This is a genomic window from Stutzerimonas stutzeri, from assembly GCF_024448985.1.
Taxonomy (GTDB): Bacteria; Pseudomonadota; Gammaproteobacteria; order Pseudomonadales; family Pseudomonadaceae; genus Stutzerimonas; species Stutzerimonas stutzeri_AP.
Genome location: NZ_JAMOII010000022.1, coordinates 1 through 57671, shown reverse-complemented (window position 1 = coordinate 57671; position 57671 = coordinate 1). Strand labels below are relative to the sequence as shown.

The following is a 57671-nucleotide window of genomic DNA, read 5'->3' as shown; positions in this document are numbered from 1 at the left end:
ACCTGATGGGCGAGACCATGATCAGTGTGGGCCTGTTTGCGAATGTGAGGCCGGCGCCAGCACATTGGACGAGTCCAATTCAGCATTCCTCCTGTAAGTAACCGCGCCAATTGCGCAGAGTACTGCCAGTACCGTCAGGCAAAGACCGACCCAAGGCGTCCAGCCCACGCCCGCAAGCGCTACGACCAGCCCGCCTACTGCTGCACCCAGGCCTACACCCAGATGCATCGCCGAGGTGTTCACAGCGACCCCGGCGCTGCCGCTGGCTGGGTCGCTGTGGAGCAGGAAGCTCTGCACGGCCGGAGAAATCATCCAGCTGATGGTGCTCCAGAGCATTACGCTCGGGATGAAGAGGGCGCTATTCAAACTCAGCGGAATGGCCGCCAGCGCCAGGCAGAAGGCTGCGGGAATAAGCACGAGGGTCAGGCGCGGGCCTACGCGATCGGCCAGCCAGCCGCCCAGATAGCCGCCACCCAGCGCTGCCAGGCCGATCAGCAACAGCAGCCCGCTTACCGCCGCGGCGTCGGTCATCCCAAGCATCGCTGCCAGGTACGGCGTGAAATAGGTGAATAAGGTGAAGTGTCCGCCGAGCAGGAGAATCGAGACGGCCTGCGCCAGCCAGAGCGGCCGGTGGCTCAGCTGTCTCAAGTAGCCGGCGCGACCTGGCAGGGTGCTGGAGCGGCTGTCGGGCAAGTATCGCCACAGGAGCAGGCTCAGAGGCAACGAGTAGATTGCAATGGCGAAGAAGACCCAGCGCCAGCCGAACCAGCTCGTAACCTGTACGCCTAACGGCACGCCGAATACCAGCGAGGCGCTGATGCCCATGAAGATGATGCCGATGGCCCGCCCCTGTTGCCCCGGTGGCGCCAGTTCCGATGCCAGCAGCGTCGACATCACGATCAGCAGCCCGCAACAGGCGGCCATGCCGATGCGTGCCAGGAGCAAGCTGGAGTAGTTCGGACTGATTGCGGCGAAAGCGTTGAATAGTGCGAAGATCAGCAGTGCCGCTACCAGCAGGCGGCGACGTTCCCAGCGTCTGGTCAGCCAGGTGACCAGCGGGACGGCTATGGCAAAGGCGATGGAGAAGAGGGTCGTCAGCTGACCGGCCAGGCTGACCGATACCCGGAGGTCGCTGGCCAATGGCGGCAGAATACCTATAAGAACGCTCTCCGCCACGCCAGCGGCGAAGGTGGTGAGCGATAGCAGAAACAAGCGAAGATCCATGACGGCTCCGATTCCCGGTGAGGGGTTTCGGGCGCTGTGTGCCTTCGGTTATCCCAAATTGAGTGGTGAGTGGGTCATTGACGTTGCGCGGCGACGCGAGGCATCAACCCATACCAGCCGGGTAACGATAGTGACGGGCAACCGGCCCGTCAACACAGCAACCGGCCATCAGCGGCGGCGCCCTCGCGGTCGGTTGACCGATGTGTTTGCCGGATAACGCCAGCCCTTTTAAATCTTCGGAGCAACATCAACGCGGTTGCGTTACTCCTGCAACAGTCCCTCGATGTGCAGCGCCGACCAGGCCAACGTCGTGCGATCCGCTGGGTTTGAGGGCTTCCGCCTTACTGACGAATCCAGGTCTGGGTGCGGCCCAGCGCTTCGATGCCAATGTAGCCGCGCATTTCCAGCTTTTCGCCGCCTTCGAGCACGGTGACCTTGGCACGGTAGGTCTTGCCCTTGGCGGGATCGAGGATGTTGCCGTCGCTCCAGACGCGTTCGCCGTCGGGCTTAAGTCCCCAGAGAATGGTCATGCCGGTGATCGGCTGGTCTTTGCGCTCGCCCTCGCAGGCGCTGCACAGCGGGTTGGGGCCTTGGTCCGATTGCAGAATCTCCGCCACCTTGCCGCTCAACGTGCCGTCGGCGGCTTCCTGGATCTCGACGATGGACCTGGGCTTGCCGGTTTCGTCATCTATGGTTTGCCAGCGTCCGGCTGGCGATTCGGCGGCGAAGGACATTGATGTGGCGGTTAGCGGCAATGCCAGCAATAGTGCGGTGAACAGCGAGCGCATGGGTTCTCCTGCGGCGTGATCGAAGGCGGCGACTCTACCATGGCCCCTTAATCGCGGCGCTTTTCGAACTTGCCTCGCTTGGTTCTGTTCGAACTGTCCAGACCGTCGGTTCCTGAAATTAGCCAGCGCTAGATGAGCACAAGGGGGCCATGACCGACTGCGTTAATGGCCCGACGAGCGTTGCGCCGCCGTCCGTCGGCGGAATGCGCCAAATGTAGGCGGGCGTTCAAGTCTGTTCTCACGACGCCGAAAAAAGGAGAGCTTGAATGCTTTATGAATAATGCCAATATGATGGCTACTTTGCGTGATAGATGCCTGACGGCCCTCGTCCCGGAGGTCACTCGATGAGTGGACCATCGTTTCGCCATCTGAGTATTGCCTTGTCGTTGCTCGCATTGCTGCTCGGCAGCCAGCCAGCTTCCGCTGGCGCCGACATTATTGTCGTCACCGAAGAGCTACCGCCCTACAACATGACCGTCGACGGCAAATTGACCGGCATGGCTACCGAAGTCGTGCAGGCTGTGCTGGACGAGGTCGGAGAACAAGCACACATTCAGTCGATGCCATGGGCGCGCGCGTACGACATCGCGCTCAACTCGGAAAACGTGCTGATCTATTCGATCGCCCGGACTCCGCAACGTGAAGCGCTGTTCAAGTGGGTCGGTGTGATTGCGCCGACACGCTGGCACCTGTTTTCGCTTCCGGGCAAACAGTTCCACTTAAAAAATCTCGACGACGCGCGTCGATATCAGATCGCAACGGTGAAGCAGGACGTTGGCGAGGAGTATCTGCTCGATAGAGGCTTCGTCATCGGCCAGAATCTGCAGTCGAGCAACAAATACGAACACAACTACAAAAAGCTCAAGGCCGGGCGAGTGGATCTTTGGATATCCAACGATCTCAATGCGCATTATCTGGTGCGCCAGGCCAGCGGCAATCCCGACGAGACGGCTGTGGCTCAGTTGGAACTGGACGATCTGGGCGGGGCCGATGGCCTGTGCATGGCCTTCAGCCAAAGCACGTCGGACGAGGTAGTCGAGCGCTTCCGCGAAGCCTTGGCCAAGGTGCGCGCCGATGGGCGTTATGACGCGATTGCAAAAAAATGGCTCTGACGTGAGCGCTACGCCAACAAGCCCGGCCAATTCCGCTCCTCCTCCGGCCGCCGTGGGCTCGCTCGGCCGCCGGCTGGTGCTGGCAACGCTAGGGTTTTGCCTGCTGTTTACCTTTGCCACCGTCGGTGTGCGCACTTGGTCTGCTTGGCAAACCAGCCTGGCCGCGATGAACGCCGAGCTAATCCTCATCGACCAAGTCTTCCAAAGCAATCTGGCCAAGGCGATCTGGGAGATGGACAGTGACGCGCTCGAAACCCAGCTCGACAGCGTAGCCAAAGTCGCTCTAGTCGGACGAGTCGAATTGCAGATCATCCGCGCCGGCCGCGCGCCTGAGATCATGCGGCGCGAGAGGGTGGACGGCCCCGCCTCGCCCCGCATTCCCAAACTGCAGCGTAGCCTGACCTACGAACCCTACGCCGGTGCTAGCGAAACGGTGGGCGAATTGACGCTCGAAGGTAACGAGCGGGTGCTCTGGAAGCGCCTGCTGGATGAGGTCATCAGCATCGTCGTCACCCAGGTCATTCAGTCCTTGTTGTTGGCCGGGCTGATCATGTGGATGTTCAACAGAACAGTCACGCTGCACGTGCGCAGGATTGCCCGCCACCTGACCAGGTTGACGCCCGCGAATCTGGAACAGACGTTGCGGCTCGATCGCTCAGCCAAGCGTCGGGACGAACTGAGCCTGCTCGAAGCTGGCGTCAATGGCTTGCAGGCGAAACTCTCCGCTTACCTCGAACGCCAGCATCAGGATGAGCTGGCCCTGGCTGCGCATCGCGACCGTCTGGCCGAACTGGTCGAGGAACGGACCGTCGAGTTGCGTGCCGCCAACGTGTTGCTGGAAGAGCTGTCGCGGAGTGATCCGCTCACCGGCCTGGCTAATCGCCGTCATTTCGATGAAATCAAGGACGTTGAGTTTCGCCGTGCCCTGCGCCTCGGCCAGCCGTTGACCGTAATGATGTGCGATGTAGATTTTTTCAAGCGCTACAACGACCACTATGGCCATGCGCAGGGTGACCATTGCCTGCGAGCTGTCGCCGATACCCTCAAATCCGTGTTCGCTCGCGCCGGTGAAGTGGTGGCGCGGTTTGGCGGCGAGGAATTCGTCGTGCTTTTGCCGGGCGTCGATGCCGATGCAGCCTGCCGTGCCGCTCAGCGTCTGCAGCAGCGATTGGCCGAGCGCAATCTGTTGCATGAAGCCTCGCCCGTGTCGCCGTACGTGACCATGAGCATTGGACTGGCCAGCTTCGATGCCGACGCCATGGACCACTTCGATCAATTGCTGCGCCGTGCGGATGAGGCCCTCTATCGGGCCAAGACGCTGGGGCGCGACCGGATATCCGACTAAGCCCCGACGAGGACGAAACACGATGCGCACGACAGCCTGGATTGCCCTTTCGCTGGGACTGCTCGGCCCGGTGGTGGATGCCGATACCCTTCGTGTGGTGACCGAGGACACCGCTTACACCTATCTACAGGATGGCAAGGTAGCCGGCCCCGCGTCCGAAGTGGTCGAGGCGACGCTACAGCGCGCGGGATTGCATGACTATCAGATCGGCCTGTATCCATGGGCGCGCGCCTATGACATGGCGCTGCAGGAGCCGGGCGTGCTGATTTATCTCATTGCACGGACATCGGAGCGTGAGGCGCTGTTTCGCTGGGTCGGCGAGATCATGCGCATCGAATATCACTTCTACAAAATGAGGGCGAGGGACGATATTCAGGTACCCGATCTGGAAGTGGCGAAAGCGTATCGGATCGGCGTGCTGCGCGAGGATGTACGCCACCATTACCTGCAGGCCAACGGCTTTACCAAGATCGTGGTGTCAGCCCACAACAGCGATAACTTCAAGCGATTGCTCAACGGCCAGGTCGACCTGGTGCCCATGCCGGAGCAGGACATAATCGCCCTATGTAACGAGGCCGGCGTAGATCCAGGAATGGTCGAAAAGGTCTTTACTCCCAACGCGTCAACGCGACTCTATATGGCCTACAGCCGGCGTACAGATGATGAAACTGTGTTGCGCACCCACGCGGCCTTCGAGCACCTACGGGCAGAAGGGGCGGTCGCGCGCATCATGGCGGGCCCGCACTGAGCCGATGCCAACCCGGGTTGCACGTAGGCTCTCTCAGCTCTGCAAATCGGCCAGCATCGCCGTCGCCACCGCTTCGGCAACCTTGATGCCATCGACGCCAGCGGAAAGGATGCCGCCGGCGTAGCCGGCGCCTTCACCGGCCGGGTACAGGCCGCGGGTGTTGATGCTTTGCAGGGATTCGTTGTCGCGTTTGATCCGCACGGGCGATGAGGTGCGGGTTTCGATGCCGGTGAGGATGGCATCGGCGCGGTCGAAGCCGCGGATCTGCTTGCCGAAAGCGGGCAGGGCTTCGCGAATGGCTTCGATCACATAATCAGGCAGCGACGGTGCCAAGTCGCCCAGGCGCACGCCGGGCTTGTAGGACGGCTCGACCTCGCCGAACGCGCTCGAAGCCTTGCCGCGGATGAAGTCGCCTACCAGTTGCCCCGGTGCGCAGTAGTCATTGCCGCCCATCTCGAAGGCGCGGGATTCCAATTGCTCCTGCAACTCGACGCCAGCCAGCGGGCCGCCGGGAAAATCCTCGTCCGGATTGATGCCGACGACGATACCGGCGTTGGCGTTGCGCTCGTTGCGCGAATATTGGCTCATGCCATTGGTGACCACGCGGTTGGGCTCGGAGGTGGCCGCCACCACGGTGCCGCCCGGGCACATGCAGAAGCTGTAGACCGCCCGGCCATTCTTGGCGTGGTAGACCAGCTTGTAGTCGGCGGCGCCCAATTCCGGATGCCCGGCGTACTTGCCCAGGCGCGCATTATCGATCAGCGATTGTGGGTGCTCGATACGAAAGCCCACGGCGAAGGGCTTGGCCTCCAGGTACACGCCGCGCTCGTGAAGCACACGAAAGGTGTCGCGCGAGCTATGCCCCAGGGCGAGCACGACGTAGCGGCTGCGCAGCTCTTCGCCGCCAGCCATGCGCACGCCCTGGATGCGTCCGTCCTCGATGATGAAGTCGACCACACGGCTGTCGAAACGCACCTCACCGCCCAACGTCTTGATTTCCTCACGCATGGTTGAAACCACGCCGGTCAGGCGGAAGGTGCCGATGTGCGGCTTGCTGACGAACATGATTTCTTCCGGCGCGCCGGCGCGGACGAACTCGTGCATGACCTTGCGGCCGTAGAATTTCGGATCCTTGATCTGGCTGTAGAGCTTGCCATCGGAGAACAGGCCCGCACCGCCCTCGCCGAATTGCACGTTGGATTCCGGGCTCAGGACCTTTTTGCGCCACAGCGCCCAGGTGTCCTTGGTGCGGCTGCGCACGTCGCGCCCGCGCTCCAGTACGACCGGTTTGAAGCCCATTTGCGCCAGCGTCAGCGCGGCGAACAGGCCGCACGGGCCGAAGCCGATCACCAGCGGCCGCTCGTTCAGCCCCTCGGGTGCCTGGCCGACCGGGTAATAGCCAGTATCCGGCGAGACTCGGATATTGCGGTCGTCAGCCAGGCGGCCGAGCACCTTGTCTTCGTCCGCGACGCTGGCATCGATGATGTAGACGAAGGTGATTTCGCTGTTCTTCTTGCGCGCGTCGTAGCTGCGTTTGAACACGGCGAAGTCGAGCAGATCGGTATCGCTGATCTTCAGTCGCGCCACGATGGCGTGGCGCAGGGCGTCGGCGGGGTGATCGAGCGGCAGTTGCAGTTCGTTGATGCGAATCATGGTGAGTCCTGGCCGGTGGCCCCGGCAGAGGTGGCGACGGCAGATCGATTCCCTGGCTATACAAGGCAGGCGAATCGGCGTGGTCGAGGGAAGGCGCGCAGTTTAGCCGCGCCGGTTGTGCCTGTCATTCATGCGCAACCGAACGCCGTACCAATGCCGCAGCGCGCCCGCCGTTCCCGACCTGCTTGACGTTGCGGGGGGTTATTGCAGCACGACCCGGGAATTGAGTCGTTGCAGCGGGCGGTTATTAGCGTGGCCTACCGCGTTTTTCAGCGCTTCGATCTGCTGTTTGGATGCGACGACAGGTTGTTTCAATACCAGCCAACGCACGCCCTCGGTGCAAGGTGGCGTGGTGAGCGAGCCGCTGAATCTGTAGTAATCCAGGTCGGTCGGTAGCAGCTCGGTGACGTTCATCATTGCGGCGATCGGCTGGGTCTCGCCCGCTTTAGGCGGTGTATCCCACAGACGAGCCAGCGCGGCGTTCTGCTCACCTTCCTTGAACATCAAGGCGATCACAGCGAGATTGCCTTCGTCGTCGGTGTGCACCAGATGGCCCTCGAGTGGATAGGACTGACCCTTGATATGGTTCTCGCTGGGCATGTGGAAGTGGAACTGCAGCAGTTCGTATTCGTTGCCGTCGAGTGTCAGCTGGCTTCCGGGCGCGTAGACCACCTGCACGGTATGCCCAGTATTGACCACCTCGCTCGTGCCGGCCTTGTAGTTCAGCCGCAGCGGTGCGAGGTCCGCCTCGACGAGGCCGTCGATATCGACCGGTGCCTGGTTCTTGCCCGAACAGGCGCCGAATTCCGGAGTCAGCGTGGCCCAGTTCTCCGGCCCCGCCTCACCGGAATAATCCCAATGAGTACCCGGCGTAACGGCGCCTGCGTGGGCGCACGCAAGCAGTACGCCAAGGCTCAATGCAGCTCTTTTCATGACAGGTCTCCAATTTATCTATGGGCATGCGAGCCCCGAACGGTCGTGGGCGCGCTCGGTCTCTGACAAGGCCAAACCAAGGTTGCTCGGCTGGCATGCGAAGTTGAGTTACCGATCTGACGGCGTCGCACTGGAAACGGACGAGCGCTGCAGCCGTCAGCTTGCCGCCTTACCGAGTGCCGTTCGAGCGGCGCTTTCCTGAACATTTGCGCTATCCCCTATACTCCGCGCCCATCCGAGCCGCCACTGTCATTGCCTGGATCACAGGATTCAGCGCAATCACGCATCGCCGCGCTCGCTCATACAAACGAAGTAAGGATCGTCCATGGTCAATAACGATGTGTTGCGCAGCCTGCGCTACATCCTCAACGTCGATGACGCGAAGATCGCCGAGATCACCCGTCTCACGGGCTGCGAGCTTCCCGATGCCGAGGCGGTGGCTTATCTGAAGAAGGAAGACGAGGCAGGCTACAAGCCCTGCGGCGATCGGATCATGGCGTATTTTCTCGACGGCCTGGTGATCCACAAGCGCGGCAGGGACGAGAGCCGTCCAACCCCGCCGATCGAGTTGCCAGTGACCAACAACATGGTGCTGAAGAAGCTGCGTGTGGCCTTCGAGTTGAAGGAGGACGACATACACGCGATCCTCAAGGCGGCCGATTTTCCCGTCTCCAAACCGGAACTCAGCGCGCTGTTCCGTAAGGCCGGGCACAGCAACTACCGGGTCTGCGGCGACCAGTTGCTGCGTAACTTCCTCAAGGGCCTGGCGTTGCGCGGTAAGTGATAGAACGAGCAAAGCCGTAACGGCTCGGCCCACCCTAACTCACTGGCAATAGCTTTGTAGGGTGGGCTTTAGCCCACCAATCTGCTTAACGGTGGGCTGAAGCTCACCCTGCGTCACTGCGCAACTTCTTCAAGGGCTTGGCGCTGTGCGGGAAGTGACCGAACGGCTTGCACGCCACGACTTTTGCGGGGCCGAAAAAAAAGCCCCGCCGTAGTAGGCGGGGCCCGTTGACTCTATGAGCCCTTAGTTCTGCACCATCGCAATGACACGATCACGCAACTGCGGGTCGCTCTGCACGGCCTGGTTGATGGCGTTGTATTCCTCGATGCTGAGGTTGTTATCCTCGACGCTGCTCATCATCTTCTCGTTGGCCTCTTGCTGTAGCTGCTGGGCCTCGGCTGGGTCACCGGTCTTCTCGAGCTTGGCGGTGAAGTCCTCGCGAATCTCCATGATTTCAGCCAGCGAATCGGCGAACTTCTCCAGCTTCTGGTCGCTGATGTCCGACGCCTGTATGGCCGGGGCGGGCTGTGTGGCCTGGGTGGCCTGTTGCGCCGACACCTGGGAAGCACCGGCGACCATGAACAGGGCGGCGAGGCTGGCGGAAACAAGGCGGGTTTTCAGCTTGGTCATGTTCGATATTCCTGGCTTCTGAAAGACGCAAGGAAAGGTGCATCACCCGTGCCAGCTTTAGCGCAATTGTTAACTAGTTGATTTATAAGCTTTTTGGCCGGCCGTCTTGTTCGCATCGACGCATCGGAGACGGCTCTGTATCGTGCCGAAATGGCACATGTAGCAGTTTGGCAAAGAACATCGACCCTACGCGGCGCGCTGCTGTTGAAGGTCGTGATCCCGCTGGTGGCGATCATGCTCGGCTTCAGTTATCTGCTGCTGTGGACGGTCGAGCGCAACAGCGAGCGGCGTTTGCAGGAGGAGGTCGAGCTGGTGGCGCGGGCGGTTCGGCTGCCGCTCAGCGACAGTCTGGAAAAGCAGCATGACCGCACTTCGCAACAGGTGCTGGAGTCGGTACTCGGCGTCGGCCGTGTATACGGCGCATATCTCTATGATCATCAGGGCGAGTTGGTGGCCTTTGCCGGAGCCATCGAGCCGGATCAGGATCAAACTTCGATCCAGGAACTGACCGCCGATGGAAAACGTCGTGGCGGCTATCAGCGCATCCGCGGGCGCGAGGTGTATTCCTATTTCGTGCCGCTCGAACAGAGCGGCGGGCGCATCAACGGCCTGCTGCAGGTCACTCGCCGCGGGACGGATTTCGAGCGTGACACACGCCGGCTTCGCGTGATCGCCGGCATTTCCGCTGCGGTCCTGGCGTTGGCAGCAGTCTGCATCGTCCTGCTCGGTCACTGGTCGGCGATCGGCAGGCATTTGCAACACCTCACGCAGAGCATGGCTCGGGTCGCTGCTGGTGACCGTCACCACCGTGCGCCGCGCAGTGGCCCGCAAGAGATCGCGGTGCTGGGTCGCGCATTGAATCAGATGCTCGACAGCATTGCCGATGCCGAACAGCGCATGGCCGAGCAAAAGGCGCGCGAGGCGGAGCTCGAAACCCGATTGCGGCGCACCCAGCAACTGGCCGCGGTGGGGCGCCTGGCAGCGGGTGTCGCTCATGAACTGGGCAGCCCGCTCAGCGTCATCGATGGCAAGGCGCAGCGCGTTTTGCGCAGCGACAGCCTGGAGGATACGCAACGTAAGGGCCTGCTGCAGATCCGCAGCCAGGTGCAGCGGCTGAGCCAAATCGTCCGGCAATTGCTGGACTTTGGCCGCGCCGCTGGCCTCCCGGCACGACGAATGCCCGCCGATGTACTGGCGCATTCGGCAGCCGCCGCGGTAACCGACGAGCTGGACGCGCAGAAGGTCGCACTTACGCTTGAGGCGCCGGCCACGGCACTGCATTGCGAGGTCGATCCGCCGCGCTTCGAACAGGCCCTGACCAATCTACTGCGCAACGCCGCCCAGGCCAGTCCGGGCGGCCGCGTGCTGCTGCGTTGGTGGCAGGAGGACGACTGTCTGCTGTTCCAGGTCGAGGACGATGGCCCCGGTGTGGCCGAGCAGCACCGCGCGGCGCTGTTCGAGCCGTTCTTCACCACCAAACCGGTGGGCAAGGGCAGTGGGCTCGGGCTCGCCGTGGCCCATGGCGTGGTGGCCGAATGTGGCGGCCGGATCGAATTGGTCGAAAGCTCGCTGGGTGGCGCGGCGTTTCGTATTTCCCTGGCGCTGGCTGATGAGGAGGATAAGGATGCAGCAGGATGACAGCGCGCCGCAGCGGGTGCTGGTAGTGGAAGACGACGACAGCCTGCGCCAGTTATTGGTCGAGGAGCTGGAAGACCGCGCGCTAATTGTGCAAGCCGTGGCCAGCGCCGAAGATGCCGTGCCGCTGCTGGAGAGCTGGGAGCCGGATCTGGTAATCAGCGACCTGCGCCTGCCGGGCGCCGATGGCATGGCGCTGCTGCGGCGGGTCAAGGCGATGCAGGCGGCGCCGGCGTTTCTGGTCATCACCGCGTTCGGCAGCATTCAGCAGGCGGTGGCGGCCTTGAAGGAAGGCGCCGATGAGTTTCTGACCAAGCCGCTGGATCTGGATCATCTTGGTCTCGCCGTTTCACGTGCGTTGGAGACCCGTCGGTTGCGCGGCGAGGTGCGGCGCTTTCAGCAGCTGCTCAGCGACGACCGCTTCCACGGCATGCTCGGTCGCAGTCGAGCGATGCGCGAGTTGTTCGACCAGATCCGCCAGCTGGCCCGCGCGGCAGGTCCCGTGCTGGTGATCGGCGAAAGCGGCACCGGCAAGGAGCTGGTTGCTCGCGCCGTGCATGCAGAAAGTGAGCGGGCGCAGCGGCCATTCCTGGCGATCAACTGTGCGGGCCTGCCGGCCGAACTGCTGGAAAGCGAATTCTTCGGCCACGCCGCCGGCGCTTTCACCGGGGCCAGTCGCACGCACAAGGGGCTGTTCCAGCAGGCCGACGGCGGCACGCTGTTTCTCGATGAAATCGGCGAGATGCCGTTGCCGCTGCAGGCCAAACTGCTGCGCGTGCTGCAGGAGGGCACCATTCGCCCGGTAGGTGGCGAACGCGAACTGAGCGTGGACGTGCGCATCATCGCCGCCAGCAACCGTCCGCTGGAGACGGCCGCCGGCCGCGAGTCGTTTCGCGAAGATCTGTTCTTCCGTCTGGAGACCTTCATCCTGCAGGTGCCTCCGCTGCGTGACCGCGAGGAAGATCGCGAGCTGCTTGCCGCTGGCTTCGTCGCGCACTTTGCCGCACGCGACGGGCGACCCGTGCGTGGCCTGTCGCGCACGGCGCTGGAGCAGCTCAGGCGCTATCCCTTTCCGGGCAACGTGCGCGAACTGCAGAACGCCATGGAGCGCGCGGTAACCTTCTGCCATGGGCGTGACATCGAGTTGGAGCATTTGCCGATGCGCATTGCCAGCTATCAGGAAAGCACGCCCGCAACCCGCGCCGACGAACTGCTCGGGCTGATGATCGACGGCCCGCTGCTGCCGACTCTGGACGAGCTGGAGATGCGTTACATCCGCCACGTGCTGGAGCGGGTCGAGGGCAACAAGCGTCGCGCTGCCGCCTTGCTCGGGATCGGTCGTCGCACCCTGTATCGGCGCCTGGGTGAGAAAGATCAGGACCCGGAGGAAGGCTGAGCCGTCAGCGACGCACACGCTGGAACGCACGCCGGGCAACTGAGTCGAAATCTCCGGTCTCGATGTGCTGGCCGCCTTCGGCGCTTTCACCTGCGACCCTTACATCGTTACGTGTGAAACCGATGGCCTGCTAGACTCCAAACTTCTCGCCAAATGCTCACGAGGTGCGGCGAGGCAATCCAACAACCAATAAGGAGTGAATCCATGAAAGGCAAATCCTTGGCATGGATATTTTCCGCCGCATTGGCGGGGACCGGTCTGAGCGGTGTGGCTCAGGCGCAAGAGCAATTCGTCACCATCGGCACCGGTGGCCAGACGGGCGTTTACTACGTTGCAGGCCAGTCGATCTGCCGTTTCGTGAACCGCAACGCTGAGGATCTCAAGTGCAACGCTCCAGCCAGCGGCGGCGGCGTGGCAAACGTCAACGGTCTGCGCAGCGGTGAGTTCAACTTTGGAATCATGCAATCCGACCATCAATACAAAGCGATGGAAGGCGTGGAGCCGTTCAAGAGCGAAGGCAAGATGGACGACATCCGTGCCGTCTTCTCGCTGCAAAGTGAAGTGTTCACCGTGCTGGCGCGCCGCGACGCCAACATCAAGAGCCTGGATGATCTGAAAGGCAAGCGCGTCAACATCGGCAACCCAGGTTCCGGTCAGCGTGACACCCTTGAAGAAATCATGAAGGAAAAAGGCTGGGACAAGTCGGCCTTCGCCCTTGCCGCCGAGCTCAAGCCGGCCGAGCAGGCCAGCGCACTGGGTGACAACAACATCGATGCCATGACCTACTTCGTCGGTCACCCCAATGGCGCGATCCAGGAAGCCACCACGACCGTCGACGCGGTTCTGGTACCGATCACCGGACCGGAAATCGACAAGCTGCTGGCGGACAAGACGTATTACACCAAGGCAGAAATCCCAGGCGGCATGTACAAGGGCAACGACAGTGCCACACAGTCCATCGGCGGCAAGGCGGTGCTCTCCACCACCTCCAAGGTCGATGACGAAGTGGTCTACAAGCTGGTCAAGTCGGTGTTCGAGAACATCGAGCGTTTCCAGCGTCTGCACCCAGCTTTCAAGGATCTGAAGCCGGAAGACATGATCAAGGTTGGTCTGTCTGCGCCCTTGCATGATGGCGCTGCGCGCTACTACAAGGAACGAGGCTGGATGTAACGGCTTTCGGGCTTGCTGCATCGCCGTGGACGGCCACCCGTCTGCGGCTTTCGCCTGAAAACCCGTGTGCTTAATGCCACGGGTTTTCGCAGTTTCCGTTCCCTGAAAAAACAGGCCTCATTTCATGCAAGACAACCATCTTTCCACTGAAGAGCTGGTCGCCAAGGACGTCGGGGCGCGCCTGCCGGCCGGCGCGATGGCGAAGCTGATAGCGGGCCTGGCCCTGCTCTGGTCGCTGTTTCAGCTGTGGATCGCTTCGCCCTTGCCCTTCATGCTGCGCATCGGCGTGTTCAATAACACCGAGGCACGCTCGATTCACCTTGCGTTTGCCTTGCTCCTCGCGTTTCTCGCTTACCCGGCATTCAAACGATCGCCGCGTGATCGGGTTCCGCTGATCGATATCGCGTTAGGGTTGATTGCGGCCGCTAGCGCTGGATATCTATTCATCGCCTATGAGCAGCTTGCCCAACGCCCCGGCAACCTGACCACCATGGATCTGGTTACGGCATGCATCGGCATTCCATTGTTGCTGGAAGCCACTCGTCGCGCGCTTGGCCCAGCCCTCGCCGTGATTGCCCTGATATTTCTTGCCTACAGCCTCGCTGGTCCTTACATGCCGGGTCTGTTGGCGCATCGAGGCGTGAGTTTCACTGCGCTGGCCAACCATCAGTGGATCACTACTGAGGGCGTGTTCGGTATCGCCTTGGGGGTCTCCACCAGTTTCGTGTTCCTGTTCGTCTTGTTCGGTGCGCTGCTCGAGCGCGCCGGCGCCGGCCACTATTTCATCCAGTTGGCCTTCAGCATGCTCGGCCATTTCCGTGGTGGTCCGGCCAAGGCTGCGGTGGTGGCGTCAGGCATGACCGGTCTGATCTCAGGCTCGTCCATCGCCAACGTCGTGACCACCGGCACCTTTACCATTCCGATGATGAAACGCACCGGGTTCTCTGCTGAGAAAGCCGGTGCGGTGGAAGTCGCCTCGTCGGTGAACGGCCAGATCATGCCGCCGGTCATGGGAGCTGCGGCCTTCCTCATGGTCGAGTACGTCGGCATCCCCTACGTCGAGGTGATCAAGCACGCGTTTCTGCCTGCGCTGATTTCCTATATCGCATTGGTTTACATCGTCCATCTGGAGTCGCTCAAGCTAGGCCTCACGGCGTTGCCGCGGGCGAGCGTTGCCAAGCCATGGATGCAGCGTCTGATCGGCTTCGCCTTTGGGGCTGCGCTGATATCCGGCTTGTCGCTCGCGGTCTACTACGGGTTGGGCTGGCTCAAGCCTGCACTGGGCGATGCCGCGATCTGGGTGATCGGCGCATTGCTGGCAGTGGTCTATGTGGCATTGCTGAAGGTTGCCGCAAGCAACCCACCGCTGCCCGCCGAAGATCCAAACGCCCCGCTGGAGAAACTTCCTCAAACCCGTCCGGTGCTGCTCTCGGGCCTGCACTTTTTGCTGCCGGTGGTTGTGCTGGTCTGGTGTTTGATGGTCGAGCGGCTGTCGCCCGGGCTGTCTGCATTCTGGGGCTCGGTGATGCTGGTGATCATTCTGCTGACTCAGCGCCCGCTGTTGTCGATGCTGCGCAAGGATGGCAGTCACCAGCACGGTACCTTCATGGACGGCGTGGTCGACCTGCGCGAAGGCTTGATAGCCGGTGCTCGCAACATGATCGGTATCGGCATTGCCACAGCGGCGGCCGGTATCATCGTGGGCGCGGTGTCGCAGACCGGTGTCGGGCTGGTGCTCGCCGATCTGGTCGAGCTGCTGTCCATGGGCAACCTGATGCTGATGCTGCTGCTGACGGCGTTCCTCAGCCTGATCCTGGGTATGGGGCTGCCTACCACCGCCAACTACATCGTTGTATCCAGCCTGCTGGCGCCTGTGGTTGTGGCACTTGGGCAGCAGAGCGGCCTGATCGTACCGCTGATCGCCGTGCATCTGTTCGTCTTCTACTTCGGCATCATGGCTGACGTCACGCCGCCAGTGGGGCTAGCCTCGTTCGCGGCTGCAGCCGTGTCCAAGGGCGATCCCATCAAGACGGGCGTTGTGGCGTTTTACTACAGCTTGCGCACCGCGGCGCTGCCGTTCCTGTTCATCTTCAATACCGATCTGCTGCTGATCGATGTGGATTTCTGGCATGGGGTCGTGATCTTCATCATCGCAACTTTGGCGATGCTGATCTTCGCGGCGGGCACTCAAGGCTATTTCCTGGTTCGCAGCCGCTGGTATGAAAATATCCTGTTGCTGCTGACCGCCTTCACCTTGTTCCGTCCAGGCTTCTGGATGGACATCGTGCATGATCCGTACCGCGATATTCCGCCGACCGAGCTGGTGCAGGCGCTGGAAATGGTTGAAGAAGACAGCCAGCTGCGCCTGCGGATTAGGGGTGAAGATGCTGTAGGCGACGTGCGTGAGTTCAGCTTGCTAGTTGCGATTCCGGACGGTGAAACCGGCGAGGAAAAGCTGGAGAAGCTGGGCCTGATGACCTACGAGGAGGACGGCAAGGTATTGGTCGATAGTGTGACCTTCGGCAGCCCGGCCGCCGAATTAGGTCTGCAATTCGATCAGGAAATTCTTGCTGTACGCGCACCTACCGATCGCTGGGCCAAGGAGTGGATGTGGCTGCCCGCTCTACTGCTGTTTGGCCTGGTGGTGTGGATGCAACGGCGACGCAAGCGGGACTAACCGTTCCGCGCTACTGACCAACCCCGGCCATGCCACGCATCGCCGGGGTTTTTTACGGGTGCCGGTTGTCGAGGTCCGTGGCAAGCGGGCGCTCAGGGTGTCGGCGCCGTCAGGCTGGTTTCCCGGGCAGCTGATGCTTGGAGACCGCTGTTTTACGTGTGGCCAGCGCTTCGCCTGTGGGACGGGGCTTACCGCTGCCGGGTCCTTCGAGCGCCGCGTAAGCCGCGCTGCAGAACAGTGAGTTCAGACGCTTCATGTCCGCAATCAGCTCCAGGTGTGCTGCGCTTGTCTCGATGCTTTCCACCACTTGCTGATGCAAGCGGTGCACGTGGGCATGGGCCAGTTCGCGCTCGCGCTTGCGAAACTGGCGCTTCTGCTGCAGCAATTGGCGTGCACTGTGAGCGTCACCGGACAGGAATACCGATAACCCCAGGCTGAGGTTGGCGCTGAGTAAGGCATGCAGCTGACTGAGCTCCTCCAATCCGCTGTCAGAGAACGAGCGCCGCTTGGACGTCTTGATATTTTGCACCTTGCCCAGCATGTGTTCGATGATGTCGCCGGCCTGCTCCAGGTTGATCGCCAGTTCGATGATTTCCGCCCAGCGCCGGCTTTCCTGCTCGGCCAGGTCTTCGCGGGGCATTCGCGCCAGATAGAGTTTCACCCCGCTGTAAAGCGCATCGACGTCGTCGTCCAGCCGGCGAATTTCTTCGCCCGGTTCCGGCCGGTCCTCCCGCAACACTTCCAGCAGGCGCGCCAACATGGTTTCAACCAGATCGCCGATGCGTAGGGTTTCGCGCGTGGCATAGGCCAGGGCCAGCGTCGGGGTATCCAGTGCAGTGGGATCGAGATGGCGCGGCTGAGCGATGCCGCCATCCAGCACACGTTCCGGCAGCAGGCGCTCGCATAGCCTGGCCATCAGGCCCACCGTGGGCAGCAACAGCACGCAGCGCGCCGTGTTGTAGGCCAGGTGAAAGGCGATGACTTGAGTTTGCGCGCTGTAGCCGAGGGTCGCCATCCACTCGACCAGCATTGGCAGGAAGGGCAATACCACCAGCCCGGCGAGCTTGTACAGCAGATTGCCCAGCGCCACGCGGCGAGCGGATGCCGGTTGCACGGTGGCGTTGAACCAGGCCAGCACGCCACTGCCGACGTTGGCGCCGATCACCACGCCGAGCGCCACCGGCAGGCTGATCAAGCCGGCGCTGGCGAGGGTCGCGGTGAGCAGCACGGCGGCGAGGCTGGAATAAGAGAGCACCGCGAATAGAGCACCCACGACAACCGCCAATAGAGTGTCGCCGGCCAGCGATGAGAACAGTACGCGCATGCCGCGCGCTTCGGTGATCGGCGCGGCGGCCTGGACGATCAACTGCAGCGCCAGGATGATCAGGCCCAGACCGATCAGTACACGCCCGAGCTGGCCGGCGCGGGTCTGCTTGCGCGACAGGAATAGGCAGACCCCTACGAGGGTGAACAACGGCGACAGCCAGGACAGGTCGAGCGTCAGCACCCGCGCCATCAGCGCCGTGCCGACATCAGCGCCAAGCATGATCGCGAGGGCTGTGGGTAGAGCCATCAGCCCCTGCGCAACGAATGAGATCGCCAGCAATGCCGTCGCGTTGCTGCTCTGTACCAGTGCGGTGACGCCGATGCCGGCGGTGAAGGCCATCGGCGCGTTGGCCATGCTGTGGCCGAGCATGCGCCGCAGATGCGAGCCATAGACCCGCATGATCCCGGTCCGCACGATATGCGTGCCCCAGACCAGCAAGGCGATGGAGGAAAGCAGGTGCAGCAACGTCAGCATGTCGGACCGTTCTCCAGCAACCCGGCGAGCGGCAACGACGAAGGCTGCGCCGAACCGGCACAGGAAAGCTCGCGGGATATCCGGTTGACCCTCGCGCGGTAACGCCGTTCAAGTAATTGTCATAGTGAGAGGCGCGACGCAGGTTGTCGCGAGGCCGGCACACGATGACGCGGTCACTCGCTAGCCGGGCGGGTGGTCTGTAACCTACCCACTTCGCTTTTCAATGGTCTGCCCATGCTCAGTCTCTACCACGCTCCCGACCTGGAAACCCTCGGCGAACTGGCGACCACCTTGCTCGCCCAACCGCTGAGCGATCCGTTCGCCCCGGCACTGGTAGTGGTGCCGAGCCAGGGCATGGGCCGCTGGCTCACTCTGGAGCTGGCGCGCAAGCAGGGCATCGCCATGCAGCTGGAAATACAGCTGCCGGCGAAGTTCGTCTGGGACCTGAGCCGCACGGTGCTGGGCAGCCTGCCGGAGCAATCGGCATTTTCCCCTTCGACGCTGACCTGGCGCCTGTACGGCTGGCTGTGCGAGCCGGCCAATCTCGAACTCGCGCCGCGCCTGGCACAGTATCTCGACGGGGGCGACGAACGACGGCGGCTGTCGCTGGCGGCAAAGATCGCCGACGTCTTCGACCAGTATCTGCTCTACCGCGACGACTGGCTGGCCGCCTGGGAACGTGGCGAAACGCAGGACCTCGGCCCCGACGAAGCCTGGCAGGCACTGCTCTGGTGTGAGCTGACCAAGGACGGCCACCCGCATCGCGCACGGCTGCTCGGCGACTTGCTGCAACGCCTCTACAGCGACGAGCCCTTGCCCGGCCTGCCCGAGCGCCTTCTGGTATTTGGCATCAGCAGCCTGCCGCCGCATCACCTGCGTGTGCTGGACGGTCTGGCCCGGCATATCGACGTGGTGGTCTGTGCGCTCAACCCGAGCCGAGAGTCCTGGGGCGAGATTCGTGATATCCGGGAACTGGCGCGCCAGCCCGAGAGCGGCGCCGATGACTGGTATCTGGACGTGGGGCATCCATTACTGGCGAGTCTGGGTAAACAGGGTCGTGACTTTTTCGATTCGCTGTTTAGCCTGGCGGCCAGCGAGGGCAGCCAGGAGATCGGCCTGTACTCCGAAGACGAAGACTTGCATGACGACAGCCTGCTGCATGCCTTGCAGAACGACATCCTGCGCCTGCGCACCCGGTTGCCCGAGGAGCGCCTGAAGCTCGCCGAGGACGACCGCTCGCTGGAGGTGCACATCGCTCATTCGCCGCTGCGCGAGGTGGAAATTCTCCACGACCAGCTGCTGGCGCGCTTTGCCGCCGACCCGGCGCTGACGCCGGATCAGGTTGTGGTGCTGACTCCGGATATCGAGCGCTACGCGCCCTTTATCGAGGCGGTGTTCGCCCCGCGCGAGGGCAGCCCGCGGATTCCCTACAGCCTCGCCGACCGTAGCCTGCGTGCCGAAGTGCCGCTGATCGAGGCCTTCCTTGAACTCCTGTTGCTGGCGCAGAGCCGTTTCGCGGCCGAGGAAATCCTCGCCTGGCTGGAACAGCCGGCCATCGCCCGCCGCGCCGGCATCGAAAGCGAGGACCTGCCGCTGGTGCGTGACTGGCTGCGCGAAGCCGGGGTGCGCTGGGGCCGCGACGGCAGCCAGCGCGCACGTCTGGGCCTGCCGGATGAGTCCGCCTTCACCTGGCGCCAGGGGCTGGACCGGCTGCTGCTGGGATTCGCCGCGCCGCCTCAGCTGGCCGGCGACAGCGCACCGCTGCTCGGTGAGCATTGGCCGCTGGACGCCCTCGAAGGCGCGCGCGGGCAGTTGCTCGGAAGGCTGGTGGAGTTCGTCGAGCGGCTTGGTGCTCTGGCCGACCAGCTGGCTCGACCGCGTCCGCTGGCAGAGTGGGCGGATGACCTGCAAGCGTTGATCGATACGCTGTTCGACGAGCGCGAGGCCGGTGAGACCCTGTTGCTGCTGTCCCAGGCCTGTGCCGCCTTGCGTGAGCAAGCCTTGGCCGCCGACCTGGCGCGGCCCATCGAGCTGGAACTGGTGCACCAGCAGCTCAGCGCTGCCTTGCAGCAGGGCGGCGGCGCCTCGGGCTTTCTCACCGGTGCGGTGACCTTCTGCACCATGGTGCCGATGCGCAGCCTGCCGTTCCGGCTGGTCTGCCTGCTCGGGCTGGACGATGGCGCCTTCCCACGACGCACGCCGCCGTCGGGCTTCGACCTGATCGGTCGGCACCCGCGCCGTGGCGACCGGGCTCGACGTTTGGACGATCGCTACCTGCTGCTCGAAACCCTGCTTTCGGCGCGTGAGTCGCTGTACCTGTCCTATGTCGGCCGCGACCCACGCGACAACGCCGTGTTGCCGCCCTCGGTGCTACTCAGCGAAGTGCTCGAAGCGGTGGACATGACCGCGGTGTTGGCCGACGGGTCGCGGCCGGCCAGCGAGAAGATTCTCGTCGCCCACCCGTTGCAGCCGTTCTCACCGCGCAATTTCGATCACGCAGCCTGCGCCGGTTATTCGCTGCCTTGGTTCCGTGCCGCCCAGCGTCTGGCAGAACCCCCGCAGTCACAGGCACAGCCGTTCGCCAGCCTTCTGGCCGAGCCGGACGAAGCCTGGCTGACCATCGAGCCGTCGCAGCTGCTGCAATGCTTTCGCCATCCGGCGCGCTTTCTGCTCGAGCAGCGCCTCGGTTTGCGTCTGGCCGATGACCAGGAGGCCCTTGCCAGCGACGAGCCCTTCGATCTGGAAATGCCCGCCTGGAACGGCCTGCGTCGACTCTCGCTGCAAGCGATGGAACATGGCTGGAGTGATGAGGAGGAGCGGCGCATGGCCTGCGCCGCCGGCTGGCTGCCTACCGGCGAACTGGGCCAGGCGCTGTGGGGCAAGCTGCGCGGCCCGGTGCGTGCCTTCGCGCCGCGCCTGTTCGAGCTGCGGCCGGATGCGGTGCCCGAGCCGCTGCCGGTGGACATCACCCTGGCCGGCGTGCGCGTGCACGGCTGGCTCGACGGCGTGACCCCGGCTGGACTGTTCGGCTGGAAGCTCGGCCGGCTTGGCGAGTGGGATCTTCCGCCGTTCTGGCTGCGTCACCTCTTGCTCAACCTGTCCGCGACACCCGGCATCGAACGCCACAGCCTGATGCTCTCACCGGCCAGCGACTGGCAACTGGGCCCGCTGGCCAATGCTGCCGAGCTGCTCGAGCCTTGGCTGGCGGCTTATCGCTGCGCCATCCGCGAACCGCTGCCGCTGCTGCCGCGCAGCAGCCATGCCTTCGCCAAGGGCTACCGCAAGCCGGCCCGTGGGAGTGAGCCGCTCGACTGTGCACGCAAACGTGCCCGCGAAGCCTGGCTCGGTGCCGAATTCAGTCCCATCGCTGCCGAGTCGGAAGACCCCTGGAACGCACTGGCCTTTCGCGACCGCGATCCACTGGATGCGCGTTTCGAAGCCCTGGCCGAACAGCTCATTGGCCCGGCGCTGGATGCCCTGGCCGACGAGGAGGAAGACCAATGAAGCTCGACCTGCTTGATTCGCCCTTCGATGGCCGCTCGCTGATCGAGGCCAGTGCCGGCACTGGTAAGACCTGGACGCTCACCGCGCTCTACGCCCGCTTATTGTTGGAGCGGCAATTGTCGGTCGGCCAGATCCTTGTCGTGACCTACACCACCGCGGCGACCGCCGAGCTGCGCGAGCGCATCCGCGCGCGTCTGGCCGACCTGCTGGCCGTATATGACGGCACGCCGAGCGACGACGACTTTCTCAATCGCCTGCATGCACGTTACCCGGACGAAGCCTCGCGTCGCCGCCTGCTGCTGGCCGTGCACGGCTTCGACGAAGCAGCGATCTTCACCATCCACGGCTTCTGCCAGCGCGCCCTGCAGGACGCTGCCTTCGAGGCCGGCGGTGACTTCGACAGCGAGCTGACCGCCGATGACCGCGAGATCATCGACGCGCTGCTCGCTGACGCCTGGCGCAGCGAACTGGCCGATGCCGATCCAGCCTGGGCGCGCTTCCTCGCCAAGAGCCGGATCACGCCGGTCTGGTTAAGACAGCGGTTACGCAGCCATCTGGGCAAGCCTTATCTGCGGGTTGAGCCACAAGATATGCCGGTTGCAGCCGACCTGCGGCCGGTCGAAGCGGCCTGGCAGCGGGCCGCAGCGCTGTGGCACGAGGCGGGCACCGCCTGGGTCGCCGAGCTCCAGGCGCATGGCGGGCTCAGCCAAAGCACTCACAAAAGCATCAAGTTCACACCGTGGCAGACTGAACTGGACGCCTATTTCGCAGACCCGGCGGTTATGTTCGATCTGCCCGACGGTGCCGCGAAGTTCGGTGTGCGCGCTTTGAGCAAGGCCTGCAAGAAGGGCTTCGACGCGCCGGTGTGCGAGCTGGCCCATGCGCTGGACGAGCTGGCCGATCAGGTCGCTGAAGCGCTGCCGGCGGGCAAGCAACGGCTGATCGCCCTGCAGGTCGCTCTGTTGGCGCGACTGAACCGCGAGCTGCCGGAACGCAAGGCGGCACAGCGGTTGCTGGCCTTCGATGACCTGCTTAATCGTCTGGATCTGGCACTGCAAGGGCCGGTCGGGGATGACCTGGCCGCCTCGCTGCGGACCACCTATCCGTTGGCGCTGATCGACGAGTTTCAGGACACCGACCCGATCCAATACGCCATCTTCAACCGCATCTATGCCAAAGGCAGCGCTGCATCATTGTGCTTCGTCGGCGATCCCAAACAGGCGATCTACGCCTTTCGCGGCGCGGACCTGGCGACTTACATCACGGCACGCAATCAGGCCGACCGCCCCTACAACCTGCCAACCAACTACCGCTCGACCCCGGAGCTGATCGCCGCTCTGAACCAGCTGTTCAACCATCCGCAGCCGTTCGCCCAAGACGATCTGCAGTACCCATCGGTGGGCGCGGCACAGAAACCGCGCGCCAGCCTGCGCCTGGTGGAAGAGGGCGAAGCCGCGCCGTTGTCGCTGGTTTGGCTGGGCGATGATCCGCTGGGCAAAGGCGAGGCCTCGCAGTTGGCCGCGAGCGACACTGCCCGACGTATCGCCCTGCAATTGGCGGCCGCAGCAGAAGGCCGCGCCGGTTTTGACAAGGATGGCGCGTTCACCCCACTCAAGGGTGGCGACATTGCCGTGCTGGTGGCCAATCACCGTCAGGCAGGGTTGATTGCTGACGAACTGTCCGCGCGTGGCGTGCCCAGTGTGCGCCGGGGGCGCGACAGCGTCTGGCGCAGCGAAGAGGCCGCTGAACTCGCCGCGGTCTTGGCCGCATACGCCGAACCTGGCCGCGAGGGCGTGCTGCGCTATGCGCTGGCCACGCGTCTACTGGGCCGCAGCGCTGCCGATCTTGCACGCTGCCAAGATGATCAGCAGCAGTGGGACGCCGAGCGAGAAGCCGCCGAGCGCTACCACCAGCTTTGGCAGCAGCAAGGCTTCATGCGCGTCTTTCGCGCGTGGCTCGATGAGCAGGCAGTGGCTGAACGGCTGCTGGCGCGCGTCGATGGCGAGCGCCGGCTGACCAATCTCTTGCACCTGGGCGAATTGCTGCAAGCCGAAAGCCTGCTGCGGCCGGGACTCGAACCGCTGCTCGCCTGGTTCAATGCCCAGCGCAGCAGCGAAGGGGCCGTCGAGGAAGCCCTGTTGCGCCTTGAAAGCGATGCCGAGCGGGTGCAGATCGTCACTATCCACACCAGCAAGGGCCTGGAATACCTGTTGGTGTTCTGCCCGTTCCTCTGGGACGGCAAGCTACTTGGCAAGAACCGCGACAGCGCCCGTTGCCACGATGCTGACGGTCAGCCGTTGCTGGACCTGGGTAGCGATGCGCTGGACGACCATCTCGAACGCGCTCGCGAGGAAGTGTTCGCCGAACAGCTGCGCCTGACCTACGTCGCGCTGACCCGGGCCCGCGACCGGCTCTGGTTGCATTGGGGGCCGGTGTGCCTGTGCAAGCCGAAGAAGGATGGCAGCCTGGCCGAAGAGGGTCTGCACAGCAGCGCCCTGGCCTGGCTGCTGCACGGGCGCGAGCTTCAGGGTGCCGAGCCGCTGACCGAGCTGGGCAACCATCTGGCCGACTTCAACGGTGGCAGCCTGCGCCTGGCCATCGAACGCCTGGTCGGGCAAAGCGATGGCCGCATGGCCTGCCTGCCATTCGAGCAGCGCGAAGCCAGTGCACAAGGGCCGGGGCGCGCCGCACCGCCCGCGCACTTGTCGCACCTCAACCGCAGCCTGCACAGTGCCTGGCGTATCGGCAGCTTCACCGGTTTGGCGTCGGGCATGCACATGGAGGCGCCCGATCGTGACGCACTGGCGATCCCCAGCGCTGGCGAACCGGGCAGTGGCTTCTACGCCTTTCCGCGCGGCGCGCGGGCCGGTACCTGCCTGCACGCCATTCTCGAAGATTGGGCACGCGGCAAAGGTGAACTGCCCGAGCTGGTCGAGCCGGCGTTGCAAGCCTATGGGTTGCCGCTGGAATGGAAAGACATCGCCACCGCGCATCTCCAGCAAGTACTGGAGACCGACTTGGACGGCGAAGGTCTTACGCTTGCCACGTTGCAGTCGGCCAGGCGTCTGCCTGAATTGGGCTTTACCTTTCCGGTACGGGATCTGGACGTGGCGCGCCTGCGCACGCTGCTCACCGACCCGGCCAACGGCCTGGCTGCGCCCCTGCGCGAAGCGGCGGCGCGATTGGAATTCGACAACCTCAAGGGCTTTCTCAAGGGATTCATCGACCTCACCTTCGAGCACGAGGGGCGGTGGTACATCGCCGACTACAAGTCCAATTGGCTGGGGCCGGATGCAACCTATTACGGTGGCGAGCGGCTGCTACAGGCGCTGGCTGGCGAGCATTACTACCTGCAATACCTGATCTATCTGGTGGCGCTGCGTCGCTTCCTGCGCCAGCGCCTGGCCGAATTCCGCGACGAGCAGCTGGGTGGTGCGTTCTATCTGTTCCTGCGCGGCATGCCCGAGGCAGGCGTGTATTTCGCCCGCCCGGACGATGCGCTACTCGATGCGCTGGACCGGTTGTTCGAGGAGGGTAGATGATGCGAGAAGCATGTTCTGTGAAGCGAGGCGAGAGGTCTGCTTCAGCGCAACGCCTATGTGGGGCTGCACGTTTTGGTGGGCTAAAGCCCACCCTACGGGTGGCAAATATGGGGCCGGGGCGCTCCACTATTTCTGTAGGGTGGGCTTCAGCCCACCGCTTGAACGGCGCGACGCCTACCCCGTGGAGGGACGCGCAATGACGCTTTGCTCGGACCTGCCACTCGGCCCGTTGGGGCGTGCCTTCATAGACAGTTTGCGGCGCCTCGATCCAATGGCTGCAGAGCCGGTGCTGCTCGCCGCCGCGCTCTGCTGTGAAGCGTTGGCTGAAGGCGACGTCTGCCTGCCGCTGCAGCGCATTGCCGGCAAGCGTCCCTGGCCCGAAGTCGATTTCAGTTTGCCGCCACTCGCAGCCTGGCGCGCGCAACTAGCGGCATCGCCTTTGATCGGCTCGCCCGGCGATTACGCGCCGCTAATCCTTGCTGATAATCGGCTTTACCTGGCCCGTTACCAGGCATATGAACAGCAACTGGCGGAACAGCTGCTAGCCCGTGCGGCGGATACAGCGGAAGTGGACGAAAGACAGCTCAGCGACAGCCTGGCGCGGCTGTTTGCCTTCAATCAGCAAAGCCCCGACTGGCAGCGCCTCGCTGCAGCTCAGGCGGTACGCCGGCGACTGGCCGTGATCTCCGGTGGCCCCGGCACCGGCAAGACCACCACCGTGGTGCGGTTACTGGCGGCGCTGCTGGAGCAGCCCGGCGGCGAGCGATTGGCAATTGGCCTCGCGGCACCGACTGGCAAGGCGGCGGCGCGTATGGCCGAAGCGATCCGCAACGCCAAGGCGGATTTGCCCGTAAGCGATGCCGTCAAAGATGCCCTGCCGGACGAGGCGCGTACCCTGCACCGCCTGCTCGGCAGTCGAGGCGATAGCCCGAAGGTGCGCCACGATGCTTCGAATCCGCTGGCATTGGACGTGCTGGTCGTGGACGAAGCGTCCATGGTCGATCTGGCGCTGATGGCGAAGTTGGTCGTCGCGCTGCCACCCAAAGCACGCTTGATCCTGCTGGGCGACAAAGACCAATTGGCCGCGGTGGAAGCCGGTGCGGTGTTCGCCGAGCTCTGTGAAGGCCGCGGCTTCGATGCTCAGGCAGCAGCCGATCTGGAGCGCATCACCGGCCAGCCCGTGCCTGCCGAAACGCCGAGCTCGCGGCTGGGGGATGCAGTGGTGTTACTGACCCATAGCCATCGTTTCGCGGGTGACAGCGGCATCGGTGAACTGGCGCGGCGAATCAACGGCGGCGATGCCAAAGGCACCGTTGCGTTGCTGCAGGAAGGCCGCCTGGATCTGGCCTGGAACGCCGCACCCAGCCCCGGCACGCTGATCGAGCGCCTCGAACAGGGCTACGCGCCTTACGTCCAGGCTGCACGACAAGCCGATCCGGCTGCAGCATTCGAGGCCTTCAATGGGTTCCGCGCACTGACCGCCCAGCGCGAAGGTACTTTTGGTGTCACGGGCATCAACGAGGCGCTGGAGATGCGCTTCAAGCGGCGACTCGGCGTGCCGGCTCGTGAGCGCTGGTATCCCGGTCGAGCAGTAATGGTTCGGCAGAACGACTACGCGCTGGGCCTGTTCAATGGAGATATCGGGTTGTGCCTGAAAACCGAGCATGGCTTGCGGGTGTTCTTCGAGGGTGACGAGGGCTATCGCGGCTTCGCCCCGGCGCGATTGCCTAGCCATGACAGCGCCTTCGCCATGACCGTACACAAGAGTCAGGGCTCGGAATTCGCCGAGGTGCTGCTGGCGCTGCCCGAACAACCCAGCCCGCTGCTGACGCGCTCGCTTTTCTACACTGGCATCACGCGCGCCAAGCGCAAGGTGGAGATATGGGCGCCGCCGGCGCGCGTCGCCGAGGCAGTTGGCACTCGCGCAGAGCGGGCGGCGGGACTGGCGGATTGTCTCGCTCTCGACGGAGCGCAGCAGCCCGCTGTTGAGCTGGTGATCGCACAATACTCCAGCGAGCCACCACACGACCAACTGAGTCTGTTCTGAACATGGGGGCGATAGTGATCAAGGTTGGCAACCGCCGCACCCGTTTCGTTAAGCGGCTGTGCGTAAGCGCTGTTGAACTTTGTTCCGGTAGGCCCTTGCGAAACTCGACAATCGTAACTGCCATTGAGCAAGCCACAAGGATCGTTGCTACAAGCATCCCTGTGGCGATTTTGGCTGATAACGACAGCGAGCAACGAGATTAGCTCGCTGCTCTCGCGTCCGCGTATCGTTAGTGAAGCTCAACATTCAGGCTCGGTGATCCAAACGCGGCGAGTTCGGCATTCGAGCCTTGGAAGTAGCCTCGCCAGAATTGCTCCAGCAGTTCCATAGTCTTGCCCGAGCGGTAAGCCTGCTTGACGTCGTGAGTGACCAGGCCGGCACCTGCAACATACACCCGCGCACCCTGCAGGTCGGCAAATAGCTGCTTTTCGCTCACTCGCTTGAGCTCGGCTGAAGGTTGCAGATCGCGAATGCGGTTGTTGGCATAGAAGCTTCCGAATTCGCTGTTTTCCAGCATGTCGGAAATCAACAGGACCACTCGATCATCCGCGGGCTGTTGCGCCAGATCGCTGCCGATCTCGCGTAGCGAGTGAAAAATCTCGCTGCGCGGGATGTCTTCAGAGGCTTCGCGCAGCACGGTGACGAATTCACGACCGAATTTCTTGCGAAAGAATGCCTGCTGTTCACTCAGGCACTTGTCAAACGAGCGCAGCGATTGCATTCCGATTGAGTCCCGACTCTTGCCGGGTACCGGCTGATTCAGCTCGCCGGCAAAGCGCAATTGCATGAACTGATCAGGCAGGAACGCTGAAAAGCTGTAGAGCTGAACCCGGTCACCAGCGTTGACGAAGCGGGTGATCTGGCCCCAAGCGGCTTTCTGAATGCTCTCTGGCATCGGTACTGTCTGGTCGACGATCACGGTCAGCTCACGGCCAGAACCGGGCTGGCGGTACTGGTTAATCTTGGCGTAGTCGTAGCAGTCCGGAATGTCGTTGCGTTGCGCCGCTTGTGCCAATACAGGCAGGCAAAGCAGCGCGGCACATAGCATTTTTAGTTTCATTCAGATGCCTTCGAAATCTTTCAGCAATTGCTGATCGGCACGCAGCGCCAGCACGGCTTCAAACGGGTAACCCTTTGCCCGGCAGATGGTCGCCAGTTGCTCATCGCTATAGCCCGTCAGATCCTTGCTGCGCAGCGCGCTCAGGTCGACGGCAGGGGCGGTGTCCACTGAATGGCCGCTGACGATACTGACCACGGCGCTTTCGGCAATCTGCCCCGGCGGGTTGGCGACCACAATGGGTTCGGTGATCGGTGCGGGGACAACGACCGCAGTCGGCTCAGCCGCTGCCAGTCGCGGTGCGGCGGGACGAGAAGCGGTGGCCTGAGACACCGGTTGCGGCTGCGTGCGGTGAGTGCCGGCTTCTTCCTGCTTGCGCAGGACGAAAGCGTTAAAGTCGCGCCCTTGTGCGCCATGCAGGGCCGCCTGCACATTGCTGTCAGTGGTGACGCGCTTGGCCAGCTTCATCTGCAGCATGCGCAGTTTGTGGTCGGCATGGGCGGCTATTTTTATGCGCTGGGTTTCCATCCAGCGCTCCAGTTCGATTGCGCTGTTGAACCGGTGCGTGTATTCCCAGGCCTTTTTCGACTCGATGCCGGCGAAGCCGAAAATCGAGGCAAGCCAGACGCTTACGGCCTGAATCGCAACGTAGATCACCGACAGCACGACGAAGGTGATCAGCGAAGCGCTGCGGATCGCGTCCATCTTGTCGGTAAGCATGCTGTCGGTCGCTGCGTCATTGATGGCAGCCGATTCGTCAGGCAGCTCGAATGGACTGGCGCCGCTTTCGTAGCTCTGTTCGGCAAATGCGCTGGGATTGCCGACCATATCGGTTTCCATGCTCTTGAGCTGATAAGCGCGTATGCCAAAGGCGGCGCAGGCCATGATGATGACTACCAGAGCGCAGCCGATGATCCAACTATGGCGCGGCGTGACGCTCTGATTGGTCACCAGACGGGCGAGGATGCGGTTGTAGTCCTTGCCGCCTTCGTCCTTCTCTGTCTCCTTGATGCGAACGCCCGGCTGGATTTGCTTGAGCGGGGTGACCTTGTTCGGGTCACGATCGCCTTCCCACCAATGGCGGGCCTTGTTGACCAGCGAATTGTGGTGGATGGCCCGGCCAGCGGCCTCGGCGAAACCGGCGGAAATGATCGAGAGCAGGAAAGCCGCCATCCAGCCGAGATAGGTCTGGTCATTGGATGACAGGTTCTGGTTGATGAAGGGAACCAGCACGTAGGCGAAACCAACGGCCTCGAACAGAATCAGCAGGAATATCAGGGTCATCACCCAGACCGGCCGCTCACGGCGACCCGCTTCGCCGATGGTATCCAGATAGGATTCGCACTTGTTGTAGTAGTCCGCGCTCTTCTCGCCAACGTCCTGGTAGTAGTCGTAGTAGTTGTTACACAGTGAGGTCTCGCTGAGCAGCCACTGCTTGTGATCGGTGCTGGTGCTTTCCCGGGCCAGGCGCGCGACTGTGCCGACCAAGGGTACGCCATGCCACGTCCGCATCAGGAAGTAGCCGACCTTGTCCCAATAAAACTTGATCAGAACGGCTGCCAATAGCGTCGATATCACCGCACCGGTGATCAGCTTGTTTGCCCAGGCCAGGGCCATGAGCGCATTGAAACTGAAGTCTTCCATCATGAATTCCCTTTATGTACGGATCGGCACGAACCGGGCGGTATAGCTTTCGCCATTGCTAACAGGATAAAAAAGCGCGCCCTCGGTAGCTTTGGCGCTGCCCTTGCTGAACACCACGTCCATGCATGACAGCGGCGCCTCGGGATTCTTCAGGAAGACGCGATACAGCACGCGGTCTTCACCTTCGTACGTGTTGGCTACCGCATTGGCCTTTTGCAGCGGTTGACGGTTGCCCTTGTCGTAGTTCGGTACGATTTGCACGAACGGCTGTCGATCAACACTGGCACCGTCGCGAAGGATCGACACGGGCGAAAGGGTCACCAGATGGCCGTTTACCCGTTGCGCCCAGACACGGTTGTTGTAGCCAGGCAGATAATCGGTGGTGTCACGCGTTTCGAGAGCCTTGCCGCTAGCCAGGTTGAGCACTTCTCCGGATTCCCGCGGACGGTCGCTTTCGCAGCTGCGCATAGGGATTTCCGAGGCATAGGCGCTGGAGATGATCGCCAGGCCACTTGCCTTCTTCGGCGTGATGGCTTGGCCCAGTGTCCAGCTGCTGTTGGCGACTGGCTGACCACCGAAGTCGAGCACCTCACCGGTGTGGCGGCGAGCAGGCTTGGCGCTGGTCGACGCCGTGCTGGCAGCGGCGCCGGTGCTGTTGCTGCGAGCCTTTTCGGTCTTCGCCTTTGGCTCGGCGCTGACGGTGCGTGGCGGCGCCTGGATCGCGGTGCCATGGGCAAGGTATTTGGGATTGTTGCGCTCGGCGTTGATGCGCTGGACCAGCACGTTGCGGTCGGACACTTCGACGATCTCTACTCGCCGGTTTTTGCCGCGTTGCGAGGCATCGGCATTATCAGCGATCGGGCGGGACGCACCTGCGCCCTGGAAATACATGCGGTCCCGCGCGATGCCCTGCTCTGCGAGGATATTAGCCACCGCGCGGGCACGCTGTTGAGACAGGCGCTGATTGAGCGACGCACTACCCGTTGCGTCGGTATGACCGACGACGAGGATAGCGGTTTCGGTTTTCTCGTCCTTGCTGGGTGCAAAGGCGGCGGCGAGCTTGCGTACTTGGCGTTCACCTTCGACGCTGAGTCTGGCGCTTCCGACCGGGAACATTCCCTCATCCTGCACGTGAGCGACGATACCGGCTTGTTCCGGCGCGGGATGAGCGGTTGCCACGTCCTGCGTCTGCAGCGTTTCCAGCTGAATCTTGAGGTTTTCTTCCTTGGCTAGCTGTTCCAGCCGCTGCAAGCGGCTCTGCCACTTATGTCCGGCAGTACAGCCGATGGCGGCACCGGCACCGCCGCCAATCAGGGCTTTCTCGGCATCGCCGGTCAACGCGTACGCCAGCCCGGCTCCCAGTACCGCGCCACCCACGCAGCCGATGGCTGTTCCGTAATTCTTGCCTGCATTGTCGAGTGAGGCGCAACCGCTAAGGGCGATGGTGCCAATGATGAGACCGAGTGTTTTAGGAGGGGATAGGTTCACCGAAGCTCCTGCTGGTGGTGGCGTTTTCCGGCTCGACAAGCAGGGCGTATAGCGCATGAGCGTCGTCCCGGATACTCACATACTAAAAAAGGGCGTGAATTGGATCACACCAGGTAGGTTGTATCAATATCGAAAAACGCTGCGCTAATCTTGTCAGTTGTTCAGCAAGATATCGCTTCTGAAAGCTTCTCTTTCCATCGAGGCTGGCCATGTACAAGGGAGCCGGAGTGCGGAGAGGGCAATTGCTAAGTGGTGTGTGCGCTTAACGGTTCTTACCATATTGCCGCGGTAGTTCAGCCGCTCAACAACGTCAGCACCAGCGGCAAGCTGGCCGCAGCGAGCAGCGTCTGCAGAGTGATGATGCCGGCCATCAGGTGACTGTCGCCGCCGAGTTGGCGTGTCAGGACGTAAGCGGTGGGTGCAGTGGGGAGGGCGAAGAACAGCACCAGAATAGTCGTCTCCATGTCCGGTAATCCGAGCACCAACGCCACGCCATAAGCCAGCAGCGGGACGGCCAGCAGGCGTGTCGCGCTGTTCCAGCCCAGCGCCGGGATCTCCCCGCTCAGCTCCTGCGGCTTGAGTGCCGCGCCGACGCAGAGTAGCCCTAGCGGTAAGCTGGCAGCGGCCAGCAGGCTCAATAGTCGATCGGTCCCGCCGGGCAAGCCCAGCCCTGCGAGGTTCACCAGCGCACCGGCCAGACAGGCGAGAATCAGCGGGTTCTTGATGATCGGCAGCAACAGCGAGCGCACATTGACGCCACGCTCGGCGGTCAGCGCCCAGACCGACATGACGTTCACCGTCGGCACCATCAGCGCCAGCATCAGCGCCGCCAGCGCCAGGCCTTCCTTGCCGAACAGGCTGCCCACCGCCGCCAGACCCAGATAGGTATTGAAGCGTAGTGCGCCCTGGGCAACCGCGCCGAAGCGAGCGGCCGGCCAGCCGCGCGTCCGCTTGACCAGCAACAGTCCGACCCATATCAGCCCCAGTCCGAGCATGACCGCGCCGGCCAGGCGCGGCAGTGCAGGATTGTTCAGCGGCGCAGTGGCCAGGCTGCTGAACAGCAGCGCCGGGAACAGGACGAAATAGTTGATTCGTTCGGCGCCAGGCCAAAAGGCCTCGTTGGGGAACTCTTTCAGCCGTAGAAAATAGCCGGCAACGATCAACGCAAATAAAGGCCAGAGGGCAAGCAGAAGGGCTGTCACGCGATACATCCAGTGGTGCATGTAGAAAAGCGATAGTGGGGCGTCGCGCTTGCATCCGCAAGCCAGACGTATGGCGATGCGCCTAGGATGGCGCTCATCGGAAAAACGAGCACAATGATGCCTAATTGATATCATGTATGCGCGCCTAAGCACGAGCTTCACCAATGCCAACCATAGATAACAAATCCGCCGAGGATTATCGGGACACGCCTTACGGGCGGCAGATGCTCGATGGTTTTCGACGCCTGCTGTTCGTGCCGGAACTGGAGCGCGAATTTCGCCGTTATCTTGGCCGCCAAGCACGGTTGGCGCAGCAGCTCGGCGCCTGTCTGCTGATCCTGGTGGTAAGCGGTTACCTCTATTTCGAGCACCGGTTGTTCGGTCATCACGATCCCGACTGGTTGCGCGAGTTGACCGTGCTGCGCCTGCTGCAGATCGTCCCCGGGCTGGCGATCCTAGTGCTGACGCTGTTCCTACGACGGGCGCGAATCATCGCGAACCGCATGTTTCCGATGTTCCTCGTGCTAATCGGCGTGATCGCGGCGCGGATCGACATGCAATACGAGATCACCCAGCCGGACCTCGCCCTTCGCTATGGTGCGGGTCTGCTGATCGTCTGCTCGTTCTTTTTTCTCGGCGTAACCTTCTGGCGTGCCCTGGCCAGTGCGATGGCGATCATCCTGTTCGATGTATTGATCGCTGTGGTGGTGCTTTCACCCAGCGAGTTGCTGGTGCACTGGATTTCGGTCAGCTATTACCTGCTGTTGTTGGTACTCGGGGCGATCAGCCGCTACGTGCATGAATACTCGCAGCGCGAACAGTTCCTGACGCGCAAGTTGCTCGGCTGGGTTGTCCAGCACGATGCGATGACAGGGCTGGCCAACCGCCGCAGTTTCGACACCGCCTTGCCGCAGACACTGTTGCAGGCACGGCGCGAACGCAAGCCGTTGGCCTTGCTGCTGCTTGATCTGGACAACTTCAAGAACTACAACGACAGCCTCGGTCATCCGGCAGGTGACGCCTTGATTCGGGAATTTGGCGCGCTGCTCGCGGGTTTTTCGCGGCGGCCCCTGGATCTGGCGGCGCGGGTAGGTGGCGAGGAGTTCGCGCTGCTACTGCTTGATTGTGATGCGCAATCGGCACAGGCGATTGCCGGGCAGATTCTGCAGAAGTTGAAGGAGCGTGCGTTGCCGCATCCGGCCTCGGTGCATGGTGCTCACGTCACGTCGAGCATCGGGGTGGCGGTGCTGCAGCCGGAGCAGACCCCCGAACAGCTGTATCACGCCGCCGACAAGGCCTTGTACGAAGCCAAGCTGGCTGGCAAGAACCGCTACGCAATGAGCGCCGGTCAATCAACCGAGGCCCGAAGCTGCTCAGCGGCGTGGTGATACCGGGCGAGTGCGGCCGCTGCCGTCGATGGCCACGAAGACGAACACCGCGTCGGTGACCTTGCGCCACTCGCTGGAGACAGGGTCGTCACTCCAGACTTCCACGAGCATGCGAATCGAGCTGCGCCCCACATCCAGCGTCTGGGTATAAAAGGACAGCTGTGCGCCCACCGCCACCGGCACCATGAAAGCCATGCGATCGATGGACACCGTGGCGACGCGGCCGGCTGCCACGCGGCTGGCCATGGCGGTCCCGGCCAGATCCATCTGCGATACCAGCCAGCCACCATAGATATCGCCGAACCCGTTGGTCTCGCGTGGCAGCGCAGTGAGTTGCAGGGCCAGATCGCCCTGTGGAATCGGATCTTCCTGTTCGTATTCTTTCATCGGTCGACTCGCGGCGCGGTTGTTGTTCTGGCGCGAAGAACCCGCGGTAGTGCGGGCGGGGCGAGTATAGCGGCTGAATGTTTCAGCAGCGACCGTACAGTCGCCCCTCCATTACCGTAACCAGATTGTCACATTCCGTTCATAGAGTGTTCACGCGGCCTGCAGACAATGGCCCCCGTTCCAACACACTCGAGCACACCCCTGCTAGGAGCAAGGTATGAAACTGAATCGTTTGATGGCGGCCCTGACTTTCGTAGCCGCTGGCGTAGGCGCTGCCAACGCAGTTGCAGCCGTTGACCCGGCGCTGCCGACCTATGAGAAAACCTCCGGCGTTTCCGGCAACCTGTCCAGCGTCGGCTCCGACTCGCTGGCCAACTTGATGACCCTGTGGGCCGAAGACTTCAAGCGCAGCTACCCGAACGTCAACATCCAGATTCAGGCTGCCGGTTCCTCCACCGCGCCGCCGGCGCTGACCGAAGGCACCGCCAACATGGGCCCGATGAGCCGCCCGATGAAGGACAACGAAATCCAGGCCTTCGAAGAGAAGTACGGCTACAAGCCGACCGAAGTGCCGGTCGCCATCGACGCCCTGGCTGTGTTCGTACACAAGGACAACCCGATCGAGAGCCTGGACATCGAGCAAGTCGATGCCATTTTCTCCAGCACCCGTCTGTGCGGTGGCGAGCAGGACATCAAGACCTGGGGCGAGCTGGGTCTGACCGGCGAATGGGCAAGCAAGCCGATCCAGCTGTTCGGTCGCAACTCGGTATCCGGCACCTACGGTTACTTTAAGGAAGAAGCCCTGTGCAAAGGCGACTTCAAGTCCAACGTCAATGAGCAGCCGGGTTCCGCTTCGGTGGTGCAGTCGATCTCCAGCACCCTGAATGCCATCGGTTACTCGGGCATCGGCTACAAGACATCCAGCGTCCGCGCCGTGCCCCTGTCCAAGGGTGGCGAAGCCTTTGAGGCCAGTGAAGAGAACGCCCTGGCTGGCAAGTTCCCGCTGGCACGCTTCTTCTACGTCTACGTAAACAAGGCACCGAACAAGCCGCTGAGCCCGATCGATGCCGAGTTCCTCAAGCTGGTACTGTCGAAGCAGGGTCAGGAAGTCGTGGTCAAGGACGGCTACATCCCGCTGCCGAAGACAGTCGTCGAAAAGACCCTGAAGGACCTGGGTCTGTAAGACGCACGCCAGACTCGCGGCAACTGCTGCGGGACTGAATACGACGCCCGCCACGCATGTTTGCGCTGGCGGGCGTCGTTGCGTCACCTCGCTGTAATCTTTCTGTCACACAGCTTGATTAGATTTAGGCGCCCAGCGGCCCTCGGTATCCAGTGGAAACGACGTGTGCCGGATGGCGCAGCAGTTTTGACGGCCTGAGCGGCCAGGACCTTCGCATGAACGATATAGAGACCATGAGCGCGAATTCCGATGTGCAACGGCTGGACTTCAATACACCAGCTCTGCAACGCAAGCGCCGCATCCGCGCGCTAAACGACAACCTGGCGCGTTGGTACGTCTCCATTGGTGGCCTCGCCGTGCTTGGCGCCATCTGCTTGATTTTCTTCTACCTCGCACAGGTCGTCCTGCCGATGTTTCAGGGCGCCGAGCTGGAGGCGCGCGATGCGCAACAGCCGACTTGGCTGGCAGACGCTGGCGAGCCGCTGTTGCTGGCCATGGAAGAGCAGAATCAGGTCGCCATGCGCCTCGGCAACGATGGCCTGGTTCGCTTCTTCAGCCTGCGGACCGGCGAATCCTTGCGCACCATCGACCTGCCGCTACCGGCTGGCAGCCGCATCGTCTCGGTTGGCCAGGACACGCCCGGCAATCGACGTATCGTGCTGGGCCTGGAGAATGGCCAGGTGCTCGTCGTCGAACACAACTACAAGGTCACCTACCCGAACGGCAACAAGACCATCACTCCACAGCTGGATTACCCGTTCGGCCAGGAACCGCTGCAGCTCGACCCAGAAGGCCGGCCCATCGCCCACGCCGCGGTCAGCGTAAACGGCAAGACCTTGATGGTAGCCGGCGCCGCCAATGGCGCGCTCCAGGCACTGCGGATTGCCACCACCGAGAATCTGCTGACAGGGGAAACCACCCAGGAACAGGAGCGCCTGGATCTTCCGCAACTCTCCGAGCCGATCAAGGCGCTGCGCATCGATCCGCGCCATATGTGGCTGTTCGCGGTGAGTGGTCGGGCCAGCGTCGATGTCTTCGATCTGCGTCGCAAGCAACTCAACGGGCGCTACAAGTTGCTCGGGGGCAAAGGTGAGATCACCAGCGTCGCCGCGCTGCTTGGTGGCATCTCGCTGATGGTTGGCGATTCGGCAGGCGGGATCGGCCAATGGTTCATGGTGCGCGGCAACGATGGCCAGGCCGAGCTTCAGAACGTGCGTAACTTCCAGCTGGCTGATCAGCCGATCACTCAGATCCTTCCCGAAGAGCGCCGCAAGGGCTTCCTCGCCCTCGACAGCGCCGGCACCCTGGGGATTTTCCACAGCACCGCGCATCGCACGCTGCTGACCGAACCGGTCGCCGAGGGTGCGGCTGTCGCCGCCCTGTCGCCCCGGGCCACCCGCCTGCTGGTGGAATCGGGCGACCAGCTGCAGCGCTTCGTGATCGATAACCCGCACCCGGAAATTTCCTGGAGCGCGCTGTGGGGCAAGGTCTGGTACGAAAGCTATCCGGAGCCGGATTACGTCTGGCAGTCCACCTCCGCGACCGGTGACTTTGAGCCCAAGCTGAGCCTTTCGCCGCTGGCCTTCGGTACCCTCAAAGCGGCGTTCTACGCCATGTTGCTGGCGGCACCGCTGGCGATCTGCGCGGCCTTCTACACCGCTTACTTCATGGCCCCGGCCCTACGCCGCAAGGTCAAGCCGGTGATCGAGCTGATGGAAGCGTTGCCAACGGTCATTCTTGGCTTTTTTGCCGGCCTGTTCCTCGCGCCCTATCTGGAAAACCACCTGCCGGGGATATTCAGCCTGCTATTGCTGATGCCGGTGGGCATTCTGCTGGCCGCCTGGCTCTGGAGCCGGCTGCCGGAAAACGTACGCCTGAACGTGCCGGAGGGCTGGGAAGCGGTGCTGCTGATCCCGGTGATCCTGGCGGTGGGCTGGGGCTCGCTGGCCGTCAGCGGCTATCTGGAGAACTGGTTCTTCGGTGGCGACATGCGCCTGTGGCTGACCAACGAAATGGACATTCCCTTCGATCAGCGCAACGCGTTGGTGATCGGCCTGGCGATGGGTTTCGCGGTGATCCCGACGATCTACTCGATCGCCGAAGACGCCGTGTTCAGCGTGCCGAAGAGTCTCACCCTGGGCTCGCTGGCGCTCGGTGCGACACCCTGGCAGACGCTGACCCGCGTGGTGTTGCTGACCGCCAGCCCGGGCATTTTCTCGGCGCTGATGATCGGCATGGGTCGCGCCGTGGGCGAAACCATGATCGTGCTGATGGCCACCGGCAATACGCCGATCATGGAGGCCAACATCTTCGAAGGCATGCGCACCCTGGCGGCCAACGTCGCGGTGGAAATGCCTGAATCGGAAGTGGGCAGCACCCATTACCGCGTGCTGTTCCTCGCGGCGATGGTGCTGCTGATGTTCACCTTCGTGATGAACACCTTGGCCGAGCTGATTCGCCAGCGCCTGCGTCGCAAGTACGCCAGCCTGTAATGAGAGCCGCGCCTGCGGGCGCAACATGCAGCCAATTGCGGCTGCGTCGGGATTAAGACAAAGGTAACGATCCGTGAAAAAGGATTCGCTGAAAACCTGGATCAAGAGCGGCACCCCCTGGGTCTGGATGAACGCCGGTGCGGTGTCCATCGCCGTGATCATGACCCTCGGCCTGCTGGCAGTAATCGCCGTGCGCGGGCTGGAACACTTCTGGCCGGCCGACGTCATGGTCGCCGATTACCAGGTGCCCGGTGCCGAGCCACGCGTGCTGGCCGGCGAGCGGGTACAGGCCGAAGAGGTACCACGTGCCCGTCTGGCCGCCAGTGGTTTGCCGGTGGACGTCGAGGGCGGCGAGTTCATGACTCGTGAGCTGCTCAAGGTCGGCAATCGTGAGGTCTATGGCGCGGACTTCTCCTGGGTCATCGGCGAATGGTTGAGCAACCCGCGCAAACCTGCGAATTTGATCGTCTTGGAGCGGCGTGAGTGGGGCAACTTCTATGGCGAGCTGCTGAGCGTTAAGGAGAGCGGTGAGTTGGTCGCCGAAGGCGATGCGGCCTGGGCTGAGTTGCAGCAACGAATCGAGCGCATCGACGAGCTTCACGCCAAGATTGCCCGTCTGGAACAGGTCGATATCGGCCGGATCAACCATGGCCTTGAGCGCCTGCGCCTCAAGACCCGCAAGTTGGAGCTTAATGACCAACTCGACGCCGCGGCTCAGGCTGAACTGGACGCCGAGCGCGCGCAGTGGGATGGCGAATACAGGGCGCTCGAAGGCGAGCTGACCGCCCTGTATCAAGGCTTCAACCGCGACAGCATCACCATGCGCACCATGGACGGCCGCGAGCAGGCGATCAGCCTCGGCAAGATCGTACGTGCTTACCGCCCCAATGCGATGTCGACTTTCGAGAAGCTGGGCTTCTACTTTGCGAAGGTATGGGAGTTCGTCAGCGACGAGCCGCGCGAGGCGAACACCGAGGGCGGCATCTTCCCGGCTATCTTTGGCACCGTGCTGATGACCATCATCATGGCGGCGATCGTCACCCCGTTCGGCGTGATCGCCGCGGTGTATCTACGTGAGTATGCGAAGCAGGGCGTGCTGACTCGCATCATCCGCATCGCGGTGAATAACCTCGCTGGTGTGCCGTCCATCGTCTACGGCGTGTTCGGCCTGGGCTTCTTCGTATACGTACTGGGTGGCTCGCTCGATCGCATCTTCTATCCTGAAGCGGCTCCGGCCCCGGTATTTGGCACGCCGGGTCTGATGTGGGCGTCGTTGACCCTGGCGATCCTGACCTTGCCGGTGGTGATCGTCGCCACCGAAGAAGGCCTGGCGCGTATTCCGCGGATGATACGCGAAGGCTCCCTGGCCCTCGGTGCGACCAAGTCGGAGACGCTTTGGAAGGTCGTATTGCCTATGGCCAGCCCGGCAATGATGACCGGCCTGATCCTCGCCGTGGCTCGCGCTGCCGGTGAAGTGGCGCCGCTGATGCTGGTGGGTGTGGTCAAGCTGGCGCCTTCGCTGCCGCTCAACGGCAACTATCCTTACCTGCACCTGGACCAGAAAATCATGCACCTGGGCTTCCACATCTTCGACGTCGGCTTCCAGAGCCCCAATGTCGAAGCGGCGCGGCCGCTGGTCTACGCGACGGCGTTGCTGCTGGTGCTAGTGATCGCAACGCTCAACCTCAGTGCGGTCGTCATCCGCAACCACCTGCGCGAGAAATACAAGGCGCTGGATCATTAATCGTTTAGCTGGAAGCTAGAAGCCTGAAGCTGGAAGCAAGAGCGCTTTCAACTCCAGCTTCAGGCTTTCAGCTTCCAGCTCTTCACGGAGTGAGCACATGCAATCGAATACCCATTCCATCGACATTTCAGCCCTTGGCCGCGACAAGCGCAGCCTCAGCCTGGCCGACGAGCCGGTGGCCATCGAGGTGCCGGACCTGAGCCTGTACTACGGTCAGAAGCAGGCGCTGTTCAACGTCAGCATGAATATCCCGCGCCAGCGCGTGACGGCCTTTATCGGCCCGTCCGGCTGCGGCAAGTCCACGCTGCTGCGCTGCTTCAATCGGATGAACGATCTGGTCGACGGTTGCCGCATCGAAGGCGCCATCAACCTTGATGGAACCAACATCTACCGCAAGGGTGAAGATGTTGCCGATCTGCGTCGCCGTGTCGGCATGGTGTTCCAGAAGCCCAACCCCTTCCCCAAGAGCATCTACGAGAACGTGGTCTATGGGCTGCGTATTCAGGGCATCAAGCAGAAGCGCGTACTCGACGAGACCGTCGAGTGGGCGCTCAAGGGCGCGGCACTGTGGGAGGAAGTCAAGGATCGCTTGCACGAATCGGCGCTGGGCCTCTCCGGCGGCCAACAGCAGCGCCTGGTGATCGCGAGAACCATCGCCGTCCAGCCGGAAGTCCTGTTGCTCGACGAACCCAGCTCCGCCCTCGATCCGATCTCCTCGCTGAAGGTCGAAGAGCTGATCTACGAACTGAAATCCAAATACACCATCGTCATCGTTACCCACAACATGCAGCAGGCTGCGCGCGTCTCCGATTACACCGCCTTCATGTACATGGGCAAACTGATCGAATACGGCGATACGGACACGCTCTTTACCAACCCGGCTAAGAAGCAGACCGAGGATTACATCACGGGGCGTTATGGCTAAGCGCGCGTTAGCTTGAAGCTGAAAGCCTGAAGCTGGAAGAAAGCAGCAACGGCTTCGGCTTCTGACGTTTGGCTTCCAGCTTCCTGCTTTCAACTCCCAGCTTTCGCGGAGCGAACAAATGAAAGACATCCATACCCAACACATCTCCCAGCAATTCAACGCTGAGCTGGAAGAGGTGCGCAGTCATCTTCTGGCCATGGGCGGGCTGGTAGAGAAGCAGGTCAACGACGCAGTCACCGCGCTGATCGAGGCCGATTCCGGGCTGGCACAGCAGGTCCGCGACGTCGATGACCAGATCAACCAGATGGAGCGCAACATCGACGAGGAATGCGTGCGCATCCTCGCCCGTCGCCAGCCAGCGGCGTCCGATCTGCGGCTGATCATCAGCGTCTCGAAGTCGGTGATCGATCTCGAGCGCATCGGCGACGAAGCCACCAAAATTGCCCGTCGCGCCATCCAGCTATGCGAAGAAGGCGAGTCGCCGCGCGGCTATGTCGAGGTGCGTCATATCGGCGACCAAGTGCGCAAGATGGTGCGCGAGGCGTTGGACGCTTTCGCCCGCTTTGACGCCGACCTTGCGTTGTCGGTGGCACAGTACGACAAGACCGTAGACCGCGAATACAAGACTGCCCTGCGCGAGCTGGTCACCTTCATGATGGAAGACCCGCGCTCGATCTCCCGCGTGCTCAGCGTAATCTGGGCGCTGCGCTCGCTGGAACGCATCGGCGACCACGCCCGCAACATCGCCGAACTGGTGATCTACCTGGTACGCGGCACCGACGTCCGCCATCTGGGCCTCACGCGCATGGCAGAAGAGGTCGCCAGCAAGCGCGACTGAAGATCGGCGGGGCCTATTGGTGGGCTGAAGCGGAACGCCGCCCGGCCCACCCTACATGACAGTGTTGTGCTCGATGGTTAGCCTCGTAGGATGGGCCTTCAGCTTGGTAGGGTGGGCTTCAGCCCACCAGACGCCACTCGGAATGCGTCGGCCGGCCAACCGGCGCTCGGTGGGCTAAAGCCCACCTTACGGATTTCTGCAGCCGCCGTACCAATCCCGCCGCAGGCGGCTAGCTGCGCTGCAAGCTGACGATTAGCTCCGCCAGTTGCTGTTGCCGCTCGACCTGCTCCAGCCGTGCGCCAGGGTTCAGCGATGACCATTGCGGATGCGCACGGCAGCGATGCAGTGCCTCGGGTAGCTTGCCCTCGCGCCACGCTTTGTCGTCCGGCGCATCGAGACGGATCGCCTCTATAGCGGCATGTCCGCGGGCGGCAAGAGTGGCCAACAATTGGCGTTGGCGCAGGGCGAGCAGGCGCAGCACGGCGTCATCGACGGTCAATTCGCGTTTGCCTTTGAGCTTGCCAAGCAGGCGGTTGCCGTAATGCCTGGCGGTTTGCGCGCCACCGCCAGCGATTGCGCCGAGCAACGCGGCGGCGCCAAGGGTAATGCCGCCGACCATCAGGTCGACACCGGCCCCGGCTGCCGCGCCTGCGGCCATGCCGCCACCGATCTTCACGCCCAGCTGCTTGAGCGTTTCGGGATTGAACAAGTCATCGCCCCAGCGGCCGTCGAGCAACGGCAGTTCGGCGGCTGCGGCGTCCTGTGGACGGAAGCCGTAAAGACGCAACAAGGCGTCGACACAACGTTGCTCGCGTGCGCGCACGGCATCGTGCAGCTCCCTGATGGCGCCGCGCTCCAGTTCCGGCTGGGCGGCGACGCTGCGACGACAGGCGGCGACATCCACCAGCAAGTCGGCGATCAATCGGTTGCCCTCGCTCAGTCGTGCGGCGGCCTGGGCTTCATGGTCGTCGATCAGGCGCTGCAACTTCGGGCGCGACTGCTCCAGCAGCAGCGCCAGGCTTTCGTACAAGCGACGCTCGCCGTCGATCGGCGGCGCCACGCTGTCGAAGCGCACCAATGCATGCAGGCCCAGCCGTGCCAGGGCTTCGCGCCACTGCTCTTCACGGTGACCGGGCTGGGCGACGAAGTTGAGTACCGGCAGCAGCGGTTTGCCACAGCCGGCCAGCACCGCCAGCTCGTCCTTGTACTTGGCCAATACCGGCTCGCGGGCATCGATGACGTAGAGGCCGGCATCGCTGGTCAATAGCTGGCGTAGCACCTTGGCTTCCTGTTCGAAACGCTGGCGCGCCTCGCTGCCGTCGAGAAAACGGGCCGTGCGCGCCGGACCATCGAGGCGCTCGCCGGGTCGTTCGATACGTTCGAGATGGTCGAGCAGGGCGATGGCGTCCTCGAGGCCCGGCGTGTCGTAGAGCTCCAGCAGCGGTTCGCCGTCCACCGAGAGCCGCGCGCCTTCGACATGACGGGTGGTGCTGGGCCGATGCGAGACCTCGCCGAAGCCAACATCACGTGTGAGGGTGCGCAGCAGCGAAGTCTTGCCGACATTGGTGTGGCCGACCAGCGCGAGCTTCAGGGGCGCGCTCATGACTGAAATTCCGTCTTGGTGTTTACGAAGCTATGGACGCACTGGCTGGCGTCCGCCGGAATCGAGCCGAGCTCATCAATCATGGCCAGTCTCCAACCAGGTCATGGGGACGCTGCCCGAATGAGGCAACCCAAGGCCCTCCAGCGCCTGGTGCCAATCCTGCAGCCGATAACTGTCCAGCGCTTCGCCAGCGGGCGCCTGCAACAGCCAGATGCGACTTTCTGCGGCACAACGGCTCAGCTCGCCGATCAGTGCCAGGGTGCCGCGATCGGGCGAGCGGCGCGGATCGCAGGCGATGGCCAGACGTTGTGGTGGGAAGCGGGTCAACTGTTCCAGCAGACGACGGCGCTGCTCGCGGTCGTCCAGCACGCCGGCGTTGGCCACCGACCTTGGCAGCTTCGGTGGCCAGGGGTGGCTCGGCTCCAGCTCGATGGCTACCAGCACGGCACCTTCGCTACCATCCAGGTGCTCGCCGGCATGTGGCGTATGCAGCTGGGCCGGAGCGGCATCGTTGACACCGAGGCGTTCGCTGGGTGGCTGCAGACGTTCGCGTAACAAGCGGTAGGCTGGCAGCTGCAGGTCCAGGCCCAGCTGTGCATGACCCCGCCGCCAGCACCACAGACAAAGCAGCGCCAGCAGCAGACGCGGCAGCAGGCCGTAGACCAACACCACGCCGACCAGCCAGCCGGCCCAGCTTTGCCGGGCGGTTTCGGCGCTGCCGGCCAAGGCACCGCTGGCTCGGATCTGCTCGATATCCGGCACACTGAAGCCCAGCAGCGCGGGCAGCGCGCCGAGCGCCTGGGTCAGGCTGATGAAGGTGCTTTCGCCGAGAATGGTGGTTTCCCAGGCGAAGCCATAACGTCGCGTCGCCAGCAGCGCCAATAGAGTCAGCAGCGCGCTGGACATCGCCAGCAGCCACATACCGTGTACACCAAGCCCCAGCAGCCAACGGCCGAGGCGGTGTTGTTCCAGCACTGACAGCAGGGCCGGCGCCAGCTGAACCGCTCGGGCGTCACGGGCGAGCTTTTCACTGAGCCAGAGCCACAGGCGGCCCAGCGCACCGCCGGCATCGCCGGCGAAGAAGAATCCCAGCAACCAACCCAGCAGCGTCAGCAGATTCAGCCCGAGCAGACTGCCCAACGCCCAGAACACATTGACCGGCCGCACGCCGTCGCCCAGCGCCGCCAGGGCGAGCCCCGCTCCGGTGAACAGCGCCAGCAGAACGAGCGCGATGCCGCCCAGCTTCGCCCCTTGCCGCCAATGCCGCAGCGCCTCGATCAGGCCGTCACGGCGCGCCAGCCACAGCGCGCGGAGTTGGATCAACTCCGGCAACGCGCCGCCCTGCGCGCGGGCCAGGCGATTGGCCTCGGAATCATCGAGCGGCCCGGCGCGCTCTTCGCGCAGGCGGATGGCTTCGGTCAGCCAGAGGCGGTCGAGTGGGGGGGGCGATTCAGCAGCGGGTGATGAGGGAGCGGGCACGCGGCTTCTCGTAAAGGGTTTGGTTCTGAGAATAACGTTGCTCGCCGGAAGAGTGAACTCAGTCAAGTCGTCAGGCCGGAGCGTGCTGTACGATCCGCCGCCGATCAATGATCGCTTCGCGGCTTGCCGCATCACCTGCCACGGATAGGCCGGTTCGCCACGCTTTGCTGGCCCGCCTTCCGCTCTAAAAAGGACTTTGCCATGAAAGATATTTTCTTCTTCGACGCCATGTTGACGCCCAAGATCATCACCCTGGTGTACTGGGCGGGGCTTCTGGCCGTCATTATCTGCGGTGTTGCCGCCATGTTCGGCGTATTCGGCGGAGGCCTCTGGTCCGGCCTGGCGATCCTGGTTGGCGGACTGGTCGGCACGCGACTCTGGTGTGAGCTGCTGATCGTGATGTTTAAGATCAACGACAACCTGAAGAAAATTGCCATTCGTCAGTGATTGGCCGAGGCGGCTTCCCTGCCGCCTTTTCTACCTTTTCTCTCCTACCGTCATTCGACCTGAGCGCGAACCTTCACCCCGATGTCCGGCTGGTCGATGAACAGGCCGTCGATGCCGGCGTCGAGGTAGGCCCGGATGTCAGCTTCAATGTCGCCGCGTTCGGACGGTTCGTCACCGGCGCGCAGATTGGTCGGCAGGAACGCGTTCTCGGCGCGGAAGGTATACGGATGCACCTTGAGTCCCGCAGCGTGGGCGTTCGGGACGAACTCCGTGGCTTGGCCCAGATTGCCGTTGGCGTCGCGCGGGATGATGTAGCTCTTCTCGGGGCCGACGCCCGCCGCGTAACGTGAAATCGCCTTGAGCCCTTCGGCCGTCGCCATCTGTGCATAGGTCAGCTCGCTGCCGCGCACCTGCTGGTCGTACGGCTGGCCGCCGCTGAACAGTTGAACCAGCCGCAGCTGCGTCAGGCGGCTCAGGGTCTTCAGGTTTTCCACTTCGAACGACTGGATGTACACCGGTGCATTGCGTCCGGCGTAGCCGTTGCGGTGAAGGATGCGCACCAGCGGCTGCTCCATGGCCAGGCCCAGCTGCTGGAAATGCGTCGGGTGCTTGGTCTCGGGGTATAGGCCGATACGGCGGCGCTCGCTCAGCTGCAGGGTTTTCACCAGGTCGATGATTTCTTGCAGCGTGGGGATTTCCAGGCCGCCGTCGAGGCGGGCGTTGCCGGGACGGATCTCCGGAATGCGCTCGATGGCGCGCAGCGTTTTCAGCTCGGCCAGGGTGAAATCTTCGCTGAACCAACCGGTCAGGCTGACGCCGTCGACCATCTGCGTGCGTTTGCGATCGGCGAATTCAGGGTGCTGGGACACATCGGTGGTCAGCCCGAGTTCGTTGTCGTGACGGGCAACCAGTTCCCCGTCGCGGGTCATCACCAGATCCGGCTCGATGTAGTCGGCGCCCTGCAGAACGGCCAGGGCGTACGAAGCGAGCGTGTGCTCGGGAACGTAGCCGCTGGCGCCGCGGTGGGCGATCACCAGCGGGTTGGGCTCGTTGTGATGCCCTTGCAGTTTCGCGACACTGGCCGAATCGGGAGTGGCGGCGAATGTGGCGATCGGCAGCAACAAGCCGCAGGCGGTGAACCAGTGACGTAGCGTACGGGTAGGGGCCATGTGGGCGTCTCCGTGGGAGGGGAGCGATCAGCCTGAAGCGTATCAGTGACGCCCGCTTGACGCTTCGGTGGTACGAACATGACAGTTCGATGTTATTGACGTTAACCCGGCGCCGCTGACTGCCCGTGGGCCCTCTGCTATCCTCGCCGCCATGAATCAGACCAACCTTCCCCTTGCCATGATCGCCGCGCTCGCGGAAAACCGGGTCATCGGCCTCGAGAACCGCATGCCCTGGCATCTGCCGGCCGATCTCAAGCACTTCAAAGCGAAGACCCTTGGAAAGCCGATCATCATGGGACGCAAGACCTGGGACTCACTCGGGCGCCCGCTGCCGGGGCGGCTTAACCTGGTGGTCAGTCGTCAGCCGGATCTACAACTCGAAGGCGCCGAAACCTTCACCAGTCTGGACGCTGCGCTGGTTCGCGCCGAGCAATGGGCGCGCGAGCAGGGCGTCGATGAGCTGATGCTGATCGGCGGTGCGCAGCTCTATGCCCAGGCCTTAGGCCAGGCACAGCGCCTGTATCTGACCCGCATCGAAGCCAACCCCGACGGCGACGCGTTCTTCCCGCCGTTTGACGAAGCCGAATGGCAGCGCAGCGACTGTCAGGCGCATCCGGCCGAGGGTGAGGCGCCGGGCTATCGCTTCGAGACCTGGCAGCGGGGCTGAATCGCCCAGCTTTCCTTGATCGACACCAAGTCCTCGCTTGGCGTCAGGTTCTATGCTTTCCGCTCGTTTGCCACGAGACTTTTCTATGCAGAACAACAGACCGGACGCCGGAGAGACGATCGCGGCGATATTCGTACGTCATCCGCTCTGGGAGGATGCGCTGGCCTTGCTGCTGGGCACCGCGATGGTGGCGCTGGGCATCGCCTTTTATAGCCATGCGGGTCTGCTGACCGGCGGCACGGTGGGCCTGGCCTTCCTCCTCAAGTATTTCGCCGGTTGGCCCTTCGGGCTGGTGTTCTTCACGCTCAACCTCCCTTTCTACCTCTTGGCGATCTGGCGCATGGGCTGGGGTTTTACCCTGCGCACCGTCGTTGCCGTGGGGCTGGTCTCGCTGCTGGCCGAGTTGACGCCACACTGGATCCGCTTCGCCGAATTGAATATTTACTACGCGACGCTGTTCGGCGGCTTCGCCATGGGCGTCGGGCTGCTGATGTTGTTCCGCCACCGCGCCAGCCTCGGCGGGGTGAACATCTTGGCGTTGTATCTGCAGGATCGCATCGGCCTGCGCGCGGGCACCTTCCAGATGTGCATCGATGCGTTGATCGTGCTAGCAGCGGTGTTCGTCGTGCCGCCGGAAAAGGTCGTGCTATCCGTGCTCGGTGCGGTGGCGCTGAACCTGGTGCTGGCGATTAACCATCGTGCCGACCGGTATATGGGAGTCAGCTAGCCCAGCGTAACCAGCTGCGGGCGGGGCTGGCCGTCTTCGATGTCCAGCAACGCCAGGCTGATCGGCAGCGTGAAGCGGCGCCGCCCGGCACTGCCCGGATTGATGTAGAGCACATTGTCGATCTGCTCGATCTTCGGCTGATGGGAATGCCCGGCGATCACCACGGCGATACCGGCGTCGGCAGGGTTCAGCGCCAGTTCCTTGAGATCGTGCAGCACGTGAATGCGCAGCCCGCCAAGCTGCAGATCCAGCCGCTCGGGGATTTCGGCGGCCCATTCACCGCTGTCGACATTGCCGCGAATCGCGTCCAGCGGCGCCAGCTCTCGCAGCGCGTCAAAAACTTCCGCCTTGCCGATGTCGCCTGCATGGATGATGCGGTCGCAACCTTTCAATGCGGCCACCGCTTCGGGCCGAAGCAGGCCGTGGGTGTCGGAAATGATGCCGATGCGCATGCGGACTCCAGTCGTTCGAGTGTGCTCCAGGTTAAGGCAACCGAGACTTGGCTGCGGTTCGATGTTGCGGCAGTCTGATGTTCGAACGAACAGGGCGAGTCAATGGAACGGGTCGATTGCATCGTCATCGGGGCGGGAGTCGTGGGGCTTGCTGTGGCACGGGTACTGGCGCGAACCGGGCGCGAGGTGCTGATTGTGGAAGCCGAGGCGGCCATCGGCACGGGCACCAGTTCGCGCAACAGCGAAGTCATTCATGCCGGCATTTATTATCCGCAAGGCTCGCTGAAGGCGCGGCTATGCGTGGCCGGGCGGGATGCGCTCTATGCCTTCTGCGACAGCCACGGCGTCCCTTATCGGCGCTGCGGCAAGCTGATCGTTGCGACCGACGCGTCGCAACTGGCCGGGCTTCAAGCGCTACAGGCGCACGGCACCGCCAACGGCGTCGATGATCTGCAGCGGCTCGATGGCGACGAGGTGAAAGCGCTAGAGCCGCAGCTGAGCGCCGTCGCGGGACTCCTGTCACCGAGCACCGGCATCGTCGACAGCCACGCGCTGATGCTGGCGCTGCAGGGCGACGCCGAGCGCGCGGGTGCGTTGCTGGCGCTGCGTGCGCCAGTGCAGGCAATGGAGGTTACGGATGCCGGGTTGCGTGTCGATATCGGTGGCGATGAGCCGATGACGCTGATCGCGTCGGCCGTGATCAACTGCGCCGGGCATGCGGCGCCGGTGATCGCCGCCCGGACCCGAGGCCTGCCTGCCGATGCGGTGCCAATGCGCTATTTCGCCAAGGGCAGTTATTTCAGCCTGGCGACGGCGACGCCTTTCCGGCATCTGGTTTATCCGCTACCCGAGCCAGGCGGGCTGGGTGTGCACCTGACGTTGGATCTGGGTGGTCAGGCCCGCTTCGGCCCGGACGTGCAGTGGGTCGAGTCGCTCGATTACGATCTGGATACTCGTCGTGCCGATGGGTTTTACGCCGCCATCCGCCGTTATTGGCCCGGGCTACCGGATGGCGTGCTGCAACCGGCTTACACCGGCATCCGACCGAAAATCAGCGGCCCGGGCGAGCCAGCGGCGGATTTTCGGATCGACGGCCCGGCGCAGCATGGCATCGCCGGGTTGGTGAATCTGTTCGGTATTGAGTCGCCAGGGCTGACCGCAGCCTTGGCGATTGCCGACGAGGTGTGCCAGCACCTCAGTTGATCAGGCCTGCTCGCGCGTCGTCTCTGGCGACTCGGGCAGAAACCAATTCATCAGCAGTGCGCAGATGCCGCCGGTGGCGACGCCCGACTCCAGTACGTTGCGCAGCGCCGTCGGCAGGTTCGCCAGAAATTCCGGCACCTGGGAAAACCCCAGGCCGAGCGCCAGCGACACCGAGATAATCAGCAGCGCGCGACGATCCAGCTGAATACCGGCAAGGATGTTGATGCCCGCCGCCGCCACCGCACCGAACATCACCAGTGCGGCCCCGCCCAGCACGGGCTCAGGCACCGCTTGCAGCACGCCGGCTACGGCCGGGAACAGGCCGAGCACCACCAGCATCACGGCGATCCACATGCCGATGTAGCGGCTGGCAATGCCGGTCAGCTGGATGATGCCGTTGTTCTGCGCGAACACAGAGCTGGGGAAGGTGTTGAAAATGCCCGCCAGCAGCGAGTTGGCGCCATTGACCAGCACGCCGCCCTTGATGCGCTGCATCCACAACGGGCCTTCGACCGGCTGGCGCGAAAGCTTGCTGGTAGCCGTGATGTCGCCGATGGCTTCCAGCGAGGTGACCAGATAGATCACCACCATGGGGATGAACAAGCTCCAGGAGAAGCCCAGGCCGAAATGCAACGGCATCGGGACTTCGAACAGCTCCGCTTCGCGCATGCCGGTGAAGTCCAGGCGACCGAGGTAAGCGGCCAGTGCATAGCCAATGGCCAGCGCAATAATGATCGCGCAGCTGCGCAGCCACACCACTGGTAACCGGTTGAGCACGACGATGGCCGCCAGCACCACACCGGACAGCAGCAAGTTCTCGCGGCTGGCGAAGGTGCCGTCGCCCATGGCCGCGTAACCGCCGCCCATGCTGATCAGACCGACCTTGATCAGCGTCAGGCCGATCATCAGCACCACGATGCCAGTCACCAATGGTGTGATCAGGCGTTTGATAAAGGGCAGGACGCGCGACACGCCCATCTCGATGAAGGAGCCGGCGATGACCACGCCGAAGATTGCCGCCATCACGCCTTCCACCGGCGTACCTTGCCCCACCATCAGCACGCCGCCAGCGATCAGCGGTCCGACGAAATTGAAGCTGGTGCCCTGCACGATCAGCAGCCCGGCACCCAGCGGTCCGAAGCGCTTGCATTGCACGAAGGTGGCGATGCCGGAGATCACCAGCGACATGGAGACGATGATGTTGGTATCGCGCGGCGATACGCCGATGGCCTGGCAGATCAGCAGGCCGGGAGTGACGATGGGCACGATGATCGCCAGCAGATGCTGCAGTGCGGCGAGAAAAGCGATCCAGGGACGCGGACGGTCATCGAGCCCATAGACCAGCTCGTCTGGCGTTTCGGGGGCGGTTTTATTGTCGGGAGCGCTCATGGCCGTCCTTCCAGGCGAAAAGAGCGCGATTCTACTGACCGGAATGCCGTACGGACAGTGCGGCGTTCGGGGGGCCTTGAAGGCCAGTTGTAGTTATTTCCCGCAACCAGTTGCACTGATACGACTCCTGCAATCACCGAATCTCAATCGAGGAGTGCTCCGAATGAAAATCGCCGTCGCAATGACACTGCTGTCGCTCATGACCGGGTTGGCCCACGCTCAGGAAAGCTGTGCCAGCAAGGAAGCGGGCATTCTCCGCCAGCTGGAGCATGCCCGCGAGCAGGGCAACGCCGGGCGTATTGGCGGCCTGGAAACCGCGCTGAGCAAGGTCCGGGCGCACTGCACCGACGCGGAGCTGCAGGCTGAACGGCAGGAAGATATCGACGAGGCGCGGGAGGAGATCAGCGAGCGTGAAGCCGATCTGCAAGAAGCGTTACGTGGTGGCGATCCGGAGAAGATCGAAACACGCGAGCGCAAGCTGGCCGAAGCCAGGAACGAGTTGCGCGAAATACTAGAAGAATAGGGTTTGGCTAACAAAACAATGCCCGCCTGGATGAGGCGGGCATTGTCTTCAATCGGACTTTCGTGCGGCGCCCTTAACTGCTGGTCGGAACCGCGTCCGTCATCTTGGCTTGCGGTGGCTGCTGCGTGGGTGCGCCGTGGTCTTCGGCGTCGATTACCGGAACCTCGTTGCCGTCCACGTCATACAGCTTGCCATCGCGGAAGTGGTCGCCGTCATGCAGCGCGGCGACATCCTGGTAGCGCAGGGTGCGCTCGCTGGCTGCGGCGAATACCGACTGCTGGTCCGAGTTGCCGGCGGTCAGGTGGTTGAACAGCAGGTTCAGCAGGATCGCCATGATCGCCGCCGAGCTGATGCCCGAGTGGAAGATGGTTTCGAACCAGGCCGGGAAGTGGTGGTAGAAGCTCGGCGCGGCGATCGGGATCATGCCGAAGCCGATCGAGGTGGCGACGATGATCAGGTTCATGTTGTTGCGGTACTCGACCTGCGCCAGGGTGCGGATACCGGCAGCGGCCACGGTGCCGAACAGCACGATGCCGGCGCCGCCGAGCACTGCGGTGGGTACTGCCGCAACCAGACGACCCATCACCGGCAGCAGGCCGAGCGTCACCAGAATCAGGCCGGCAAAGGCCACCACGTAACGGCTCTTGATGCCGGTGACGGCTACCAATCCCACGTTTTGGGCGAAGGCACTCTGGGTGAAGGAGCCGAAGATCGGCGCCAGGCTGCTGGAAATCATGTCTGCCCGCAGACCATCGCCCAGACGTTTGGAGTCGACCTTGGTGTCGATGATTTCGCCGACCGCAAGGATATCGGCGGAGGTTTCCACCAGCGTGACGATGACCACGATCAGCATCGACAGGATCGCCGCGAACTGGAATACCGGCGCGCCGAAATGCAGCGGCGAGGGCATGGCGACCACAGGGCCGTCCAGTACGCCGGAGAAGTCGGCCATGCCGAAGAACACCGCGGCCACGGTACCGACCACCATCGCCAGGAGGATGGACAGACGGGAAATGGTCGCGCTGCCGAGCTTGCTCAGCAACAGCACGCACGCCAGGGTGAAGCCTGCCAGGCCAATATTGGCCATGCTGCCGAAATCCGGTGCCTGGCTGTTGCCACCCATGGCCCAGCGTGCCGCGACGGGCATTAGAGTCAGGCCGATGGTGGTGATGACGATGCCGGTGACCAGAGGTGGGAAGAACTTGGTGATACGAGAGAACACCGGTGTGATCAGCAAGCCGATCAACGAGGCGGCAATCACCGCGCCGAACACCACTGGCAGACCGCCAGCGCCGTCGTTGCCGATGATGGCGATCATAGTCGCCACGCCGGCGAAGGATACGCCCTGTACCAGCGGCAGCTGGCAGCCGAAGAACGGCAGGCCAAGCGTTTGCAACAAGGTGGCCGCACCACCGGCGAACAGCGAGGCGGCGATGAGCAGACCGATTTCGGCCGGCGACAAACCGGCCGCCTGACCGACGATTAGCGGCACCGCAACGATGCCTCCGTACATGGTCAGTACATGTTGCAGGCCATAGGCCAGGTTGGCACCGACGCCGAGGTTCTCGTCCTCTGGACGCTTCTCGGCAGATGTTCTTGCGGATGAGGCTGTCATGATGCTCCTTTCTCGCTGTTTGTTCTTGTGCCCCTAATGTAGACAATTCATTGTCGGAATTACTAGGTTTTTGTATACATTTGTTCTTGACCGAAATGTCAAGTAATGGCAGCGATCTGATGCCAAAAAGCCATATTCAGGTCATTTCCGTCACCTATGCAAGGCGTAACGGCCGGTTAGTCGAAAAAAAAGCAAACGGCCATGCATTGTTTGACGGACGGGCGGCAACGAATGGCCAAAATACGCGTGGGCGTTTACAGCCGGTGCCGGGCTGAAAAGTACCGTAGCGGTACACCGCGCCAGAACGACGAGCCCGGCGCTAGGCCGGGCTCGATGACGATGACGGCGTACCGGTTAGTCTTCCAGCATCGCCTTGTTGCGCACCGCGCCCTTGTCGGCGCTGGTGGCGAGCAGGGCGTAGGCCTTGAGCGCTGTGGTCACCTTGCGCGCGCGTGGCTGAGCCGGCTTCCAACCCTTCTTGTCCTGCTCGATGCGGCGATGGGACAGCTCTTCATCGCTGACCTGCAGCTGGATGCTGCGGTTGGGGATGTCTATCAGGACCTTATCGCCGTCCTGCACCAGACCAATGGCACCGCCCGCAGCCGCTTCTGGCGAGGCGTGACCGATGGACAGGCCTGAAGTGCCGCCGGAGAAGCGACCGTCAGTGAGCAGGGCGCAATCCTTGCCCAGGCCTTTGGACTTCAGATACGAGGTCGGGTAGAGCATTTCCTGCATGCCCGGGCCGCCTTTCGGGCCTTCGTAGCGGATGATGACGATATCGCCGGCCTTCACCTCGTCATTGAGGATGCCCTTCACGGCGCTGTCCTGGCTTTCGAAAATTTTCGCCGTACCTTCGAAGACATGGATGGATTCATCCACGCCCGCGGTTTTCACCACACAGCCATCGAGCGCGATGTTGCCGTAGAGCACGGCCAGGCCACCTTCCTGGGAGTAGGCGTGTTCCACGCTGCGGATGCAGCCGTTTTCGCGGTCGTCATCCAGGCTGTCCCAGCGGGTCGACTGGCTGAACGCCGTCTGCGTCGGGATGCCGGCCGGGCCTGCCTTGAAGAAGGTATGTACCGCTTCGTCCTGGGTCTGGGTGATGTCCCACCGGGCGATGGCTTCTTCCATGCTGCGGCTGTGCACGGTGGGCACATCGGTATGCAGCAGACCGCCGCGCGCAAGTTCGCCGAGGATGGAGAAAATGCCCCCGGCCCGGTGCACGTCTTCCATATGGTACTTCTGGATGTTCGGCGCGACCTTGCACAGCTGCGGCACCTTGCGCGACAGGGCGTCGATGGCGCGCAGGTCGAAATCGACCTCGGCTTCCTGAGCCGCAGCCAGCAGGTGCAGGATGGTGTTGGTGGACCCACCCATGGCGATGTCCAGCGTCATGGCGTTCTCGAACGCGCGGCGGCTGGCGATGTTGCGCGGCAGTACCGATTCGTCGCCCTCGCCGTAATAACGCTGGCACAGCTCGACGACGGTGCGGCCGGCGCGCAGGAACAGCTGCTCGCGATCGCTGTGGGTGGCCAGGGTCGAGCCATTGCCGGGCAGGGCGAGCCCGAGGGCCTCGGCCAGGCAGTTCATGGAGTTGGCTGTGAACATGCCGGAGCAGCTGCCGCAGGTCGGGCAGGCACTGCGCTCGTATTCAGCGACCTTCTCGTCGGAGGCGCTTTCATCGGCGGCGATGACCATTGCGTCGACCAGGTCGAGACCGTGGCTGGCCAGCTTGGTCTTGCCGGCTTCCATCGGGCCACCGGAGACGAATACCACCGGGATATTCAGGCGCAGCGCGGCCATCAGCATGCCGGGGGTGATCTTGTCGCAGTTGGAGATGCAGACGATGGCGTCAGCGCAATGCGCGTTGACCATGTATTCCACCGAGTCGGCGATGATCTCTCGCGAAGGCAGCGAATAGAGCATGCCGTCGTGGCCCATGGCGATGCCGTCATCGACCGCGATGGTGTTGAATTCCTTGGCGACGCCGCCGTGCTTTTCGATCTCGCGAGCGACCAGCTGACCGAGGTCCTTCAGGTGCACGTGACCGGGTACGAACTGGGTGAAGGAGTTGGCGATGGCGATGATCGGCTTCTTGAAGTCTTCGTCCTTCATGCCGGTGGCGCGCCAGAGCGCGCGGGCACCGGCCATGTTGCGGCCGTGCGTGGAGGTTTTCGAGCGGTAATCGGGCATGACGGTTCCTGCGGCTAATCAGCGATACGAATAGTGCTAATGGTGAGCGTCACCTGTTCCGCGTGCAACGGTAGGTGACCGTGCGTGCGGAGGGGCCGGATCGAGGCGGGGTATCGCTCGGACGGCCTGGGCTCATTGGCCCGCCGGGGGATGATGGCGAGGAATGAGCCGATTCTACGCGCGTTCCTGTCAGCGAGCCAAACGGCACGATTACCGGTCCTCATCCTATGTTGAGTTAAGCGCATCAACACTGAATGTAATGATCAATTATTCAGCCGGGGCGAAGCGCAGCCGTTCGTCCGCCGCTAAGACGTTTCCAGTGGCGCGGTGGTTTTCGCTGGCTAGGGTTGACTCGGCCGACTGGCGCCCGCGCTGATGGTAAGCCGGTAGATTCAGGAGGTGCAGTGCGTTCGACTCGCATGGGGTGAGTGGCGCGACGTCCAAACACATGATCAGAACAACAAGAGGAAATACACATGCTGGACATTAAACTCAGCGGTATTGCCGCTGTGCTAGGCCTGGCGATCTGCGGGTCTGCGTTGGCTGCGCCATTGCCGGATACCCCCGGGGCACCATTTCCGGGGGTGTCGAATTTCGAGCGCTCCGGACCTTATGCCACCACCAGCCGCAGCGAAGGTCCAAACTGCCGAATCTATCGGCCTTCCACGCTGGGGCAAAATGGCGTGCGTCATCCGGTCGTGCTGTGGGGCAACGGGACCGGAACTGGGCCAACCGCGTATTCGGGCCTGTTGTCGCATTGGGCTAGCCATGGTTTCGTTGTTGCGGCGGCGGAGACCTCCAACGCCGGCACCGGGCGTGACATGTTGGCCTGCCTTGATTATCTGGTGCAGGAGAGCAACCGCAGCTTCGGTACCTACGTGGGGGTGCTCAATACTGGCCGGGTCGGTACATCCGGTCATTCCCAGGGTGGCGGCGGTTCGATCATGGCCGGGCAGGATGATCGCATAAGCGCTACGGCCCCTATTCAGCCGTACACCATTGGCCTAGGCCATAATCCGGCTTCGCAGCGGAATCAGAAGGGGCCGATGTTCCTGATGTCAGGCGGCGGCGACACCATCGCCTTTCCCTATCTGAACGCGCAGCCGGTCTACGCTCGGGCGAACGTACCGGTGTTCTGGGGCGAGCGACGTTTCGTCAGCCACTTCGAGCCGGTCGGTGACGGTGGGGCCTATCGCGGACCGTCCACAGCGTGGTTCCGTTATCAGCTGATGGAAGATCAGACGGCCCGCACCACCTTCTATGGTCGCTTCTGCGAGTTGTGCACCAGCGTCTTGTGGACCGAGCAGCGCAAGGATATCGAGTAAGCGTTGCGCCGAAACCCTCGCACACGTTGCAGTGCGGGGGTTTCGTCTGCAGTGAGTCATCAACTGTTCGGCAGGATTCGGCAGGTCATGCTCTTGATGTATCTCGTTTCCGGAATCGCCGGATGCACCGGATGGTCTGGGCCCTGGCTGCCCCGTTCGAGCAGCTGGATATTGCGATCCAGATGCCGTGCGCTACCGAGCAGGATGTTCTGCAGGTTGTCTTCCTCCAGGTGCATCGAGCAGCTGGCACTGACCAGGATGCCGTCTTTGTTGAGCAGGCGCATCGCCGTTTCGTTGAGACGACGGTAGGCCGCTTCGCCGTTCTTGACGTCCTTCTTGCGCTTGATGAAGGCTGGCGGGTCGGTAATGACCACGTCGAAGCGCTCCTCGGCATTCTTAAGTTCTTTCAGCGCTTCGAAGGCATCGCCTTCCACGCAGGTCATCTTTTCGGCGACGCCGTTGAGCGCGGCATTGCGTTCGACGCCATCCAGGGCGAACGCCGACGCGTCGACGCAGAATACTTCGCTGGCGCCGAACGCCGCAGCCTGCACACCCCAACCACCGATATAGCTGAACAGGTCGAGCACACGCTTGCCTTTGACGTAAGGGGCAAGACGCGCACGATTCATGCGATGGTCGTAGAACCAGCCGGTTTTCTGGCCCTGCAGCACCGGAGCTTCGAATTTCACGCCGTTCTCTTCCAGAGCAACCCATTCCGGCACCACGCCGAACGCGGTATCGACGTAACGCTCCAGGCCCTCAGCGTCGCGCGCGCTGGAATCGTTCTTCCAAAGCACGCCACGTGGCTTGAGTACCTGCACCAGCGCTTCGAGCACGGCATCCTTGTTGCGCTCCATGGTGGCCGAGGCCAGCTGCACCACGAGATGATCATGGAAGCGGTCCATCACCAGGCCGGGTAGCAGGTCTGAATCACCGTAGATCAGGCGATAGCAAGGCTGGTCGAACAGGCGCTCGCGCAGGGAGAGGGCGACCTGAATGCGATGCACCAGCAGCGATTTGTCCAGGCTATGCTTGAGGTCACGCGACAGCAGACGGGCACAGATCAGATTGTTGGGCGATATCCCAACAATGCCCAGCGGCTTACCGCCAGCCGCTTCGAGAATGGCTTGGTCACCCGCAGCAAAACCGCTGAGCGGCGTGGCTGCGGTGTCCACCTCATTGCTATAGACCCACAGATGGCCGGCACGCAGACGGCGATCGGCATTGGCTTTGAGGCGCAGGCTGGGCAGGGTCATCGGCAGGGCTCCCGGAAAAAGGCGGGCATTGTATAGGAGCGGCAGGCTGCAAGCTCCAGGTTAAAAGCCAAGGCTTGTCTGGGTCGGCTGTTGCCAAAAGCGGCTCGGGGCTTTGCTCGGGGCGAGAGGCTGTCCGCTTTGGTATATGCAGACCGCATTGGTGGGCTGAAGCGGCACGCCGCCCGGCCGAGCCTACAGGCTGTAGCGAGGTCCGTAGGGTGTGCTTCAGCGCACCGGATTCATTCAGCAACGTGGCAAAGCACGACATCGCCTTTGGTGGGCTGAA

General features: G+C 62.8%; 42 protein-coding genes. 23 read left to right on the top strand and 19 right to left on the bottom strand.

Annotated elements, in window-relative coordinates; translation table 11 throughout:
- Window positions 1-21 precede the first annotated feature (21 nt).
- Together NA647_RS17570 and NA647_RS17565 are read right to left on the bottom strand one after the other, a co-directional pair.
- Window positions 22-1224, bottom strand: coding sequence for an MFS transporter (locus NA647_RS17570; RefSeq protein ID WP_256058844.1), 1203 nt, complete (start codon window positions 1222-1224; stop codon window positions 22-24).
- Between the two features lie 341 nt (window positions 1225-1565).
- Window positions 1566-2012 (bottom strand): DUF2147 domain-containing protein, encoded by a 447-nt coding sequence (locus NA647_RS17565; protein WP_256058843.1) that lies wholly within the window; start codon window positions 2010-2012, stop codon window positions 1566-1568.
- A 344-nt stretch (window positions 2013-2356) separates the two neighbouring features.
- Here NA647_RS17565 and NA647_RS17560 point away from each other — a divergent pair, with 344 nt between their 5' ends.
- Genes NA647_RS17560 through NA647_RS17550 form a run of 3 tightly spaced genes read left to right on the top strand, consistent with a single transcriptional unit; the run spans window position 2357 to window position 5217 of the window.
- Window positions 2357-3124 carry a substrate-binding periplasmic protein gene (locus NA647_RS17560; RefSeq protein WP_256058842.1) on the top strand — a complete coding sequence of 256 codons (768 nt, stop codon included), beginning with the start codon at window positions 2357-2359 and terminating at the stop codon, window positions 3122-3124.
- Window position 3125: 1 nt separating this feature from the next.
- Complete coding sequence (locus NA647_RS17555; RefSeq protein ID WP_256058841.1) at window positions 3126-4469, top strand: GGDEF domain-containing protein; 1344 nt, start codon at window positions 3126-3128, stop codon at window positions 4467-4469.
- 22 nt (window positions 4470-4491) lie between these two features.
- A complete protein-coding gene (locus NA647_RS17550) occupies window positions 4492-5217 on the top strand; it encodes a substrate-binding periplasmic protein (RefSeq protein WP_256058840.1) in 726 nt (241 codons plus the stop codon).
- A 33-nt stretch (window positions 5218-5250) separates the two neighbouring features.
- Here the strand turns inward: NA647_RS17550 and NA647_RS17545 are convergent, their stop codons facing one another.
- Window positions 5251-6870, bottom strand: a complete 1620-nt coding sequence (locus NA647_RS17545) for an NAD(P)/FAD-dependent oxidoreductase (RefSeq protein WP_256058839.1) — start codon at window positions 6868-6870, stop codon at window positions 5251-5253.
- 201 nt (window positions 6871-7071) lie between these two features.
- Window positions 7072-7803 carry a carbonic anhydrase gene (locus NA647_RS17540; RefSeq protein WP_256058838.1) on the bottom strand — a complete coding sequence of 244 codons (732 nt, stop codon included), beginning with the start codon at window positions 7801-7803 and terminating at the stop codon, window positions 7072-7074.
- Window positions 7804-8128: 325 nt separating this feature from the next.
- On the opposite strand from NA647_RS17540, the gene NA647_RS17535 reads away from it, so the two are divergent.
- Complete coding sequence (locus tag NA647_RS17535) at window positions 8129-8587, top strand: DUF1456 family protein (RefSeq protein WP_256058837.1); 459 nt, start codon at window positions 8129-8131, stop codon at window positions 8585-8587.
- Between the two features lie 243 nt (window positions 8588-8830).
- On the opposite strand, the gene NA647_RS17530 is transcribed toward NA647_RS17535, so the two are convergent.
- Entirely contained in the window at window positions 8831-9217 is a 387-nt protein-coding gene (locus NA647_RS17530) for a DUF4168 domain-containing protein (RefSeq protein WP_256058836.1), read from the bottom strand.
- A gap of 150 nt (window positions 9218-9367) precedes the next feature.
- On the opposite strand from NA647_RS17530, the gene NA647_RS17525 reads away from it, so the two are divergent.
- From NA647_RS17525 to NA647_RS17510, 4 genes are all read left to right on the top strand, one after another.
- Entirely contained in the window at window positions 9368-10855 is a 1488-nt protein-coding gene (locus NA647_RS17525; protein ID WP_256058835.1) for an ATP-binding protein, read from the top strand.
- Window positions 10842-12248, top strand: coding sequence for a sigma-54-dependent transcriptional regulator (locus NA647_RS17520; protein ID WP_256058834.1), 1407 nt, complete (start codon window positions 10842-10844; stop codon window positions 12246-12248). The genes NA647_RS17525 and NA647_RS17520 overlap by 14 nt, the downstream gene beginning before the upstream one ends.
- Window positions 12249-12452: 204 nt before the next feature.
- Window positions 12453-13418, top strand: coding sequence for a TAXI family TRAP transporter solute-binding subunit (locus NA647_RS17515; RefSeq protein ID WP_256058833.1), 966 nt, complete (start codon window positions 12453-12455; stop codon window positions 13416-13418).
- Between the two features lie 124 nt (window positions 13419-13542).
- Window positions 13543-16095 (top strand): TRAP transporter permease, encoded by a 2553-nt coding sequence (locus tag NA647_RS17510; protein ID WP_256058832.1) that lies wholly within the window; start codon window positions 13543-13545, stop codon window positions 16093-16095.
- A 109-nt stretch (window positions 16096-16204) separates the two neighbouring features.
- Here NA647_RS17510 and NA647_RS17505 read toward each other — a convergent pair whose 3' ends face one another.
- Window positions 16205-17896: a Na/Pi cotransporter family protein gene (locus tag NA647_RS17505; RefSeq protein ID WP_256058831.1), complete on the bottom strand. Its 1692-nt coding sequence runs from the start codon at window positions 17894-17896 to the stop codon at window positions 16205-16207.
- Between the two features lie 234 nt (window positions 17897-18130).
- Here NA647_RS17505 and recC point away from each other — a divergent pair, with 234 nt between their 5' ends.
- The 3 genes from recC to recD all read left to right on the top strand — a co-directional run bounded on the left by recC (window position 18131) and on the right by recD (window position 26989).
- On the top strand, window positions 18131-21400 hold the full coding sequence (gene recC, locus NA647_RS17500) for an exodeoxyribonuclease V subunit gamma (protein ID WP_256058830.1): 3270 nt from the start codon (window positions 18131-18133) through the stop codon (window positions 21398-21400).
- Window positions 21397-24942, top strand: coding sequence for an exodeoxyribonuclease V subunit beta (gene recB / locus NA647_RS17495; RefSeq protein ID WP_256058829.1), 3546 nt, complete (start codon window positions 21397-21399; stop codon window positions 24940-24942). The genes recC and recB overlap by 4 nt, the downstream gene beginning before the upstream one ends.
- A 196-nt stretch (window positions 24943-25138) precedes the next feature.
- Complete coding sequence (gene recD / locus NA647_RS17490) at window positions 25139-26989, top strand: exodeoxyribonuclease V subunit alpha (protein WP_256058828.1); 1851 nt, start codon at window positions 25139-25141, stop codon at window positions 26987-26989.
- Between the two features lie 229 nt (window positions 26990-27218).
- On the opposite strand, the gene NA647_RS17485 is transcribed toward recD, so the two are convergent.
- The 4 genes from NA647_RS17485 to NA647_RS17470 all read right to left on the bottom strand — a co-directional run bounded on the left by NA647_RS17485 (window position 27219) and on the right by NA647_RS17470 (window position 32380).
- Window positions 27219-28049, bottom strand: coding sequence for a hypothetical protein (locus NA647_RS17485; protein WP_256058827.1), 831 nt, complete (start codon window positions 28047-28049; stop codon window positions 27219-27221).
- Window positions 28050-29690, bottom strand: a complete 1641-nt coding sequence (locus NA647_RS17480; RefSeq protein WP_256058826.1) for a hypothetical protein — start codon at window positions 29688-29690, stop codon at window positions 28050-28052. It abuts the gene before it with no gap.
- A 12-nt stretch (window positions 29691-29702) separates the two neighbouring features.
- Window positions 29703-31178 (bottom strand): OmpA family protein, encoded by a 1476-nt coding sequence (locus NA647_RS17475; protein WP_256058825.1) that lies wholly within the window; start codon window positions 31176-31178, stop codon window positions 29703-29705.
- Window positions 31179-31471: 293 nt separating this feature from the next.
- Complete coding sequence (locus NA647_RS17470; RefSeq protein ID WP_423836492.1) at window positions 31472-32380, bottom strand: AEC family transporter; 909 nt, start codon at window positions 32378-32380, stop codon at window positions 31472-31474.
- A 164-nt stretch (window positions 32381-32544) separates the two neighbouring features.
- Between NA647_RS17470 and NA647_RS17465 the strand changes: the two genes are divergently transcribed.
- Window positions 32545-33768 carry a GGDEF domain-containing protein gene (locus tag NA647_RS17465; RefSeq protein WP_256058823.1) on the top strand — a complete coding sequence of 408 codons (1224 nt, stop codon included), beginning with the start codon at window positions 32545-32547 and terminating at the stop codon, window positions 33766-33768.
- On the opposite strand, the gene NA647_RS17460 is transcribed toward NA647_RS17465, so the two are convergent.
- Window positions 33754-34155, bottom strand: coding sequence for an acyl-CoA thioesterase (locus tag NA647_RS17460; RefSeq protein WP_256058822.1), 402 nt, complete (start codon window positions 34153-34155; stop codon window positions 33754-33756). The two genes, NA647_RS17465 and NA647_RS17460, sit on opposite strands and share 15 nt — an antisense overlap.
- 217 nt (window positions 34156-34372) lie before the next feature.
- Between NA647_RS17460 and NA647_RS17455 the strand changes: the two genes are divergently transcribed.
- The 5 genes from NA647_RS17455 to phoU all read left to right on the top strand — a co-directional run bounded on the left by NA647_RS17455 (window position 34373) and on the right by phoU (window position 41337).
- Window positions 34373-35338: a PstS family phosphate ABC transporter substrate-binding protein gene (locus tag NA647_RS17455; RefSeq protein ID WP_256058821.1), complete on the top strand. Its 966-nt coding sequence runs from the start codon at window positions 34373-34375 to the stop codon at window positions 35336-35338.
- A 215-nt stretch (window positions 35339-35553) separates the two neighbouring features.
- Window positions 35554-37830: an ABC transporter permease subunit gene (locus NA647_RS17450; RefSeq protein ID WP_256058820.1), complete on the top strand. Its 2277-nt coding sequence runs from the start codon at window positions 35554-35556 to the stop codon at window positions 37828-37830.
- 73 nt (window positions 37831-37903) lie between these two features.
- Entirely contained in the window at window positions 37904-39574 is a 1671-nt protein-coding gene (gene pstA, locus NA647_RS17445) for a phosphate ABC transporter permease PstA (protein ID WP_336604966.1), read from the top strand.
- A 97-nt stretch (window positions 39575-39671) separates the two neighbouring features.
- On the top strand, window positions 39672-40499 hold the full coding sequence (pstB, locus tag NA647_RS17440) for a phosphate ABC transporter ATP-binding protein PstB (RefSeq protein ID WP_256058819.1): 828 nt from the start codon (window positions 39672-39674) through the stop codon (window positions 40497-40499).
- 118 nt (window positions 40500-40617) lie between these two features.
- Window positions 40618-41337: a phosphate signaling complex protein PhoU gene (phoU, locus tag NA647_RS17435; protein WP_256058818.1), complete on the top strand. Its 720-nt coding sequence runs from the start codon at window positions 40618-40620 to the stop codon at window positions 41335-41337.
- A gap of 229 nt (window positions 41338-41566) precedes the next feature.
- Here phoU and NA647_RS17430 read toward each other — a convergent pair whose 3' ends face one another.
- The gene (locus NA647_RS17430) at window positions 41567-42940 is read right to left on the bottom strand and encodes a GTPase/DUF3482 domain-containing protein (protein ID WP_256058817.1); all 1374 of its coding nucleotides are present in this window, start codon (window positions 42938-42940) and stop codon (window positions 41567-41569) included.
- A 75-nt stretch (window positions 42941-43015) separates the two neighbouring features.
- Window positions 43016-44419, bottom strand: a complete 1404-nt coding sequence (locus tag NA647_RS17425; RefSeq protein ID WP_256058816.1) for a DUF2868 domain-containing protein — start codon at window positions 44417-44419, stop codon at window positions 43016-43018.
- Between the two features lie 201 nt (window positions 44420-44620).
- Between NA647_RS17425 and NA647_RS17420 the strand changes: the two genes are divergently transcribed.
- Complete coding sequence (locus NA647_RS17420; RefSeq protein ID WP_256058815.1) at window positions 44621-44866, top strand: DUF4282 domain-containing protein; 246 nt, start codon at window positions 44621-44623, stop codon at window positions 44864-44866.
- Window positions 44867-44916: 50 nt separating this feature from the next.
- On the opposite strand, the gene NA647_RS17415 is transcribed toward NA647_RS17420, so the two are convergent.
- Window positions 44917-46035, bottom strand: coding sequence for a glycerophosphodiester phosphodiesterase (locus NA647_RS17415; RefSeq protein ID WP_256058814.1), 1119 nt, complete (start codon window positions 46033-46035; stop codon window positions 44917-44919).
- A gap of 151 nt (window positions 46036-46186) precedes the next feature.
- Between NA647_RS17415 and NA647_RS17410 the strand changes: the two genes are divergently transcribed.
- Both NA647_RS17410 and NA647_RS17405 read left to right on the top strand, forming a co-directional pair.
- The gene (locus NA647_RS17410; RefSeq protein ID WP_256058813.1) at window positions 46187-46702 is read left to right on the top strand and encodes a dihydrofolate reductase; all 516 of its coding nucleotides are present in this window, start codon (window positions 46187-46189) and stop codon (window positions 46700-46702) included.
- Between the two features lie 85 nt (window positions 46703-46787).
- Window positions 46788-47429 (top strand): YitT family protein, encoded by a 642-nt coding sequence (locus NA647_RS17405; protein ID WP_256058812.1) that lies wholly within the window; start codon window positions 46788-46790, stop codon window positions 47427-47429.
- Here the strand turns inward: NA647_RS17405 and NA647_RS17400 are convergent.
- Window positions 47426-47881: a metallophosphoesterase family protein gene (locus NA647_RS17400; protein WP_256058811.1), complete on the bottom strand. Its 456-nt coding sequence runs from the start codon at window positions 47879-47881 to the stop codon at window positions 47426-47428. The genes NA647_RS17405 and NA647_RS17400 overlap by 4 nt on opposite strands.
- A gap of 102 nt (window positions 47882-47983) precedes the next feature.
- On the opposite strand from NA647_RS17400, the gene NA647_RS17395 reads away from it, so the two are divergent.
- On the top strand, window positions 47984-49084 hold the full coding sequence (locus NA647_RS17395; RefSeq protein WP_256058810.1) for an NAD(P)/FAD-dependent oxidoreductase: 1101 nt from the start codon (window positions 47984-47986) through the stop codon (window positions 49082-49084).
- Here NA647_RS17395 and NA647_RS17390 read toward each other — a convergent pair whose 3' ends face one another.
- The gene (locus NA647_RS17390; protein WP_256058809.1) at window positions 49085-50473 is read right to left on the bottom strand and encodes a uracil-xanthine permease family protein; all 1389 of its coding nucleotides are present in this window, start codon (window positions 50471-50473) and stop codon (window positions 49085-49087) included.
- A gap of 163 nt (window positions 50474-50636) precedes the next feature.
- Here NA647_RS17390 and NA647_RS17385 point away from each other — a divergent pair, with 163 nt between their 5' ends.
- Window positions 50637-50996 (top strand): DUF1090 domain-containing protein, encoded by a 360-nt coding sequence (locus NA647_RS17385; protein WP_256058808.1) that lies wholly within the window; start codon window positions 50637-50639, stop codon window positions 50994-50996.
- Window positions 50997-51069: 73 nt separating this feature from the next.
- Here the strand turns inward: NA647_RS17385 and NA647_RS17380 are convergent, their stop codons facing one another.
- Together NA647_RS17380 and ilvD are read right to left on the bottom strand one after the other, a co-directional pair.
- Complete coding sequence (locus NA647_RS17380; protein WP_256058807.1) at window positions 51070-52611, bottom strand: nucleobase:cation symporter-2 family protein; 1542 nt, start codon at window positions 52609-52611, stop codon at window positions 51070-51072.
- A gap of 354 nt (window positions 52612-52965) precedes the next feature.
- Window positions 52966-54804: a dihydroxy-acid dehydratase gene (gene ilvD, locus NA647_RS17375; RefSeq protein ID WP_256058806.1), complete on the bottom strand. Its 1839-nt coding sequence runs from the start codon at window positions 54802-54804 to the stop codon at window positions 52966-52968.
- A gap of 476 nt (window positions 54805-55280) precedes the next feature.
- On the opposite strand from ilvD, the gene NA647_RS17370 reads away from it, so the two are divergent.
- Window positions 55281-56129, top strand: a complete 849-nt coding sequence (locus NA647_RS17370; protein ID WP_256058805.1) for an alpha/beta hydrolase — start codon at window positions 55281-55283, stop codon at window positions 56127-56129.
- Between the two features lie 59 nt (window positions 56130-56188).
- Here NA647_RS17370 and NA647_RS17365 read toward each other — a convergent pair whose 3' ends face one another.
- Window positions 56189-57385 (bottom strand): class I SAM-dependent rRNA methyltransferase, encoded by a 1197-nt coding sequence (locus NA647_RS17365; protein WP_256058804.1) that lies wholly within the window; start codon window positions 57383-57385, stop codon window positions 56189-56191.
- Window positions 57386-57671: the final 286 nt, after the last annotated feature.

Coding starts and splice junctions, on each gene's coding strand:
- NA647_RS17570 (WP_256058844.1), bottom strand. CDS start 1,224: ATGGATCTTCGCTTGTTTCTGCTATCGCTCACCACCTTCGCCGCTGGC.
- NA647_RS17565 (WP_256058843.1), bottom strand. CDS start 2,012: ATGCGCTCGCTGTTCACCGCACTATTGCTGGCATTGCCGCTAACCGCC.
- NA647_RS17560 (WP_256058842.1), top strand. CDS start 2,357: ATGAGTGGACCATCGTTTCGCCATCTGAGTATTGCCTTGTCGTTGCTC.
- NA647_RS17550 (WP_256058840.1), top strand. CDS start 4,492: ATGCGCACGACAGCCTGGATTGCCCTTTCGCTGGGACTGCTCGGCCCG.
- NA647_RS17545 (WP_256058839.1), bottom strand. CDS start 6,870: ATGATTCGCATCAACGAACTGCAACTGCCGCTCGATCACCCCGCCGAC.
- NA647_RS17540 (WP_256058838.1), bottom strand. CDS start 7,803: ATGAAAAGAGCTGCATTGAGCCTTGGCGTACTGCTTGCGTGCGCCCAC.
- NA647_RS17535 (WP_256058837.1), top strand. CDS start 8,129: ATGGTCAATAACGATGTGTTGCGCAGCCTGCGCTACATCCTCAACGTC.
- NA647_RS17530 (WP_256058836.1), bottom strand. CDS start 9,217: ATGACCAAGCTGAAAACCCGCCTTGTTTCCGCCAGCCTCGCCGCCCTG.
- NA647_RS17525 (WP_256058835.1), top strand. CDS start 9,368: ATGGCACATGTAGCAGTTTGGCAAAGAACATCGACCCTACGCGGCGCG.
- NA647_RS17520 (WP_256058834.1), top strand. CDS start 10,842: ATGCAGCAGGATGACAGCGCGCCGCAGCGGGTGCTGGTAGTGGAAGAC.
- NA647_RS17515 (WP_256058833.1), top strand. CDS start 12,453: ATGAAAGGCAAATCCTTGGCATGGATATTTTCCGCCGCATTGGCGGGG.
- NA647_RS17510 (WP_256058832.1), top strand. CDS start 13,543: ATGCAAGACAACCATCTTTCCACTGAAGAGCTGGTCGCCAAGGACGTC.
- NA647_RS17505 (WP_256058831.1), bottom strand. CDS start 17,896: ATGCTGACGTTGCTGCACCTGCTTTCCTCCATCGCCTTGCTGGTCTGG.
- recC (WP_256058830.1), top strand. CDS start 18,131: ATGCTCAGTCTCTACCACGCTCCCGACCTGGAAACCCTCGGCGAACTG.
- recB (WP_256058829.1), top strand. CDS start 21,397: ATGAAGCTCGACCTGCTTGATTCGCCCTTCGATGGCCGCTCGCTGATC.
- recD (WP_256058828.1), top strand. CDS start 25,139: ATGACGCTTTGCTCGGACCTGCCACTCGGCCCGTTGGGGCGTGCCTTC.
- NA647_RS17485 (WP_256058827.1), bottom strand. CDS start 28,049: ATGAAACTAAAAATGCTATGTGCCGCGCTGCTTTGCCTGCCTGTATTG.
- NA647_RS17480 (WP_256058826.1), bottom strand. CDS start 29,690: ATGGAAGACTTCAGTTTCAATGCGCTCATGGCCCTGGCCTGGGCAAAC.
- NA647_RS17465 (WP_256058823.1), top strand. CDS start 32,545: ATGCCAACCATAGATAACAAATCCGCCGAGGATTATCGGGACACGCCT.
- NA647_RS17460 (WP_256058822.1), bottom strand. CDS start 34,155: ATGAAAGAATACGAACAGGAAGATCCGATTCCACAGGGCGATCTGGCC.
- NA647_RS17455 (WP_256058821.1), top strand. CDS start 34,373: ATGAAACTGAATCGTTTGATGGCGGCCCTGACTTTCGTAGCCGCTGGC.
- NA647_RS17450 (WP_256058820.1), top strand. CDS start 35,554: ATGAACGATATAGAGACCATGAGCGCGAATTCCGATGTGCAACGGCTG.
- pstB (WP_256058819.1), top strand. CDS start 39,672: ATGCAATCGAATACCCATTCCATCGACATTTCAGCCCTTGGCCGCGAC.
- phoU (WP_256058818.1), top strand. CDS start 40,618: ATGAAAGACATCCATACCCAACACATCTCCCAGCAATTCAACGCTGAG.
- NA647_RS17430 (WP_256058817.1), bottom strand. CDS start 42,940: ATGAGCGCGCCCCTGAAGCTCGCGCTGGTCGGCCACACCAATGTCGGC.
- NA647_RS17420 (WP_256058815.1), top strand. CDS start 44,621: ATGAAAGATATTTTCTTCTTCGACGCCATGTTGACGCCCAAGATCATC.
- NA647_RS17415 (WP_256058814.1), bottom strand. CDS start 46,035: ATGGCCCCTACCCGTACGCTACGTCACTGGTTCACCGCCTGCGGCTTG.
- NA647_RS17410 (WP_256058813.1), top strand. CDS start 46,187: ATGAATCAGACCAACCTTCCCCTTGCCATGATCGCCGCGCTCGCGGAA.
- NA647_RS17405 (WP_256058812.1), top strand. CDS start 46,788: ATGCAGAACAACAGACCGGACGCCGGAGAGACGATCGCGGCGATATTC.
- NA647_RS17400 (WP_256058811.1), bottom strand. CDS start 47,881: ATGCGCATCGGCATCATTTCCGACACCCACGGCCTGCTTCGGCCCGAA.
- NA647_RS17395 (WP_256058810.1), top strand. CDS start 47,984: ATGGAACGGGTCGATTGCATCGTCATCGGGGCGGGAGTCGTGGGGCTT.
- NA647_RS17390 (WP_256058809.1), bottom strand. CDS start 50,473: ATGAGCGCTCCCGACAATAAAACCGCCCCCGAAACGCCAGACGAGCTG.
- NA647_RS17385 (WP_256058808.1), top strand. CDS start 50,637: ATGAAAATCGCCGTCGCAATGACACTGCTGTCGCTCATGACCGGGTTG.
- NA647_RS17380 (WP_256058807.1), bottom strand. CDS start 52,611: ATGACAGCCTCATCCGCAAGAACATCTGCCGAGAAGCGTCCAGAGGAC.
- ilvD (WP_256058806.1), bottom strand. CDS start 54,804: ATGCCCGATTACCGCTCGAAAACCTCCACGCACGGCCGCAACATGGCC.
- NA647_RS17370 (WP_256058805.1), top strand. CDS start 55,281: ATGCTGGACATTAAACTCAGCGGTATTGCCGCTGTGCTAGGCCTGGCG.
- NA647_RS17365 (WP_256058804.1), bottom strand. CDS start 57,385: ATGACCCTGCCCAGCCTGCGCCTCAAAGCCAATGCCGATCGCCGTCTG.